Source organism: Paenibacillus sp. J22R98 (assembly GCF_059383835.1).
In genome coordinates this window covers 1-55,835 of record NZ_JBXENW010000017.1, presented here as the reverse complement: position 1 = coordinate 55,835, position 55,835 = coordinate 1, and the positions used below count along the sequence as shown (strand labels likewise).

The following is a 55,835-nucleotide window of genomic DNA, read 5'->3' as shown; positions in this document are numbered from 1 at the left end:
CCGTGCCCGGCATCAATAGCGATAATCTTCCCGGATAACGGCAGCGTCCAATACGTCCAGGTGCGTGATGCGGGCACTTCCTGCGTGAGCAGGATCACAGTCAGCATAACCGCCACCACGCCAAGGGAGATGCGTACAGCACCGCGATACGTGATCCAGATGACGAAACGTTTCCGAACTCCGCGCATACAAAAAGCCACCCCTATCTCCATCCGATGATCGTTCACAGGAGTTTGTCCTGTGCTCTTTATCATCCTATGGGACGAGGTGGTTGGTTATGCGAACAACCATGAACAAATGAAGATTCGCCAGAATAAAAAAACGCCTTTGCCGTCTTCGGTAGACGGGCAAAAGCGTTTTACGTGGTCAATTAATTCACAGGCTGCTCAGACATGCCTTCAATCAAAATCTTAGCCACTTCCGGACGGGAGAATTCCGGCGGCGGGCAAACGCCGTCACGCAGCAATGCACGGACTTTCGTACCCGACAACGTCAGATGACTCTCTTTGTCATGCGGGCAAGTTTTGCTCGATGCCATATTGCCGCATTTCGTGCAGAAGAAGCTGTGCTCGAAATAAAGTGGAATAATGCCAAGTTCATCAGCAGTAAAGGAACGAAGCAGATCCTGCGCTTCGTACGTGCCGTAGTAGTCGCCTACACCGGCGTGGTCACGACCAACGATGAAGTGCGTGCAGCCGTAGTTTTTGCGAACCATCGCATGGAAGATCGCTTCGCGAGGACCAGCATAACGCATAGCCGCAGGGAACACGCCAAGGAACGTGCGATCTGCCGGATAGTAATTCTCCAACAGCGCGATGTAGCTCTTCATCCGCACGTTTGCAGGCACATCATCCGATTTGGTTTCGCCCACAAGGGGGTTCAAGAATAGCGCATCTACGATTTCCATCGCACACTTCTGAATATACTCATGTGCACGGTGTACCGGGTTACGCGTTTGGAAGCCGACAACTGTACGCCAGCCTTTCTCCGCGAAGATCCGTCTAGTCTCAGCCGGATCAAAATAAAACTCATTGAACTTCTCAGGAATCGGACGATTAAGAACCGTAATCGGTCCACCAACATACGTATTTGGACGGCTGTAGGTTTTCGCTACACCCGGATGCTCGATGTCATCGGTCTTATATACATGAACAGCTTCATGCTTCAGATCAACGCTGTAGATGCTTTCGATATCGATCACGCCATAAACGATACCATCTTCGCCTACAAGTGCTGCACGCTGCCCTATGGACAGTTCAGAAGCTTTCGCCTCTTCTACTGCCAGTGTAATTGGGATACTCCATACTGTACCGTCTGCAAGGCGCATACGTTCAACTACGGAGCGATAGTCTGCTTCATTCAAGAAACCGTTAAGCGGCGAGAATGCGCCGACTCCGATCAGATCCAAATCCGAGATTGCCCAAGTGTTTACAATGATGACCGGTAATGCTGCCGCTTCTGCCAGCAGCGCATCGCGCTCAGCTCCGCTTGCGACTCGGTTGATGAGTACGCCGCCATGTGGCTTAATGCTGCTCATGCTCTAAAAGCCCCCTCTTATTTATGCAATCCGCATTCTGTTTTTTCTTGACCCGACCACCGGCCTGCACGTGGATCTTCACCAGGCATTACCTGACGTGTGCAGTGCTCGCATCCGATACTCGGATAGTGGTTGTCATGAAGCGGATTGTAGTACACATTGTTCGAACGGATATAATCCCAAACATCTTCAGAAGTCCAATTGGCAATTGGATTGAATTTCACGAGTCCGAACTTCGTATCATATTCAATCTTCTTCGCATTCGCACGTGTAGGTGCTTGGTCACGGCGAATACCCGTAATCCATGCTTCATATTTGGAAAGGATTTGGGTTAACGGCTGAACCTTACGGATATCGCAGCATTGGTTGGCATTGCTTTTCCAAAGCTCATCGCCATATTGCTCTGCTTGCTCTTCCGGCGTAATCAACGGCTTCACTTCAACAAAATTAAGGTTGTAGATAGCTGCCATTTTGTCGCGGGTTTCGTAAGTTTCTTTAAAATGGAAATCCGTATCTAAGTAGAAAATATCTGTTTTCGGGCTGATTTTTTGCAGCATATCGACAAGTACGACATCTTCCGCACCAAAACTGCAGGCAAAGGTAATGTTCGGGAAAGTTTCAACCGCGAATTTAATAATCTCCTGCGGCGTTGCCGTTTCCAATTCTTCCGCTTTTTGCTTGATTAGTGCTTCCTTTTCAAACAAGTTCATGGTGTTGACCTCCATATTCAAATTCCTAGTAAACTAATCTACATTAAATTATACGTCGATTACTCCATTTGTTCAATATTTTTAAATATTCGATGACATGAAAAAAAAGCCTCCTCTGCAACAGAGAAGGCTTTTCCTGAAATTCGATATTAACGTTTCGAGAATTGTGGCGCGCGACGTGCCGCTTTAAGACCGTATTTTTTACGCTCTTTCATACGTGGGTCACGAGTCAAGAATCCTGCACGTTTCAAAGCTGGACGGAATTCCGGATCTGCTTTAAGCAGAGCGCGGGAGATACCGTGACGGATAGCGCCGGCTTGACCGGAGATACCGCCGCCGTGTGCGATAACCAAGATATCGTATTTGCTTCCAGTCTCAGTAAGAGCAAGCGGTTGTTTAACGATCAGCTTCAGTGTTTCCAGACCGAAGTAATCATTCAAGTCACGTTTGTTAATAATGATTCGTCCTTCACCCGGCACGAGACGTACACGTGCTACAGAGTGTTTACGACGACCGGTTCCATAGTATTGAACTTGTGCCATGAAACTGTCCTCCCTCTATTTACCCGCGAAGTTCGTAAACTTCTGGATTTTGTGCTTGATGTGGATGTTCTGGTCCGGCATAAACTTTGAGCTTCATCTTCATTTTATCGCCAAGACGATTTTTTGGAAGCATGCCGTAGATAGCTTGCTCCAATACTAGCTCTGGTTTGTTCTTAATCATGTCCTGAGCCGGAGTTACTTTAAGTCCGCCTTGGTACATGGAGTGACGGTAGTACATTTTGTTTTGAAGTTTTTTACCAGTAAGGTGAATTTTCTCCGCGTTGATGACAACTACAAAGTCACCAGTATCAACGTGTGGAGTAAATGTTGGTTTGTGCTTGCCGCGGATAAGGCTAGCAGCTTCGCTCGCTAAGCGACCAAGCGTTTTGCCTTCTGCGTCAATGACAAACCATTTGCGATCAACTTCGCTGGACTTCGCCATATAGGTAATGCGCATGGATGTTCCTCCTTGTTCATTCAAACATTGGTTCTAATTTATAATGTTACGGTACCGTTAGAGATGAATGGTGGATCGACCAAGGGTCTTCTCAAAGCCATCATCTGTAACCGGCTCGATTCCATTCAAAAATGCTACTGTTGGTTGGCGATCTCAGTCGGGGCTGTGGGAGAGCCACTAAGAAAGCACAAGTTATATTCTACAACATAGGATTAACAAGTGCAAGCTATTTGTTTAGGCTTTATGCCCTTTGAGCACTGGTAATACTCGTCAATCGTCGTAGGAAACTTCCCAAAGCATCAAACCGTGAGCCATCGCTGTAGGTCCGGCCGCAGTACGGTCCTTAGCCTCCAGAATTCGCTCAAAATCAGATACGGTCAGCTTCCCTTCCCCTACCCATAGTAAGGTGCCCACAATGATTCTCACCATGTTATAGAGAAAGCCATCACCAGTCACAAATAGATCCAATTTCCCTTCACTTTGTTCGATTCTCGCCTCAAGGATCGTTCGAACATGTGAACGCTTCGTAGAACGCTGCGAAGCGAAGGAAGTGAAATCATGCTTGCCTACAACCTTAGACAGAGCTTCCCTCATCTCGGACAAGCGAAGAGGCATGGGATAATGGAACCGGTAATCCCGTTCGAATACATCTGCAAACTTATTGGTGTCGATGGAGTAGCGATACGTTTTGCGTTTCGCACTATAGCTTGAATGAAATTCAAGCGGCACTTCATCGGCCTTTAAGATGGCGATGTCATCCGGCAATCGAGAGTTCAAGGCGAGCGCCCAGCGTCCGATCGGAATTGGCGAGGAGGTGACGAAATTAAACACCTGCCCCCTCGCGTGGACACCTGCATCCGTTCTTCCGGATGCCACGATATGCACTTTCTCGCCGGTCAACACATGAATCGCTTGCACAAGCACATCCTGCACCGTATTTCCGATGGGCTGCGTTTGAAAGCCATGGTAATGCGTTCCTACATAGCTGACAACCATCCGTATGTTCTTCATCCCATATGGTCCCCCTTAAGCACGGTATCAAGGGCAACAAAAAAAGGTGGCCGCAAGGTCCACCCTTTCCGAAAGAAACTTTCGCGGGCGCCAGTTATGTCGCCAGCCGTTTCTTCTTGCTACGCGCGATCCACCAGTTCCAAGTAAACCATAGGTGCCGCGTCACCGCGACGTGGTCCTAGTTTCAAAATACGCGTATATCCGCCCGGACGTTCCGAGTAACGGGTAGCCAGTTCGGAGAACAATTTTTGAATTGCATCTTGCTCACCAGCTACCAAAGACTCACGGCGAACGAAAGCTGCAACTTGACGACGAGCGTGCAAATCACCACGTTTTGCAAGTGTGATTAGCTTCTCAGCGATTGGACGAAGCTCTTTTGCTTTTGCCTCAGTCGTTTGAATGCGCTCATACAAGAACAAGTCAGTAACGAGATCACGGAACAATGCTTTCCGGGAGCTAGCGTCACGGCTCAATTTAGAATATGCCATCGAATTTCCCCTCCTTAAAACAGTCTAACGACCTTTAGTCTACGCTGCTTTTTATTCTTCCATGCGGAGGCCAAGACCCAGTTCTTCGAGCTTTTCTTGAACTTCTTCCAAAGACTTGCGTCCGAGGTTACGGACTTTCATCATGTCTTCTTCTGTTTTCGTGATCAGCTCTTGGACGGTGTTGATACCTGCACGTTTCAGACAGTTATAAGAACGTACCGAGAGATCGAGTTCTTCGATCGTCATCTCAAGTACTTTCTCTTTCTTGTCTTCTTCTTTTTCAACCATGATCTCAGCATCTTTCGCTTCGTCAGTCAGACCAACGAACAGATCCAGATGCTCAGTCAGAATTTTGGCGCCGAGGCTTACAGCCTCTTCCGGACGAATGCTTCCGTCGGTCCAAACTTCAAGTGTGAGCTTATCGTAGTTAGTCACTTGACCAACACGAGTATTCTCAACCGAGTAGTTTACACGAGTAATCGGTGTGTAGATCGAATCAACAGGAATGACGCCGATTGGTTGGTCTTCCCGTTTATTCCGATCTGCTTGCACATAACCGCGTCCGCGATTAGCAAATACCCGCATGTGGAGCCGTGCACCGGAGGCCAACGTCGCGATATGAAGATCAGGGCTTAAAATCTCGACATCGCTGTCTGCGCGAATATCGCCAGCCGTAACGTTGCCATCGCCTTCCGCGTCAATCTCCAATACCTTCTCTTCGTCGGAATGGATTTTCAGCGAGAGGCCTTTGAGATTCAGGATGATTTCGGTAACGTCCTCCATCACACCTGGAACCGTAGAGAACTCGTGAAGTACACCATCGATTTGAACAGAGGTTACCGCTGCACCAGGCAGCGACGACAACAGGATCCGGCGAAGGGAATTCCCGAGCGTTGCTCCGTATCCACGTTCAAGCGGTTCAACTACGAACCGTCCGTACGTGCCATCCTCGTTTAGTTCTACGGTTTCGATTTTCGGCTTTTCGATCTCAATCACAATAGTACCCTCCCTCAAAACGTCGCTCCGTTACCATTATCGCATAAGTAGTCAAATCATGTAGTATGGCAAACCTTCACAACCATTATTCACAAGTTGTAGTCATTTGATACCACAAATATTGACTATACGCGACGACGTTTTGGCGGGCGGCATCCGTTGTGCGGAACTGGAGTAACGTCTTTAATAAGGTTAACTTCCAGACCTGCTGCTTGAAGCGAACGGATTGCTGCTTCACGGCCTGCGCCAGGACCTTTAACCATTACTTCGACAGTTTTCATGCCGTGTTCCATTGCCGCTTTTGCTGCAGATTCAGCAGCCATTTGAGCTGCGAACGGCGTGCTCTTACGGGAACCTTTAAAGCCGAGGTTACCCGAGCTTGCCCAAGAAATCGCGTTTCCGTGCGGATCAGTAATCGTAACGATCGTATTATTGAATGTCGAGCGGATATGCGCTACGCCAGTATCAATATTCTTACGGTCACGACGTTTCGTACGAACCACTTTCTTTGGTTTAGCCATTTCGGTTATCCCTCCTTCTTATTTCTTCTTGTTCGCTACAGTCCGGCGAGGACCTTTACGCGTACGAGCATTTGTTTTCGTCCGTTGACCACGAACCGGAAGACCACGACGGTGACGAACACCGCGATAGCAGCCGATCTCGATTAGACGTTTGATGTTAAGCGAAATTTCACGGCGAAGGTCGCCTTCTACTTTAACCGTTTTGTCGATTGTTTCGCGAAGTTGGCTGACTTCATCTTCAGTCAGATCACGAACGCGAGTATTTTCGCTAATACCGGTTGTGCTAAGAATTTTATTAGCAGTCGTTCTGCCAATACCGAAGATGTATGTCAGAGCGATGACAACGCGTTTATCACGCGGTAAGTCTACACCAGCAATACGTGCCATGTATCGTTATCCCTCCTTATCCTTGTTTTTGTTTGTGTTTCGGATTTTCACAAATCACCATAACATTGCCTTTGCGGCGAATGACTTTACATTTCTCGCAAATCGGCTTGACCGATGGTCTAACCTTCATTGTGATTACCTCCCGAATTCTTTCGTCGGCAGGCCTTTAAGGCCTACTTCCGATAGGTAATGCGTCCTCTAGATAAATCATAAGGCGACAATTGAATGACTACTTTATCTCCTGTCAGAATGCGGATAAAATGCATTCTGAGTTTGCCCGATACATGGGCCAGAATTTGGTGTCCATTCTCAAGTTCAACCTTGAACATGGCGTTAGGTAGTGGTTCGATGACCGTACCTTCGACTTCAATGACGTCTTCTTTGGCCATAGTCATTCTCCTTTCCCTTGCACAGCCTTCTGAATAGCATAACGCAGTTTTGCGTTAGTAACACGGCCGGTTTCCCGCATGCTGTCAGCCACTTCATGACTGACGACCGGTTGCATCAGAAGATGCAGTACGTTCTTCTTCTTCGATTGATCGAAGCGCCGCTTGTCTCCGTCAGCTACAAGGACGAAACGTTCATCCAGAACCTGAATGATGACGGCGTATGAGCCTCCGTCTTTTCCTTTAAGGACCTTAACTATACGACCGATCTCCGGCATATGTTCCAATGCACTCAACCTGCCTGCTCCCTGGATAGGGTTAAGATTTCGCAGCCATCCTCTGTGACGGCAACCGTGTGCTCGAAGTGAGCGCACCGGCTGTTATCCTGTGTAACGACTGTCCAATTATCCTCCAGCGTACGCACATATCGCTCACCGATGTTGACCATCGGTTCTATCGCCAGCACCATTCCTGGTTTTAGACGAGGTCCGCGATCGGGTAATCCGAAATTCGGGATTTGCGGTTCTTCGTGCAGATCTGCACCAATGCCATGCCCCACAAAGTCTCGAACAACAGAAAAACCAGCAGCTTCAATCACTTGTTGAATCGCATGCGAGATGGTTAACAAACGAACATCCGGTTTCACGAGCGCGAGTCCTGCATAGAGCGATTGTTCTGTAATGTCGAGCAGTCGCTGGGACTCTTCACTAATATTGCCTACACCGTAGGTCCAAGCGGAATCGCCATGGTAGCCTTGATACTGTGCACCAATATCTATGCTGATGATGTCGCCATCATTCAGCTTACGTGAACCTGGAATACCGTGTACCAGCTCATTGTTTACAGAAGCGCAGATACTGGCAGGAAATTGATTGTACCCTTTAAAAGAAGGTATTGCGTCCTGACTGCGAATGTACGATTCAGCAATATCGTCCAATTCTTTGGTCGTAATGCCGGGACGAATAGCTTGTTTGAGCAAGCGATGCGTCTCCGATACAATTCGGCCAGCTATTCTCATTACTTGCAATTCCGATTCGGATTTGCAAATGATCATTCTGCTGTTCCCCGCAGGCAGCTAACGATGTCAGCTGTTACTTCGTCGATTTCTTTCTCGCCGTCTACTTCGCACAAAACGGCTTTACTTGTGTAGTACTCAAGTAATGGAGCTGTTTTGGAGATATATTCGTCGAGACGCGTGCCTACTTTTGCTTCCGTATCGTCTGACCGCTGATACAGCTCGCCGCCGCATTTATCACAAACGCCTTCTTGCTTCGGCGGGTTGAACATAACATGGTAAGTGGAGCCGCATGCTTTACAAATGCGACGACCGGTCAGACGCGCAAGCAGTAGACCGCGGTCAACCTTCAAGTTAACAACATGATCGATACTGCGTCCCATTTCAGCCAACATCCCGTCCAGCGCCTCAGCTTGTTGCAGCGTGCGAGGAAATCCATCCAGCAGGAAGCCGCCATTACAATCCTCGAGTTGGAGACGTTCACGAACGATACCGTTCGTAATTTCATCCGGGACAAGAAGTCCTTGATCCACGAATTCTTTAGCCTTCAAACCCAGAGGTGTGCCTTGCTTCATTGCTAAACGGAAAGCATCGCCAGTGGAAATGTGCGGGACACTGAAAGTGTCCACGATACGTTCCGCCTGTGTGCCTTTGCCGGCGCCCGGAGGGCCCATGAATAAGATGTTCATTAGCGTGTTCCTCGCTTTAAACATAATAGGCTCGGCCGGGTCCCGCCACACAATTAGATGCGCGGAAGCCCGCTTGCGAACCTATTGTTATTTATTGATAAACCCTTTGTAGTGGCGCTTGATCAATTGCGTCTCGATTTGCTTCATCGTATCCAGTGCAACACCGATTACGATTAGCAGCGAGGTTCCGCCGAGCTTCACATCACGAGGCAAATCAGCGAGCGTGCCGAAGAGTACCGGCAAGATCGAGATGAGCGATAGGAAGATCGCTCCGCTGAGTGTGATCCGCGACATGACGCGCGTAATGTAGGAAGATGTCGGTTTACCAGGACGAATGCCCGGAATATAACCACCATTTTTCTTCATTTGATCGGCCATCTGCACCGGATTGATTTGCACAAACGTGTAGAAGAACGTGAAAGCGATAATCAGTATTACGTACAACACCATGCCAAGCGGCTTGTCGTAGTACATATGAGTTTGAACCCAAGTTGCCCATGCATGTGTCGACCAGAAGTTCGCGATCGTAACCGGGAACATCAGAAGTGATACTGCAAAGATAACCGGGATAACACCTGCACCGTTAACTTTCAGCGGAATGTGGGTAGATTGCCCACCGTACATTTTCCGTCCAACAACGCGCTTAGCGTATTGAACCGGAATTTTGCGAATCCCTTGTTGTACAAAGATAACGCCGACGATAATTGCGATGATCGCAATTACAATCACCACTACCTTAATAATGCTAAGGAAGATGTTGCTTGCATCAACAAACTCCTGCGTGTAGATGGATCGAGCATGCGCAGGTATTCTTGCTACGATACCGGCAAAGATGAGGACCGAGATCCCGTTGCCGATGCCTCTCTCCGTAATCTGCTCACCGAGCCACATGAGGAAGGCTGTTCCTGCCGTTAGAATTATCGCAATCATAATATAATCCGTAACCGTTGCACCAGGAATCATATCGTACTGATATTGCCGGTTAAAACCAATTGCAGTACCAAAACCTTGGACTAGACCGAGGATAATCGTACCGTAACGAGTAATTTGAGCAAGTTTACGTTTACCATTCTCGCCTTCCTTCGCCCATTCGGCGAATTTAGGGATAACGTCCATCGACAGAAGCTGTACGATGATCGATGAGGTAATGTAAGGCATGATCCCAATCGCGAAGATCGAGAACTGGAACAGTGCCCCACCGGAAAACGTATTAAGCAAACCAAACAATTCAGAACCGGCCTGATCAGTTTGTGTAAATACATCTTTGTTGACACCAGGAACCGGGATAAAAGAACCGATCCGGTAAACCAACAGGATGAACAGCGTGAACAGGATCCGCTTGCGAAGGTCTTCCACTTTCCAAATGTTGGACACGGTCTTGAACAATTAGATCACCTCGGTTTTACCGCCGGCAGCCTGGATTTTCTCTACCGCAGATTGAGAGAACTTGCTTGCTTTTACCGTAAGTTGAACTGTGATTTCGCCATTACCCAAGATCTTGATTCCGCTCTGTGGGTTTTTAACGATACCTTGCTCAAGCAGAAGCTCAGGTGTTACCTCTGTGCCAGCTGCAAAGCTGTTCAACTCATCGATGTTCACAATCGCATACTCTTTACGGAACGGGTTGTTGAAGCCGCGTTTAGGCAAGCGACGGTACAATGGGTTTTGTCCGCCCTCGAACCCTGGGCGAACGCCACCACCGGAACGAGCATTTTGACCTTTATGACCACGACCGGCTGTCTTACCGTTGCCGCTACCGATACCACGGCCTTTACGGAAGCCTTCTTTACGAGAACCCGGTGCTGGTGAAAGTTCATGCAATTTCATCGTACGTTGCACCTCCTTAATGTTTTACGCTGCTTTCTGTACGAGTTTGCTTCATCAGCAAAACTCGTCTTTGAAAGCATACTGTTGAAGCGGTATATCATTTACGCCATTAAAGACGATTTATGCTTGTACTTCTTCCACTTTGATCAAGTGGCTGACATGAGTAATCATGCCACGGATAGCCGGGCTGTCGCTGTGGACAACCGATTGACGAATCTTGCGAAGACCAAGCGTAGCAACAGTAGCACGCTGCTTCTCGTTACGACCGATCAGGCTGCGAACGAGGGTGATTTGCAATTTTGCCATCGTATTCTCCTCCTTAGCCCAAAAGCTCTTTCACGGTTTTGCCACGAAGTTTAGCAACGTCCTCGGCACGTTTCAGACGGGAAAGTCCTTCTAGTGTCGCGTTAACCATATTCATGGAGTTTGAAGAACCAAGCGATTTGGTTAGAATGTCGCCAACACCTGCAAGTTCAAGAACGGCACGAACCGGTCCGCCTGCAATTACTCCAGTACCTTCAGATGCTGGTTTAAGCAATACGCGTCCAGCGCCGAAGTGTCCGAGCACTTGATGTGGGATTGTTGTTTTCACAAGTGGTACATGGATCAGGTTTTTCTTAGCATCTTCGATACCTTTGCGGATTGCATCCGGTACCTCGCCAGCTTTACCGATCCCTGCGCCAACATATCCTTTACCGTCACCTACAACTACCAGTGCGCTGAAGCTGAAACGGCGTCCGCCTTTTACTACTTTCGCTACACGGTTGATTTGAACTACTTTTTCAGTTAGTTCCAACGTATTTGGATCGATACGCAAGTCGACTTACCTCCTTCATAAGTATTATCGATTAAAACTCAAGTCCTGCTTCGCGAGCTGCATCAGCCAGTGCTTGAATTCTTCCATGGTACAAGTAACCGCCGCGGTCGAAAACCACTTTGTCTACGCCTTTCGCTTTAGCGCGAGAAGCGATAACTTCACCGATTTTGCGAGCAGCCTCGATGTTACCACCATTTGTGAATTGTTCTGCGATTTCTTTATCAAGCGTGGACGCTGAAGCGACCGTTACGCCTTGAACATCATCAATCAATTGTGCATAGATGTGTTTGGAGGAACGGAATACAGAGAGACGCGGACGCTGCGTAGTTCCGTTGATTTTCTTACGCACACGCAGGTGACGTTTGAGACGTGCTTTGTTTTTATCGCCTTTTGTAATCATTCGTTGTACACTCCTTTCCTTGGGTCCTTATGAAGCTATCCGATTAAGCAGCGCTAAGCGGCTGCTTACTTCTTCTTACCAGCTTTACCTTCTTTACGAAGGATACGCTCGCCTTCATACTTGATACCTTTACCTTTATACGGCTCAGGCTCACGTACGGAGCGAATTTTCGCAGCAGTTGCACCAACGAGTTCTTTATCGATGCCTCTAACAGTGATTTTCGTGTTCGATGGAACATCGAACTCGATTCCGCTCTCAGGAGTGATTTCTACTGGGTGCGAGTAACCAACGTTAAGTACGATTTTCTCGCCAGTTTTGTTTGCACGGTAACCAACGCCTACTAGCTCAAGGTTTTTTGCAAAACCTTCAGTTACACCACTAACCATGTTAGCGATGACGCTGCGAGTTGTACCGTGTAGGGAACGATGCAATTTATTGTCAGAAGGACGCTCTACAGTAATTACGCTGTCAGCTACAACCACTTTCATATCCTTGTGGATTTCGCGGCTCAGTGTACCTTTAGGTCCTTTAACAGTGATCAAGCTGTTGTCCAAGTCGATGTTTACGCCACCTGGAACTTGGATCGGTTTACGGCCAATACGAGACATTGTTACACCTCCAATCGTTGTGACAGTTAATTACCAAACGTAGCAGACGACTTCGCCGCCGGATTTAACCTGACGAGCTTCTTTATCAGTCATAATTCCTTGGGACGTGGAAATGATCGCCATTCCCAGGCCGCCCAATACGCGAGGCACTTCAGTGCTTTTCGTGTAAACGCGTAGACCCGGTTTGCTGATACGTTTCAGCCCCGTAATTACACGCTCTTGGTTCGGGCCGTATTTTAGGAAAATACGGATCATCCCTTGTTTGTTATCTTCAATATACTCGGCATCGCGGATAAAGCCCTCGCGTTTCAAAATTTCAGCGATTTGCTTCTTTACTTTCGAAGCAGGCATTTCTACGGTCTCATGACGCACAACGTTTGCGTTGCGAATGCGTGTAAGCATATCTGCGATCGGATCAGACATAACCATTGTGTAAACCTCCTTCCCGAACTAGGCTGATTACCAGCTTGCTTTTTTAACGCCAGGAATCTGGCCTTTGTATGCTAATTCACGGAAACAAATCCGGCAAATTTTAAACTTTTGCAAAACGGAATGCGGACGGCCGCAACGTTCGCAGCGTGTATAAGCCTGCACTTTGAATTTAGGAGCACGTTGCTGCTTAACCTTCATCGAAGTTTTTGCCACTTGGTATTACACCTCCTGTGGATTACTTCGTAAACGGCATGCCCATTTGGGTCAGCAGTTCACGAGCTTCTTCGTCCGATTTTGCCGTCGTGACGATGACGACGTCCATACCGCGTACTTTGTCAACTTTATCATACTCGATCTCTGGGAAGATCAATTGCTCTTTCAGACCCAGAGTGTAGTTACCACGGCCATCAAACGCTTTGTTCGATACGCCGCGGAAGTCGCGTACGCGTGGAAGTGTGACATTGAACAGTTTATCAAGGAAATAGTACATGCGCTCACCGCGCAATGTTACTTTAACCCCGATCGGCATGTTCTCGCGAAGTTTGAAACCAGCGATCGATTTCTTGGAGCGAGTTACTACAGGCTTTTGACCAGAGATCAAACGCATGTCTTCAACAGCAACATCGAGAACTTTGGAGTTGGAAACAGCTTCACCAACACCCATGTTGATTACAACTTTCTCGATTTTAGGCACTTGCATTACTGTTGTATAGTTGAACTTCTGCATAAGAGCAGGAGTGATTTCATTCAGGAAACGATCTTTCATTCTTGCTGCCATGTAACGTGGACCTCCTTTCCGTATAGGTCAATTAATCAATTACCTCGCCGGATTTCTTAGCGATCCGGACTTTTTTGCCGTTATCAAGCACTTTATATCCGATCCGAGTTACTTTACCGCTCTTAGGATCGATGTGCATAACATTGGAAACGTGAATCGCCGCTTCTTGCTCGATAATGCCGCCTTGCGGATTAGCTTGCGAAGGACGAGCATGTTTCTTCACCATATTGACGCCTTCGACGAGTACGCGGTTTTGGCGCGGATACGCTGCAATAACGCGGCCTTTTTTGCCTTTGTCTTTGCCCGTAATGACCATTACCGTGTCGTCTTTCTTCACGTGCAATTTATTGTTATGAGATTCCAACACTTTCTTCAACCGTGGCATGAGTTACACCTCCTGCGTGCTTGCGCGGAATGCGCAAAGTACTTTTTAGATAACTTCCGGAGCAAGCGATACGATTTTCATGAAGTCGCGGTCGCGAAGTTCGCGAGCAACTGGTCCAAAAATACGTGTGCCGCGCGGGCTTTTGTCTTCTTTTACGATAACCGCTGCGTTCTCATCAAATGCGATGTATGAACCGTCTTTACGGCGAACCGCACGTTTCGTACGCACGATAACCGCTTTAACTACATCACCCTTTTTGACAACGCCACCGGGTGTTGCTTGTTTGACGGAGCAGACGATCAAATCGCCGATATGGCCAACACGACGTCCAGTACCACCGAGCACACGGATGCACATCAGTTCTTTCGCGCCAGAGTTGTCAGCGACAGCCAAACGTGTAAATGGTTGAATCATTTCAACGTCCTCCTTTCGGGAAAATGCTTACTAGGAAGCATTTCTTACAAAATAACAGCAGCTTCAACGATTTCGACTAAACGGAACCGTTTGTCTTTGGATAGCGGGCGAGTTTCCATGACTTTAACGATATCACCAATCTTAGCTTGGTTGTTCTCGTCGTGCGCCTTGAATTTTCTCGTGTATTTAATACGTTTGTGGTACAGATCGTGTTTTTTGTAAGTTTCAATGGCAACAACGATTGTTTTGTCCATTTTATCACTCACGACTTTACCTACTTGAACTTTGCGGGCATTACGTTCGCTCATGTTCATCCTCCTTCCATGCATTCGTTATCGCTCACGGACAATCGCAGTTTAGCTGCTGATTCCGAGTTCTCTTTCACGAAGAACGGTTTTGGCACGAGCTATATCCTTACGTACGTCGCGGATGCGAGTTGGGTTTTCCAGTTGGCCGGTAGCCAATTGAAAACGAAGGTTGAATAGCTCTTCTTTGAATCCAGCGACTTTTTGTTCGAGTTCAACAGAGGTTAGGTTGCGGAAATCATTAGCTTTCATTTGCTTCACCACCCACTTCTTCGCGTTTCACGAACTTCGTTTTAACTGGGAGTTTATGTGCTGCAAGACGCATTGCTTCACGTGCGATCTCTTCAGATACGCCAGCAAGCTCGAACATTATTTTGCCCGGTTTTACGACAGCAACCCATTTTTCTACGTTACCTTTACCGCTACCCATCCGGACTTCAAGAGGCTTTTGCGTAATTGGTTTCGCAGGGAAAATCTTGATCCATACTTTACCGCCACGTTTGATGTAACGAGTCATCGCAATACGCGCTGCTTCGATTTGACGGTTAGTGATCCATGAAGGCTCAAGTGCTTGTAGACCGTATTCGCCGAAGGCTACTTCAGTACCGCCTTTTGCGCGACCTTTCATATGACCACGTTGTTGCTTACGATGTTTGACACGTTTTGGGACCAACATGATTAGTTGCCTCCTTCCTGTGGAGCTTTCTTCTTAGTTGGAAGGATTTCACCGCGATAGATCCATACTTTAACGCCGATACGGCCGTATGTTGTCGCAGCTTCTGCTGTTCCATAGTCAATGTCTGCACGCAGCGTATGAAGTGGAACTGTACCTTCGCTATAACCTTCTTGACGAGCAATCTCAGCGCCGCCCAAACGACCGCTAACGGAAGTTTTGATACCTTTCGCGCCCGAACGGATTGTACGTTGGATGGATTGTTTCATTGCACGGCGGAACGAGATCCGACGCTCAAGTTGTTGTGCAATGCTCTCAGCTACGAGAATCGCATCAAGTTCTGGATGTTTGATCTCAGAGATGTTGATGTGCACTTTTTTGCCTTTAGCGATTTTCGACAGTTCGGAACGAAGGTTTTCAACTTCAGATCCGCCTTTACCGATAACCATACCAGGCTTAGCTGTATGAATTGTAACGTTAACGCGGTTAGCTGCACGCTCGATTTCGAACTTGGAGACAGCCGCATCTTTCAATTTGTTTTTGAGGTACTCACGGATTTTAACATCTTCCATGAGCAATTCGCCGAAGTCTTTGCCTGCGTACCATTTGGATTCCCAATCACGGATAATACCAACACGTAGACCGACCGGGTTTACTTTTTGTCCCACACGTTTTCCCTCCTTATTTTTCGGATACCACCAAAGTAATGTGGCTGGTTCTTTTGTTAATCCGGCTAGCACGACCCATTGCGCGCGGGCGGAAACGTTTCATTGTTGGCCCTTGGTTTACAAATACTTGTGTAATAACAAGTTTGTTCACGTCCAACTGGTAGTTGTGCTCCGCATTAGCAATTGCGGAATTCAGCAGCTTCTCAACGATTGGGGAAGCCGATTTTGGTGTGTGGCGCAGAATCGCGATTGCTTCGCCGACTTGCTTACCACGGATCAAATCAACAACCAGCTGAGCTTTACGAGGTGCAATGCGGACGTGGTTAGCGAACGCTTTAGCTTGTTGCATGGATGAACCTCCTCTCGACCTTTATAACGTAACTATTTAACGATTAACGGCGACCTGTTTTCTTGTCGTCATTACCGTGTCCTTTGTACGAACGCGTTGGCGCGAACTCACCGAGTTTGTGGCCAACCATATCTTCCGTCACATATACCGGCACGTGCTTTTTACCGTCATAAACAGCAAAAGTGTGACCAATGAATTGCGGGAAGATTGTAGAACGGCGAGACCAAGTCTTAACGACTGTCTTCTTCTCTTGCTCGTTCAGAACTTCAACCTTTTTCAGCAAGTAACCGTCAATAAACGGTCCTTTCTTCAAACTGCGACCCATGGATGATCCTCCCTTCACGCTAGCGTTACGCGACGCGGCGCGTCACGCTCATGACGCCGAGGCGCCTATTACTTCGTACGACGACGAATAATGTATTGGCTCGATGCTTTTTTCTTTTTGCGTGTTTTGAAACCGAGTGTCGGTTTGCCCCATGGAGACATTGGAGATTTACGTCCGATTGGCGCACGGCCTTCACCACCACCGTGTGGGTGATCGTTCGGGTTCATTACAACACCACGTACTTCAGGGCGTTTGCCCATCCAACGGGAACGGCCGGCTTTACCGATTTTCACGAGTTCGTGATCTTCGTTACCAACAGAACCGATTGTAGCACGGCATTTTTTCAGAATACGACGTACTTCGCCAGACGTCAAGCGAATTGTGACGTATTGCTCTTCTTTACCAAGAAGTTGAGCATCTGTTCCAGCAGCACGAACCAATTGTCCGCCTTTACCTGGTTTCAGCTCGATGTTGTGGATAACTGTACCTACCGGGATGTTCTCAAGTGGCAACGCGTTACCAATCTTGATGTCTGCATCTACTCCGGAAACGATTTTATCCCCAACTTTAAGACCTTTAGGTGCGATGATGTAGGCTTTCTCGCCATCCACATAGTGGATAAGTGCGATGTTGGACGTACGGTTCGGATCGTATTCGATCGTCGCTACGTTACCTACGATACCGTCTTTATTACGTTTGAAGTCGATGATCCGGTATTTACGTTTATGGCCGCCACCGTGATGACGAACCGTAATTTTACCTTGGTTATTACGACCAGCTTTTTTGAAAAGCGGCGCAAGAAGTGATTTCTCCGGTGTGCTTGTGGTGATCTCTTCGAATGTCGAGACGGACATACCACGTCGCGCTGGAGATGTCGGTTTATACTTCTTAACTGGCACTTCGATTCCCTCCTTAACCGATATCTAACGTTCTTTCACGAGAAGCCGGGGGCTTCTTCGCTACTTAAACTGTTTCGAAAAATTCTAGCTCGTTGCTATCTGCGCTCAATTGTACGATCGCTTTTTTCCACTCGGATGTGTATCCGCTGTGTTTACCGTAGCGTTTAGGCTTAGCCGGCATGCGAAGCGTGTTTACGCTCGATACTTTTACTTTAAATATCGATTGGATCGCAAGTTTGATCTCAGTTTTGTTAGAACGGATATCAACTTCGAATACGTACTTCTTATTCGCCATGAAATCACTTGTTTGTTCAGTAATGATTGGGCGCTTGATAATATCGCGAGGATTTTTCATTACGCAAGCACCTCCTGTACTTTTTCAACTGCTTCTTTAGTGATAATCAGCTTGTCGTATTTCATAACGTCTAGAACATTGATGCCATCGGCTGCAACGAACTTCACATTAGGAATGTTACGAGCTGCAAGTGCTACATTATCTTCGTAGCTAGCTGTTACAACCAGTGCTTTACGAGCCACTTTCAGGTTGTTCAGAATCGCTGCGAATTCTTTAGTCTTCGGTTGCGCGAACGCCAGTTGATCCAGAACGATGATTTCGTTGTCGATCACTTTGGAAGACAAAGCAGATTTGATTGCTAAGCGACGAACTTTCTTAGGAAGTTTGAAGCTATAGCTGCGTGGAGTTGGTCCGAATACTGTACCACCGCCAACCCATTGCGGGGAGCGAATGCTACCTTGACGCGCACGGCCAGTACCTTTTTGTTTCCAAGGTTTACGACCGCCACCGCGTACTTCGGAGCGACCTTTTGTTTTGTGCGTACCTCTGCGTTCAGAAGCTTGCTGCAAAAGAACTGCGCTATGCAATACGTGAACGTTTGGTTCAATTCCGAATACCGCTTCGGACAATTCAACCTCGCCAACTTGCGAGCCATTCACGCTATAAAGTGCTACTTTCGGCATTTCATGTTCCTCCTTTCTTAGGCGATTATTTCTTCACCGTAGATTTAACTTTTACAAAGCTATTTTTAGGACCCGGAATGGAGCCTTTAACGAGCAATACATTACGTTCTGCATCGACGCGCACGATTTCAAGGTTTTGGATTGTAACGGTTTCGTTACCCATGTGACCTGGAAGGTGTTTGCCTTTTGGTACGCGGTTCGCTTGGATAGAACCCATCGAACCTGGACCACGGTGGTAACGCGAGCCGTGCGCCATAGGGCCGCGGCTTTGGTTCCAACGTTTGATGTTACCTTGGAAACCTTTACCTTTGGAAGTAGCTGTAACGTCAACGAACTCGCCAGCTGCGAACAGGTCAGCCTTCAATTCCTGGCCAACTTCATATTCAGCGATGTTAATGCCGCGGAATTCACGAACGTAGCGCTTAGGAGCCGTTTCCGCTTTTTTAGCGTGGCCGATTTCTGGCTTAGTAGCTCTCGATTCTTTCTTGTCGGAGAAACCAAGTTGTACGGATACGTAACCGTCATTGTCTTGGTCCTTCTTCTGTAAAACAACACAAGGGCCTGCTTCGATAACCGTAACCGGAATTACGTTACCTTCAGGAGTAAACACTTGCGTCATTCCAAGTTTTTTACCTAAGATACCTTTCATGTTGACACCTCATTTCCTTTCCATTTTCAAATATGCATAACTTACAGTTTGATTTCGATATCTACACCGGATGGCAGATCTAAGCGCATCAATGCATCAACCGTTTGCGGCGTTGGGTTAACAATGTCGATCAAACGCTTATGAGTGCGCATTTCGAATTGCTCCCTAGAATCCTTGTACTTGTGTACCGCACGCAGAATGGTGATGATTTGCTTCTCAGTAGGAAGCGGAATCGGCCCAGACACGCCTGCACCGGAACGTTTCGCAGTTTCAACAATCTTCTCTGCGGATTGATCCAGAATTCTATGATCGTATGCTTTCAAGCGAATACGAATCTTTTGCTTAGCCATATAAGTCCCTCCTTCTATCGCCCAATTTAGTATCGGACATACTCCGCAAGAAAACCCGACACGCCCCTCATGGCAAAGGAGCCGTGTGTGTCGGCAACCTCTCGCATCATCGCAACGTCACAGACCAACGCTCACTATTATATCTGAATCGGTGGGCGAATGCAACAAAAATGTTGATTTTGTTAAAATGAATCTTTTGGGTTGCAAATTCCGTTACACTGCATGAAATAAGGCCTTCGGCTGCTGTTGAAATTAAGTTTCTTCATTAAGAAATAATTCACCTGTGGGAACTTAATTTCAAAGGCAGCACGTAAACTCTCCGGCTCCTAATTCACTCCGTTACACTTCCTGCTTCCCAGTGATGCACTTCCAAAACCCGTGGTGAAGGCATAATAAAAATGGCTTGCATACTCAAAGCCATTTACGATTAACTGCATTCACTTTGTTCTCTTTGTTTCTGCGCGTCTTTGTCTTCATTTATATTAATGAATATACGCCATTTGCGCAAACATCAAAATTTAGTAATAAAAAAGCCCCCACCGAAGTGAGGGCTTCATGAGCTGCAGCTTGCGCTGCAGTTTCATTATTTTTGGATGGAAGCTACAGCGCCGGCGCCTACAGTACGGCCACCTTCACGGATTGCGAAGCGAGTACCATCTTCCAGAGCGATTGGAGCGATAAGCTCAACCGTTACTGTGATGTTGTCGCCTGGCATAACCATCTCAGTACCTTCAGGCAAGCTGATGATACCAGTTACGTCAGTTGTACGGAAGTAGAACTGTGGACGGTAACCTGTGAAAAAAGGTTTGTGACGTCCGCCCTCTTCTTTAGTCAGAACGTAGATTTGAGCTGTAAAGTTCGTGTGTGGTTTAACGGAACCTGGCTTAGCAAGTACTTGACCACGCTCGATGTCTTTACGGTCTACACCACGAAGCAATGCGCCGATGTTGTCACCAGCTTGTGCGGAATCAAGCAATTTGCGGAACATCTCTACGCCTGTTACAACGCATTTGCGAGTTTCTTCAGCAATACCGATGATTTCAACTTCGTCAGATACTTTAACTACGCCACGCTCAACGCGTCCTGTAGCAACTGTACCACGACCTGTGATTGTGAACACGTCCTCAACTGGCATAAGGAACGGCTTGTCAGTATCACGTTGTGGAGTTGGGATGTAAGTATCAACGTGCTCGAACAGCTCGATGATTTTGTCAGCCCAAGGACCGTCTGGGTTTTGAAGAGCTTCACGAGCAGCGCCACGGATGATTGGAGTATCATCACCTGGGAACTCATATTCGCTAAGAAGGTCGCGAACTTCCATCTCAACGAGTTCAAGCAACTCATCATCTTCAACCATGTCGCATTTGTTCAGGAATACGACAATGTAAGGTACGCCTACTTGGCGGGAAAGAAGGATGTGCTCACGCGTTTGCGGCATTGGGCCGTCAGCTGCGGATACAACCAGAATTGCTCCGTCCATTTGTGCAGCACCAGTGATCATGTTTTTAACATAGTCGGCGTGACCTGGGCAGTCAACGTGTGCATAGTGACGGTTAGGAGTTTCGTACTCAACGTGAGCTGTGGAGATTGTGATACCGCGCTCGCGCTCTTCTGGAGCTTTGTCGATTTGGTCGAATGCTACAGCAGCACCACCGTATCTTTTCGAAAGAACTGTAGTGATTGCAGCAGTCAAAGTTGTTTTACCATGATCGACGTGACCAATTGTACCAATGTTAACATGCGGTTTATTACGTTCAAATTTAGCCTTAGCCATTGAACTATTCCTCCTTAATAGATAGAAGATTATGTGATCGGCTGTGTGGGAGCTTATTGCCCCCAGCATTCAGCCAAAGTACAACTTATGAGATGCAAGTTGTTAAAGGGCTACTAGTTAGCAGCACCTTTGGATTTGGAGATGATCTCTTCCGAGATCGAACGTGGTACTTCTTCATAGTGCGAAAGCTCCATGGAGAACACGCCGCGACCTTGTGTACCGGAACGAAGTGTAGTGGAGTAACCGAACATCTCAGCCAGAGGCACCTTAGCACGAACGATCAACGCACCATGGCGTGTGTCCGAACCTTCGATACGACCGCGGCGGGAGCTCAACATACCCATTACGTCGCCCATGTACTCTTCAGGAACGCTAACTTCTACTTTCATGATTGGCTCAAGCAGAATTGGAGAACATTTCTCTTTCGCTGCTTTAAGCGCCATCGATCCAGCAATTTTGAACGCCATCTCCGAGGAGTCAACGTCATGGTAGGAACCGTCTACTACGACTGCTTTGATGTCAACAACCGGGAAGCCGGCAACGACACCATTTTTCATCGATTCTTCGATACCTGCTTGAATTGGAGCGATGAACTCACGCGGAATGGAACCACCCACGGTTTTGTTCTCAAACACAAAGCCTGAGCCTGGCTCAAGCGGGGAGAATTCAACCCAGCAATGTCCGAATTGACCGCGTCCGCCGGATTGACGAACGAATTTACCTTCGACCTTCGCAGCCGTTTTGAACGTCTCACGGTAAGCTACTTGTGGCTTACCAACGTTTGTTTCGACTTTGAATTCACGAAGCATACGGTCAACTAGAATTTCAAGGTGAAGCTCGCCCATACCAGCGATGATCGTTTGGCCGGTCTCTTCGTCCGTGTGAGCACGGAACGTAGGATCTTCCTCAGACAGCTTTTGAAGAGCAATACCCATTTTGTCTTGGTCAGCTTTAGTCTTAGGCTCAACCGCAAGCTGGATAACCGGCTCAGGGAAGTTCATCGACTCAAGGATAACCGGGTGCTTCTCATCACAAAGCGTATCGCCAGTAGTTGTATCTTTCAAACCTACAGCTGCTGCGATATCACCGGAGTAAACTTCGCTGATTTCTTGACGGCTGTTAGCGTGCATCTGAAGGATACGACCGATCCGCTCACGTTTGCCTTTCGTTGCATTCACAACGTATGAACCGGAGCTAAGTACGCCGGAGTATACGCGGAAGAACGTCAGTTTACCTACGTAAGGGTCAGTCATGATTTTGAACGCCAATGCTGCGAAAGGCTGGTCGTCAGCAGACTTGCGGATCGTCTCAGTGCCATCTTCAAGGTGACCCTTGATATCTGGAACGTCGATTGGTGATGGCAAGTAGTCAACAACTGCATCAAGCATCAATTGAACGCCTTTGTTACGGTACGAGGAACCAACGATTACTGGGAAGATCTTAACTTCGCAAACACCTTTGCGAAGTGCGGATTTAATCTCAGCAACACTGATTTCTTCGCCTTCGAGATATTTCATTGTGAGCTCTTCATCAAGCTCAGCAACTTTCTCGATCATTTCCAAGCGAAGTTCTTCAACTTGGTCTTTGTATTCTGCAGGGATTTCAATTTTCTCCGGATCTTTACCAAGATCGTCTTTGTATTTGTAAGCAACTCGTTCAACCAAGTCGATTACACCTACGAAGTCGTTCTCTGCACCGATCGGCAATTGAATTGCCACAGCATTTGCGTTAAGACGCAGGCGCATATCTCTAACAACGTTAAGGAAGTCTGCACCGATAATATCCATTTTGTTGACGTAAGCGATCCGCGGTACGCCGTAACGGTCAGCTTGACGCCAAACAGTTTCGGATTGCGGCTCTACGCCTTCTTTAGCACTGAAAACACCAACGGCCCCGTCCAATACACGCAGGGAACGTTCAACTTCAACAGTGAAGTCAACGTGCCCCGGGGTGTCGATAATATTAATGCGGTGACCATTCCATTGAGCAGTTGTAGCAGCGGAAGTAATCGTGATTCCGCGCTCTTGTTCCTGCTCCATCCAGTCCATCGTTGCTGCACCTTCGTGCACCTCGCCGATTTTGTGGGTACGGCCTGTGTAGAACAGGATCCGCTCTGTAGTGGTAGTTTTACCTGCATCAATATGCGCCATGATCCCGATATTACGCGTATTTTTCAAGGAGAACTCTCTTGCCATAATTCAGTCTCCTTTCGATTGAGCGAATTCTACCAACGATAGTGAGCGAACGCTTTATTCGCTTCAGCCATTTTGTGTGTATCTTCGCGTTTTTTCACGGATGAACCAGTGTTATTGGAAGCATCGATGATTTCAGCCGCCAAACGTTCTTCCATCGTTTTCTCACCGCGGTTACGTGAATAGTTCACGAGCCAACGGAGACCAAGCGCTGTACGACGTTCAGGTTTAACTTCAATTGGTACCTGGTAGTTCGAACCGCCTACACGGCGTGCCTTAACTTCAAGTACTGGCATGATGTTCTTAATTGCTGCTTCAAAAACTTCCATCGGTTCTTTACCCGTACGCTCGTTGATAAGAGTGAACGCATCATACAAAATTGTTTGAGCGACACCGCGTTTACCATCGATCATGATACGGTTGATCAAGCGTGTTACAAGCTTGCTGCTGTACAACGGATCTGGCAATACATCACGTTTTGCTACTGGACCTTTGCGTGGCATGTGGAAGTCCCCCTTTCTTCTAGTTTTTCATTTTAGGATGAGGATAACCGTCACCGGCTATGCCTTATTTTTTAACTTTAGGACGTTTAGTTCCGTATTTGGAACGAGCTTGTTTACGGTTGTTAACACCCGCTGTATCAAGCGCACCACGAACGATATGGTAACGAACACCCGGAAGATCTTTTACCCGGCCGCCGCGTACCAATACTACGCTATGCTCTTGTAGGTTGTGTCCAATACCGCCGATGTAAGCTGTAACCTCAACGCGGTTAGTCAAACGTACACGCGCATATTTCCGCAAAGCGGAGTTCGGTTTTTTCGGAGTCATCGTACCTACACGTGTACAAACCCCGCGTTTTTGTGGTGAACTCAGGTTTGTTTCTTCACGTTTCAGTGCGTTGAAGCCTCTTTGCAGGGCTGGCGATTTCGATTTAACGACTTTCGCTTCACGGCCTTTGCGAACGAGTTGGTTAATTGTTGGCATGTTGCATCCCCCTTCCTCACTTAGTAAAACATTTCAAGACATATTGGCTATTTAAGCCCACAGATCCAGGCGGTTCATAAAGAAACAAACGAAAGTTTCTACCTTGTTATTCACTCGGTAAAAACATTACTTCTTTATTCGATTTCCGGTATAACCGCTGCCATCGCTGCCCCAACTTCGATCCCGCAGGTTTCCCCAAGGCTCTTCATTGATTCAGACCAGATGATTGGCACTCCCGATGTTTCGCAAAGCCGAACAATACTGTTCTTCAGCCGCGGATCTGTATCTTGTGCTACATAGACTTGAGTGGCTAAGCCTTGCTCAACCATCTTCGTCGTTTGCTTGCTACCTATTACAAACCGCATCACAACCATCCTTCCAAGTCAGTCAAAACTAGAACGATCAAGTTTCGTTAATGACATGCGTAGAGGTTGTGCGATTTGGCACACTACGACATATTAGCATCTAGGCTTGGTGAATGTCAAGCATATCTCTACAAGAATTACAGGAGAAAATGGATTATCATGACAAGGCATGACGGCGCAAAGAGCGGCAGGCTAACTTCCGTTTACAACGGATGCAGCCCCGCTCGCTCTTTGTCCACATGCTGCCTTATATCACTTCCCGATTAAGACTCAACCGGTACGCTCTCTGCTTCAACTTGCAGTTCTTCCATGCCTGGCTCATCATCCATACCAGCTACATGCACGCTGCGATAACGCTGCATACCTGTACCTGCCGGGATGAGCTTACCAATGATAACATTCTCTTTCAAACCAAGCAACTGGTCGACTTTACCTTTGATAGCGGCATCGGTCAAGACACGAGTTGTCTCTTGGAACGAGGCTGCTGACAAGAAGGAGTCCGTTTCAAGGGATGCTTTGGTAATACCCAACAGTACCGGTTTGGCAACCGCCGGCTCTTTGCCGGAGAGAATTGCATCGCGGTTAGCTGCTTCGTACTCATGAATATCAACAAAAGCGCCTGGCAACAACGTAGTGTCGCCTGCTTCTACGATACGGATTTTGCGAAGCATTTGCTTCACCATAACCTCGATATGCTTATCGTTGATTTCTACCCCTTGGTTCCGGTAAACGCGTTGAACTTCCTGAAGGATATAGTTCTGTACACCACGGATACCTTTAATACGGAGCATATCCTTCGGATCGATCGAACCGTCTGTGAGCTCATCGCCGGCTTCGATTTGCTTGCCTTTGACTACGCGGATACGGGAGCCATAGCTGACTGCGTACACTTTGGATTCTGCTTCACCTTGGACTTCGATTTCACGGCGGTCTTTCGTCTCGCGGATGTCTTTAATAACACCATCGATTTCGGAAATGATCGCTTGACCTTTCGGGTTACGTGCTTCGAAAAGCTCTTGGATACGCGGCAAACCTTGCGTAATATCGTCTCCGGCAACACCGCCGGTATGGAAGGTACGCATTGTAAGCTGTGTTCCCGGTTCCCCGATGGACTGAGCAGCGATAATACCAACCGCTTCACCGATCTCAACGAACTTGCCTGTTGCCAAGTTACGCCCGTAGCAAATTTTACATACGCCATGACGAGCGCGGCAGCTAAGAACGGAACGGATTTGCAGGCTTTCTACTCCAGCAGCGATAACTTCTTCTGCTTTATTGGAATCGATCAGCTGGCTGCGGTTAAGAATGACTTCGCCGGTTTGTGGATTACGTACAGTTTCAAAGGAGTAACGGCCTTCAATACGGTCGTAGAGATCTTCGATAACCTCTTTACCGTCTTGAATTTTGCTTACTCTAAAGCCTTTGTCTGTTCCGCAATCATCTTCACGAACGATTACATCTTGTGCAACGTCAACCAGACGACGAGTCAGGTAACCTGAGTCAGCTGTACGCAATGCGGTATCGGCAAGACCTTTACGCGCACCATGCGTCGAGATGAAGTATTCGAGTACGGTTAGGCCTTCACGGAAGTTGGACTTGATTGGCAATTCGATAATCCGACCGGATGGATTCGCCATCAAACCACGCATACCGCCAAGCTGTGTAATTTGCGATTTGTTACCCCGTGCTTTGGAATCCACCATGAGCATGATGGAGTTGTAACGATCCATCGATTTCATGAGAATTTCAGTAATTTGATCTTTGGTTTTGCTCCAAATTTCAATAACACGGTCATAACGCTCTTCGTTCGTAATCAAACCACGACGGTATTGATTCGAAACGACTTTAACTTTCTCTTCGGACTCTCTCAAGATCTCAACCTTCTCAGGCGGAACAATAACGTCAGAAACCGCAACTGTAATACCCGCACGAGTCGAGTACGTAAAGCCGAGCTCCTTGATCTTATCGAGCATAACCGAAGTTCTAGTAGTATGGTATTGACGGAAGCACTCTGCAATAATCAAGCCGAGATACTCTTTACCTACGCCGCCAATTTGAGCCAAACCATCCATAAACTTAAACAAATCTGCGCCCTTATCATGGACAAAATATTTATCCGGGGTTCCTTGCAGCAAGTTCACCTTAGTCGGTTCGTTGATGAAAGGGAAATCCGGCGGGTAAATTTCGTTGAAGATGACTTTACCGACCGTGGTGCAAATCAGCGTTTTCTGCTGTGCATCCGTGAAGGACGTTTTCTTCAGAACTTTAACCGGGATAAATATACGTGCATGCAGCGATACGATGCCGCGTTGGTATGCAGAGATCGCTTCGTTTACAGTTGCGAATACAGAACCGCTGCCTTTACCCTCTTTGTTATCCATAGTCAGGTAGAAGCTTCCGAGAACCATATCCTGTGAAGGCGTTACGACCGGTTTGCCGTCTTTCGGGTTCAAAATGTTACCCGAAGCCAGCATGAGCAAACGTGCTTCAGCTTGCGCCTCAGCAGAGAGCGGTACGTGAACAGCCATTTGGTCACCGTCAAAGTCCGCGTTATAAGCGGTACAAACGAGCGGGTGAAGCTTAATTGCGCGACCTTCAACCAAAATCGGTTCGAACGCTTGGATACCCAAACGGTGAAGGGTCGGGGCACGGTTCAGTAGAACCGGGTGCTCCTTGATTACTTCTTCAAGCACATCCCAAACTTCTGGGCTAACGCGTTCAACTTTACGTTTTGCACTCTTAATGTTGTGTGCAAGACCTTTGTTAACGAGTTCCTTCATTACGAACGGCTTGAAGAGCTCAAGCGCCATTTCTTTCGGCAATCCGCATTGGAACATTTTCAAGCTAGGACCTACGACGATAACGGAACGACCGGAATAGTCAACCCGTTTACCGAGCAAGTTCTGACGGAAACGTCCTTGCTTACCTTTAAGCATATGGCTGAGCGATTTAAGCGGACGGTTACCCGGACCCGTTACCGGGCGACCACGGCGGCCGTTATCGATCAAAGCATCAACCGCTTCTTGAAGCATACGCTTCTCATTCTGCACGATAATATCCGGCGCACCGAGATCAAGCAGACGTTTCAGACGGTTGTTACGGTTAATTACACGACGGTACAAGTCATTAAGGTCAGACGTTGCAAAACGTCCACCGTCAAGCTGTACCATTGGACGAAGTTCCGGTGGAATAACCGGCAGCACATCAAGAATCATCCATTCCGGCATATTGCCGGAGTTACGGAATGCTTCGATAACTTCAAGACGTTTGATCGCACGGTTACGACGTTGGCCTTGAGCGGTACGAAGATCTTCTTTCAATGTTTCAAGCTCACGCTCAACATCGATGTCTTGAAGCAATTTCTTAACTGCTTCTGCACCCATGCCTGCATGGAAGCCATAGCCGTATTTCTCACGGTAGCTGCGGTATTCTTTCTCGGACAACAGCTGCTTTTTCTCAAGCGGCGTATCGCCTGGATCCGTTACCACATATGATGCAAAATAGATGATCTCTTCAAGCGAACGAGGCGACATATCAAGCGCCAGCCCCATACGGCTTGGAATTCCTTTGAAGTACCAGATATGGGATACAGGAGCCGCTAGCTCGATATGTCCCATACGCTCACGACGAACTTTCGCACGCGTTACTTCAACACCACAGCGGTCACAAACGACGCCTTTATAACGAACACGTTTGTATTTACCGCAATGACATTCCCAGTCTTTCGTCGGTCCGAAAATCTTTTCGCAGAAAAGACCTTCTTTCTCCGGTTTTAAAGTCCTGTAGTTGATCGTTTCCGGTTTCTTTACTTCTCCGCGGGACCACGATCGGATTTTATCCGGAGATGCCAATCCAATCTTCATATACTCGAAGTTGTTCACGTCCAACAAGGAGCAACCCTCCTTCGTCATGGTTCACTAATATGCTGTATTTAACGCCGTTAACGGCTAAAGGAGCACTGTTCAAGCAGCTCCTTTAACCTTACATCCGCCCGTGAAGTTGGATTCGGCATGCTTATGACTTCCGGCAGGAAAGCAACGATTACTCGACGCCTACTTCTGCACCTTCCAAATTGAGGTTGAGCTTGTCAGTTGCTGCATCATCCTCATCGTCCATCTCTTTCATTTCGATCTCTTCTTCATTCTCAGATAGGATCTTAACGTCCATACCTAAGCTCTGAAGCTCTTTGATCAAAACTTTGAAGGATTCAGGTACGCCCGGTTCCGGAACGTTCTCGCCCTTCACGATAGACTCGTACGTTTTGACACGGCCGACGACATCATCGGATTTCACGGTCAAAATCTCTTGCAATGTATATGCGGCGCCATAGGCTTCAAGCGCCCAAACTTCCATCTCCCCGAAACGCTGACCGCCGAACTGCGCTTTACCACCCAGCGGCTGCTGAGTAACGAGCGAGTAAGGACCAGTGGAACGAGCATGGATTTTATCATCAACCATGTGCGCCAGTTTAATCATGTACATGACGCCGACTGTTACTTCACGCTCGAACGGCTCACCGGAGCGTCCGTCGTACAAGACTGTCTTACCATTACGCTGCATGCCTGCTTCTTCCATGGAGTCAAACACGTCATACTCACGCGCTCCATCGAATACCGGCGTTGCAGCATGGATGCCAAGACGCTTACAAGCCATACCTAGATGGACTTCGAGCACTTGACCGATGTTCATACGCGAAGGTACACCCAGCGGGTTAAGAACAACCTCTACTGGTGTTCCGTCCGGAAGGAACGGCATATCTTCTTCTGGGAGGATACGGGCGATAACCCCTTTGTTACCATGACGTCCCGCCATCTTATCCCCTTCAGAGATTTTACGTTTCTGCGCGATGTAGGCACGAACCAATTGGTTAACGCCTGGCGGCAATTCGTCGCCGTTCTCACGAGTAAACACTTTAACGTCTACGACGATACCATCAGTACCGTGAGGTACACGCAAGCTGGTATCACGAACTTCACGCGCTTTCTCACCGAAAATCGCATGCAGCAAACGCTCTTCAGCCGTCAGCTCCGTAACCCCTTTAGGCGTTACTTTACCAACGAGAATGTCTCCTGCGCTAATTTCAGCACCGACACGGATAATACCGCGCTCATCCAAGTTGCGGAGCGCTTCTTCGCCGACGTTCGGAATGTCGCGTGTAATTTCTTCCGGTCCAAGTTTCGTGTCACGCGCTTCTGACTCATATTCTTCAATATGAATGGAAGTGTACACATCCTCTTTAACCAGTTTCTCGCTTAGTAGGATCGCATCCTCATAGTTGTAGCCTTCCCACGTCATGAACGCAACAACAACGTTACGTCCGAGCGCCAATTCGCCCATTTCAGTGGAAGGACCATCCGCAAGGATATCACCTTTCTTCACGATATCGCCTTTACGACAAATTGGACGCTGGTTGATACAAGTACCTTGGTTAGAGCGCATGAACTTATGCAGCTTCGATTTCACCAAGTCGCCTGTTACCGGCTTACCGTCAATCATCTCGACGCGGCGCAGCCAGATCTCATTGGCCGACACGCGTTCGATAACGCCATCGTATTTAGCAACGATACATACGCCTGAATCTTTAGCAGACTTATGCTCCATGCCTGTTCCGACAAGTGGAGACTTCGGAATAAGAAGCGGAACAGCCTGCCGTTGCATGTTGGATCCCATGAGTGCACGGTTGGAGTCATCGTTCTCAAGGAACGGAATGAGCGCCGTAGCAACGGATACAACCTGTTTAGGCGATACGTCCATATAGTCAACACGTTCAGTAGGCATAGTCAAAATATTGTCAGCCTGCTTGTTGTAACGAACGATAACCGCATCTTCGAGGAACTTACCTTCGCCGGTAAGCTTCGCATTCGCTTGCGCGATAACGTAGTTATCTTCTTCGTCAGCAGTCAGGTAGGCAATTTGCTCCGTAACAATAGCCGTCTTAGGATCAACCCAGCGGTATGGAGCTTCGATAAAGCCATATTCGTTAATACGCGCGAAAGTCGACAAGGAGTTGATCAGACCGATGTTCGGTCCCTCCGGCGTCTCAATCGGACACATACGGCCATAGTGAGAGTTATGAACGTCACGAACCTCAAAGCCCGCGCGCTCACGCGTCAAACCGCCGGGTCCGAGTGCAGACAGACGACGTTTGTGCGTCAGCTCAGCAAGCGGATTGGTTTGGTCCATAAACTGCGAGAGTTGGGATGAACCAAAGAACTCTTTAATCGACGCAATAACAGGACGGATATTGATAAGCGCCTGCGGAGTAATCGCATTAGCATCCTGGATGGACATACGCTCACGGACAACACGCTCCATACGGGACAAACCGATACGGAACTGGTTCTGAAGCAGCTCGCCAACCGAACGAAGACGACGGTTACCTAGGTGGTCAATATCATCCGTGCTTCCTACGCCGTGCAGCAAATCTATGAAATAATTGATGGAAGCGATTATATCAGCAGGTGTAATATGCTTAACAGCTTTGTCGATAATGCCGTTGGCAATGACCTTAATCACTTTAGTCTCATCAAGCGGGGAGAATACACTCACCGTTTGAAGCGGAATACTATCCGCATCAAGAACGCCATTTGCCACATTGTACGTTTTGAAGCCTACATTGTTCTCCAGATGAGGAATTAGCTCATCCAGCAAACGACGGTCGATCATTTGACCAGCTTCCGCCAGGATTTCCCCTGTCGAAGGATCAAACAACGTTTCCGCCAGCCGCGTGTTGAACAGACGGTTCTTAATGTGCAGCTTCTTATTGATTTTGTAACGACCTACGTTAGCCAAATCATAACGCTTTGGATCAAAGAAGCGCGCAACCAGCAAGCTCTTTGCATTATCAAGCGTAGGCGGCTCACCCGGACGGAGTCTTTCGTAAATCTCGATAAGAGCTTTTTCCGTGGAGTCGGTGTTATCCTTATCCAGCGTGTTGCGAATATATTCGTCATGGCCCAGCAATTCTAAAATTTCAGCATCCGTGCCGAATCCAAGAGCGCGAAGAAGCACTGTGACAGGGATCTTCCGAGTGCGGTCAATACGAACATAAATAATGTCCTTCGCATCGGTTTCAAGCTCCAGCCAAGCACCGCGGTTTGGAATCACCGTAGCCGTATAATTTTTCTTGCCGTTTTTGTCCACTTTCGTGCTAAAGTAAACGCTAGGTGAACGAACCAATTGGCTGACGATAACGCGTTCCGCGCCATTAATAATAAATGTGCCCGTCTCGGTCATCAGCGGGAAATCGCCCATGAACACTTCTTGCTCTTTCACTTCGCCGGTTTCCTTGTTAATGAGTCGAACCTTCACACGCAGCGGTGCTGCATAGGTCACGTCGCGTTCTTTCGACTCATCGACAGAGTACTTAGGCTCGCCAAGTGAATAGTCGATGAACTCAAGCATCAAATTACCTGTAAAATCCTGAATCGGCGAAATGTCTTGGAAAAGCTCTAGCAAGTCCTTCTCCAAAAACTTCTCGTACGATTTTTGTTGGATTTCAATCAGGTTCGGAACTTCGAGCACCTCGCGGATGCGGGCATAGCTTCTACGCGTGCGACGCCCATACTGAACAAGTTGTCCTGCCAACTTAACCTCACCCCTCATGTCTGCTTCACAGAAAGTGAACAATGACCTTGTATAAACAAGCTTAAACAGTTCGCTAATCTTACCCGTAAATGTGCGAGCATGACCGCGAACGTTTATCACATTGTTAAAACCAGAATGTGCAGCAGGCAAATTCTGATTCAAATAAAGAAAAGCCCTTATCGAGAAATCGAAAAAAGAGCATGCTTCTGTCAGCCACAACTCTGTGGTACAATAAACCACAAAAGTCTCATATCAAGTAATTTTGACCCAAAATGTAAACATTATACGTCAAATTCGCTGTTTCTATTCATTTAAAATAGCGCTTGACATTTTAGTGGACTAAAGAGATTGTGCCCATTTTAATGCTGACATTTTATAATGATATCACATTAGGAAAGTCAAGTCAACAAAATGTTGTTCTTTTTCCTAGACTTCCTTCTGTGCCCTAAATATGCGATAACCCTTTTCTTTTGTCACTTCTTCCACATTCCCGAAAATCGCTTCGAGCTTTGCCGCCGCAGACGGCGCCCCTTGCTTCTTCTGAATGACCACCCACATCGCCCCGCCCGGCACTAACAGCTTAGCACCTTCTTCAAATATCCGATGGACAACCTCTTTGCCCGCCCGGATCGGCGGATTCGTTATGATGGTGTCGAAGGTTTGACCCATCACTCGTTCATAAATATCACTCTGCAGCACGGTTGCGTTCAAGACGCCATTTAACTTTAAATTCTCTGTCGCCAGTGCAACTGCGCGCTCATTAATGTCGATCATCGTTACATGCCCCTGTTCAGCCAGCTTCGCTGCTGTAATGCCCATTGGCCCATAACCGCAGCCGACATCAAGCACCTTCGCTTGCTTATCCAGCTGAAGCGCTTCGACAAGAACTCTGCTGCCAAAGTCTATGCCTGTTTTCGAGAAAACGCCTGCATCCGTCATAAAACGCAGTTTATATCCACGAAGCTCAGTTTCGAGAAGATGCCGATCATGCGCGATACCCGGTGTGCGTGTGTAATAATGGTCTGACATCATATCCCTCCCATCCGGAACAACCATAAAATTAAGGAAACCCCTTGAAGCCGAAGCTTCAAGGGGTTTCCGCTATAAGCGGTTATTACTTCACTTCTACGGAAGCGCCTGCTTCTTCAAGCTTAGCTTTGATAGCGTCAGCGTCTTCTTTGGAGATTCTTTCTTTAACTGCTTTAGGAGCGCCGTCAACAAGGTCTTTCGCTTCTTTCAGGCCAAGACCTGTGATTTCGCGAACTGCTTTGATAACGTTGATTTTGGAAGCGCCAGCGTTGTTCAAGATTACGTCGAACTCAGTTTGCTCTTCAACTACAACAGCTGCTGCGCCTGCTGCTGCAACTGGTGCTGCAGCTGTTACGCCGAATTCTTCTTCGATTGCTTTAACCAGGTCGTTCAGTTCGAGAACGTTCATGCCTTTAATGGCTTCCAAGATTTGTTCTTTACTCATGAGAGAAACCTCCAATAGTTTTGTTTTGTTTTTGTTTTATTTCCGAACGTTGTGTCAAGCTCAGCTTGCCACAAACCAATCATCTCTTAATGAATGCTGAATCAAGCTAAGCTTGATTCAAGCCAGTCATTATTAAGCTTCTTGTTTCTCTGCAACAGCTTTAACTGCAAGAGCAAAGTTGCGCATTGGAGCTTGAAGCACGCTGAGAAGCATGGATAGCAAACCTTCTTTGGAAGGTAGATCCGCCAGTGCTTTGATTTCTTCCGCGTTGAAGACTTGACCTTCAACTACGCCACCCTTAAGTTTAAGTGCGTCGTTTTTCTTAGCGAAATCAGCCAAAATCTTAGCTGGAGCAACTGCATCCTCTTTGCTGAAAGCGATAGCCGTAGGGCCAGCCAGAACAGCGTCCAATTCAGTCAGTTCCGCTTGTGCAGTTGCACGACGAACTAGGGAGTTTTTCAATACTTGGAACTCGATGTTCGCTTCGCGCAATTGTTTGCGGAGCTCAGTTACTTGCTTCACGTTAAGTCCACGGTAATCAGCAACAACTGTGCAGGAACTCTCGCGAAGTTTAGTCGTGATGTCTGCAACAGCTAGCTCTTTACCTTGAATGATTTTTGCGTTTGCCATAATGTACACCTCCCGTTATGTTGTCAACATCCCGATTAATGCAGCGGAATCCTTCCACGCGATGCATGAGAAAGGCCCCCGCAGACGTAGCGAAGGCCATGATGGTCCGTAAATCACTTCCTGCCAATCGGCGAAAAGCGCACAAACACGTTTATCATAACACCTCGGTAGGAAATTAAGCCGAGCGGGCACCTACTGTCTTCGGTATGCATATTCGATTATCAAGTTCTGTTTCTCTTAGCGGAACGAAGCAGCGTTCAAACGAGCGCCAGGACCCATTGTCGAGGAAACAGAAATACCTTTCAGGTAAACCCCTTTAGCTGCAGCCGGTTTTGCACGGTTCAGTGCATCAATCAGTGTTTTCAAGTTTTCGTTCAACTTCTCGGAGTCGAACGATACTTTACCGATTGGCGCGTGGATTTGACCTGCTCTGTCAAGACGGTATTCAATCTTACCAGCCTTGATTTCTTGAACGGCTTTAGTAACGTCAAACGTTACTGTACCCGCTTTAGGGTTAGGCATAAGGCCTTTACCACCGAGGATACGGCCGAGCTTACCAACTTCAGCCATCATGTCCGGAGTTGCAACGCAAACGTCGAACTCGAACCAGCCTTGTTGGATTTTTGCGATTACGTCAGCATCGCCAACATAATCTGCGCCTGCTGCTTCTGCTTCTTTGGCTTTTTCGCCCTTAGCAAAAACGAGTACGCGTTTTGTTTTACCAGTACCGTGAGGAAGTACAACTACGCCACGAACTGCTTGGTCTTGTTTCTTAGGGTCTACACCCAAACGTACAGCAACTTCAACAGTTTCGTCGAATTTAGCTGTAGCGGCTTTCTTAACGAGTTCAATCGCTTCAGCAGCCTCGTATGTTGCTTCAACATCGATCAGCTTAACAGCTTCAAGATATTTTTTACCGTGTTTAGCCATTAGAATTCTCCTCCTTATGTGGTAGTAACGGAAAATCCTCCCTACGAAAGGGAGATCCTCCCACCTGAACGAAGCAAGCTCCGTCAGTCAGACAACGCCATCTGGTGTGTCTTCTGTCAGCCGTTAACGACTAGTCTTCAACTACAACGCCCATGCTGCGCGCAGTACCTTCAACCATGCGCATAGCTGCTTCTACAGAAGCTGCGTTGAGGTCAGGCATTTTTTGTTCAGCGATCTCACGAACGACAGAACGTTTAACCGTCGCAACTTTCTTCTTGTTCGGCTCACCGGAACCTTTAGCAATCTTAGCAGCAACGCGAAGAAGTACTGCAGCCGGCGGCGTTTTCGTTTCGAAAGTAAACGAGCGATCTTCAAAAACAGTGATTACAACTGGGATAATCAAACCAGCTTGATCTGCAGTACGAGCGTTAAACTCTTTACAGAAAGCCATGATGTTAACCCCTGCTTGACCTAGCGCTGGACCGATCGGCGGAGCCGGATTCGCTTTACCCGCTGGAACTTGCAGTTTAACCAACTTGATGACCTTTTTTGCCATGATGAACACCTCCTTGCCGTAATAATCACACGCAAGTCCAAGAAACCGCGATTAGACTTTCTCTACTTGGTTGTAGTCAAGTTCAACCGGTGTTTCTCTTCCGAACATGTTGACATGCACCTTCAGCTTGCTCTTGTCGAGTAGAATTTCTTCCACTGTTCCGACAAAATTAGCGAACGGCCCGACTTTAACACGTACCGTTTCCTTCAAATCGAATTCGATTTTCGGTTTCGGCTCTTCCATGCCCATATGACGCAAAATCTGTTCCACTTCATCAGGCAGAAGCGGCGTAGGTTTTGAACCTGAGCCAGTCGAACCGACAAATCCGGTTACGCCGGGTGTGTTGCGAACGACATACCAGGAATCATCCGTCTGAACCATTTCCACAAGAACATAGCCGGGGTAAACTTTACGCATGACGGTTTTTTTCTTACCGTCCTTGTCCACCACTTCTTCTTCCATAGGAACAAGCACACGGAAGATCTTGTCTTCCATGCCCATAGATTCAACGCGTTTCTCCAAGTTCGCTTTTACTTTGTTCTCATACCCTGAATAGGTGTGAACAACATACCATCTTTTCTCCATCGTTTCCATAACAAGCCACCCTTGGCCCCTTCTTAAACAATCAGTTCGACCAATGCGGAAATTCCGATGTCAAGAACCCAGAAGTAAAGTGTCACAGCTATAATCGTAAAGAATACTACGAGTGTATAGCTAGTCAGTTCCTTACGGCTTGGCCAGCGGACTTTCTTTAATTCCGCGAAGCTGTCGGTGAAGAAGGAAAAAGTCGACCCGAAGCTTTGCTTCAGCTTAGCTAAAAATGCCACGTCCACCAACCTCCATAATGACCTTATCGAGTTTCGCGATGAGGAGTATGCTCGTTACAATACTTGCAAAACTTCTTCATCTCAATACGGTCGGGGTGATTCCGTTTGTTCTTGCTGGAAGCATAGTTTCTTTGTTTGCAGTTTGTGCAAGCCAACGTAATAATTACCCGCATTGCTGACACCTCCCGAACTTACCATAAATAAATAAAGTGTGAAACGTTGTATGTGAACCCAGCCTGATTTTGATCCCATAATAAAAAAAGACCTATTTAGGGCTACCAAAACACTTTATCACAAGCAATAGGTAGTGTCAACGGGAATCTATTCCTGCACACTTGCTATTCTCGTGCTGCTTGCTCACATATCAGACAGGGCGACAACAACACAAAAAGAGCCGACAACTTCCATTCCGCAGTAAACAGTATGATCCGGACAAGGACAATTCAAACCTCGAAAAGCCCTCCCATTAAAAAAGAGCCGCAGTCGGCTCCCTGGTTTCATCCATTTAGCTACCAATATCACGCAATTCCAAATACCGTTCGAGCTTCCGTTTCACGCGTTGAAGCGCATTATCAATCGATTTCACGTGCCGATCCAAATCAACAGCGATCTCTTGATAGGATCTTCCGTCCAAATAGAGCATAAGCACTTTACGTTCAAGATCACTTAAGATCTCGGACATCTTATCCTCAAGACCGACAAACTCTTCTTGATTGATAATGAGTTCTTCCGGATCCGAAACTCTCGTACCGCAAATGACATCAAGCAGCGTGCGATCCGAATCTTCGTCATAGATTGGCTTGTCCAACGAAACATAAGAATTAAGCGGGATATGCTTCTGACGGGTTGCCGTCTTAATCGCCGTAATGATCTGCCTTGTAATGCACAGTTCAGCAAAGGCTTTGAAAGAAGCTAGCTTATCACCCTTAAAATCTCGAATCGCCTTATAAAGGCCAATCATGCCTTCTTGGACGATATCTTCGCGGTCGGCCCCAATCAAGAAGTAGGAACGCGCTTTGGCACGGACAAAGTTCTTATATTTATTAATTAAATATTCCAGCGCTTCGCTGTCACCCTCGCGAACCGTCTCGACAATTTCTTCGTCCGTTTTGCAGTCATAATCCAGCGTTTTCCATTCTCTGAGGTCGATGCTCACGAACAATCCCTCCGGCTCGAAAGGCGTACAATGCCCAAAACTATCAGTAGCTTAATCTATATACCGGCGCGCAATGTCTTCAAAAACTAGAGCATATAACTTTACTGGAACAACATTCTAGCACGTACTCTACGTGTAGAAACTTAGACTCAGTATACATTATGTAACCTTCAACAGTCAATGATGATCCCGCTGAAAACATGCTAATTATCTAGCAAAAATGGGAATTCCCACCGATTCCGGAGACAATTTTGTCCTATTAACTCACATGCTAGTAACATATAGTCTAGCGCTTACATTTGGCCTCTGCGCCATTTTTCCAGTTTCATTCGAACATCCGTGCTAATATTCCCATCCAGCTCATTGCGAACCGTTGTTTTCTGCTCGACCTTTCGCTCAATGGCTTTGCGATTTTGCTGTATTTCGATAAGAAGCTCTCGTGCGGATTTCCTAAGGGCGCCTTTGCCAAAAGTGACTGCCTGCTCTGCCATATCAGATGTCGCGACATGAATATTACGGCTTCGAAGCGCTAGCTCCGATGCTAGCCGTTCAATACAAGCATCGGCTGTTTCTTTCTCCTTCGTAAACACGACGGTCAGCCTATGCTGTTTGAACGTGGAGCCAACTCCGGGCACTTGATGCGCATCGAATACTACGATAACCTTCATGCCGGTGAAGCCTTGATAATCCGCCAGCATTTCCAGCAGCCGATCCCGCGCATCTTCTAAATCCTTATCACCCAAAGCGGACAGAACCGGCCAAGCCCCGATCATATTGTAGCCGTCCACCAGCAGAACGTCATCCCGCCGCTGCATCGCCTACTTGGCGAGGCGCTGCCGCACGACTTCGTACATCAGCACACCTGCTGCAACGGACGCATTTAGTGAATTCAATTGGCCGTTCATCGGAAGCTTGATTAGAAAGTCGCATTTCTCACGAATCAGTCTGCCAATCCCTTTTGCTTCATTGCCAATGACAATAGCAAGCGGCATATCGAACTTCGTAGATGAGGAATAAACATCCTGCTTCGCGCCAACGTCAGCACCCGCTACCCAAATGCCCGCTTCCTTCAGCTTATCAATCGTTTGTGCCATATTCGTAATCCGCGCAACCGGCATGTACTCTACTGCGCCGGCCGATGTTTTGGAAACCGTTGCTGTCAGCGAAGCCGAACGCCGCTTCGGAATAATAACACCATGAACGCCGGTACATTCCGCCGTCCGAAGAATGGAGCCCAAGTTATGCGGATCTTCAATTTCATCAAGCAGCAAGAAGAATGGCATTTCGCCGCTTTCTTTAGCCCGTGCCAGAAGTTCCTCTATTTCGTAATAACGGTAAGCGGCTGCTTGAGCAACGACGCCTTGATGCGGAACGCCTTCGACCATTTGGTCCAGCTTCCGTTTGTCAACGATCTGTACGACAAGCCCCGCCTTCTTCGCTTCCAGCATAATGGGCTGAGCTGCTTTCTGCGCCTGCTCGGCCACCCAAATTTTGTTGATTTCGCGTCCGGAGCGCAGTGCTTCCATTACGGGATGCTTGCCTGCGATCCATTCCTGTGTATCTTCTTCAACCTCGCGCATCATTAACCTCCTTAAATATGTCTCTTCTACCGCTTCTATTCGTCAAAAGCGATTGCCATCAGCTCACGCAGCCGGCTCACTTTCTTGCCATAATACAAATACCCCATTAAACACTCCAGCGCCGTCGCCTGTTGGTAGTCGGCCGGATCCGCATTCTTCGGCGAAGTGCCTGACTTGGCGTTACGTCCTCGCCGTACAATATCCGCTTCTTCCTCCGTCAGAATCGGCTGCCATTTCTCCAGCAGTATTCGCTGCGCTTTAGCCGAAACGAACTGCGTCGCCTGACGGTGAAGATGATGCAGCTTCTGATTAGGCTGCGATATGAGATACTGACGTACGATCATCTCGAACACCGCATCGCCAATATAAGCCAATACGATGGGATTCATTAAGTGGACCGGTTTGTTCGGGGAGTGAAACCACAACCCGTCTTCTAGGCTCAAACCGATCCCGCCGCTTCCTCCGACATCCATACTTCCGTTGTCCATCATTTCCGCCGCCACCGGATACCTTGCGGCGTATCCTCAAGCACAATCCCGAGCGCGGACAGCTGGTCGCGAATTTCATCGGCCCGCTTCCAGTCCTTATTGGTCCGAGCCTCTGTGCGCTGCACGATGAGTGCATCAATGTCGGCATCGAGCAATTCCTCTTCCGCTTCCAGCAGTCCCAATACACGGTCAAAATCTTGGAATGCTGCGAGCAGTAGCTCGAGCTCCTCTGCCGAAACAACCGCACGCTGCAGAAGCAGATTTGCTTCGCTAACCAGCTCGAACATAGCGGTAATCGCATCCGGCGTGTTGAAGTCATCGTCCATCTTCGCATTAAACTGTTCGCGAATCGCAGCGATTCGTTCTTTAAGCTGTTCAAGCGCCGCTCCGTCCGGTTCGCTTACGGCAACAGAAAGACGGTGCTTCACATTCGAAACGGAGTTCAAGATCCGCTCAACGCTGTTCTCTGCTTGCGCAATCGTCTCATCGCTGAAGTTAAGCGGACTTCTATAATGGGCCGACAACATAAAGTAGCGGATTACTGCTGGTTTAATGCGAGTAAGCATCTCCTGCACCGTAATCCCGTTGCCGAGTGACTTGGACATTTTCTCATTGTTGATGTTGATGTAGCCATTGTGCATCCAATAGTTCGCGAGCGGCTTACCTGTCACGGACTCCGACTGGGCAATTTCACATTCATGATGCGGGAACTGCAGGTCATGGCCGCCGCCGTGGATATCCAGCGTATCGCCTAGATATTTGCGCGCCATCGCGGAGCACTCAATATGCCAGCCCGGGCGTCCTGCTCCCCATGGGCTATCCCATTTGATTTCTCCAGGCTTTGCGGCTTTCCATAGTACAAAGTCTTGACCGCTTTCTTTACGCTCATCCACGCCAATTCGAATTCCCAGCTGCAGCTCATCCATATTCTGATGGGACAGCTTGCCGTAGTCGGGGAAGGTGCTCGTGCGGAAGAATACATCGCCGCCGTTCTCATACGCATGGCCGCCATCCACGAGCGACGCGATGAAAGCAATGATCTCATCCATATGATCGGTAACACGCGGATTAAGCGTAGCCTGGTGGATACCGAGTCCCTTGATGTTCTCATTAAACGCCTGAATAAACCGCTCTGCCACTTCAGGAACTGTTGTGCCCAGCTGCTCGGCTTTACGAATCAGCTTATCGTCCACATCCGTAAAGTTCACAACGTAATTGACTTCGTAAGCAGCCGACTCCAAATAACGACGCACGACATCGAAGAAAATCGCCGGACGGGCATTCCCGATATGAATGTAATCATAAACCGTTGGTCCGCACACGTACATTTTGACTTTGCCGGGCTCCAGCGATTGAAAGATTTCCTTCTCACGTGTCAGTGTATTATATATACGCAAGCTCATTATCTCGTTTCTCCTCCAGCAACTGGCTGTTTGCGTCTTTCCCGCTCCAGCTCTACTCTTAATTCAGACACTTCTTTCTGCATCGCCCGCAGCATCTCGATGACAGGATCCGGGAGCTGGGTATGATCAAGACGATCGCCTACTCGTGTGCCATTGCGTTTAATGACTCTGCCAGGGATCCCGACTACTGTGCTGTTCGACGGAACTTCCCGAAGCACAACGGAATTGGCACCTATATTCACATTGTCTCCAACCTTGAAGGAGCCTAGAACCTTAGCCCCTGAAGCGATAACCACATTGTTACCGATGGTCGGATGGCGTTTCCCTCTTTCCTTACCGGTCCCGCCGAGCGTAACCCCTTGATAAATGACCACATTATTGCCGATTTCGCAGGTCTCCCCAATGACGACACCCATGCCGTGGTCAATAAACAGCTTTTCCCCGATTGTCGCACCCGGATGGATTTCAATGCCTGTAAAAAATCGGCTCGTCTGCGAGATGACGCGGGCAAGCGTATACCACCTGCGTTTGAAGAGCGCATGTGCGATTCGGTGAGACCATATCGCATGAAGACCTGAATATGTGAACACGACTTCCAGCTTATTGCGGGCAGCAGGATCATTCTCTAGTATGGTCTCAATATCAGACGCCAAGCTTCGAAACATCGAAATTCCCCCTCTCCGGTATCGACAATAATACAAAAAGCCCCCGCAGCCCAAGGGCTGCAGAGGCGTTGTTAACGCGGTCCCACTCTGCATCGGAACGATTGTACTTCTTGAAATCGCCCGTCTTATATGGTCCGTAACGAGGACCTATCGTCATCACCCACCCTGCCGATAACGGCAGCTCGGAGATGCGGCTCCCAGGCGCAACGTTTATTCCCAAGAATAAGCGACTCACACCCAGTCATTCGAACACCGCTATACGAACTGTATCTGCGGCTCCGTTTGAAGGTCGCCCTCTCTGGTAATCTTGTATTGAATAAACAATCCTGTTCAAAGCCTTATCGTTCCTAAATTAATTCAAGTATAGCCGAGGACTCCCCAACTGGCAAGTAGTCAAACGCCCATCATAAGCAGACTATGGAAGATTTCAATAGGTCACAGACACTATTTAGCCCAGTCGGCCCTGCAAACGCTGTTCAACCTTTGCTTGACCCAGTAAAGCAATCGTCTGATTCAAATCCGGCCCATGCGTTTGCCCCGTCAGAGCGGCACGAATCGGCATGAAGAGCTGTTTACCCTTGAAGCCTGTTGCTTGCTGGACCGATTTGATGGCTGCTTTGATTCCATCTACATCAAAGGCTTCCATCGCTTTCACTTGCTCCAAGAAAGCTTGCAAAACAACCGGCACCTGCTCCTCCGCCAGGACTGTCTTTGCTTCATCCTCATCTGCCGCTTCCGGCAAGAAGAAGAGCTCGGTAAGCGGTACAATATCCGCTGCAAACCGCAGCTTATCTTGGTAGAGAGCAACCAAATCACGTGTCCAATCATGCTGGCTTGCGCTAAGCGCCTCAGGCAGGCGTCCCGCTTCTTGAAGATGCGGAATGCACAGCTCCACAATGCGTGGAACGTCTGATTTCTTCATATACTCATTATTCATCCAGCTCAGCTTGTTCGTATCGAACACGGCAGGGCTTTTGCTTAAGCGATTAGCTGTAAACACCGAGACCAATTCCTCGCGCGTGAACATCTCCTGCTCGCCTTCAGGTGACCAACCGAGCAAGGTAATAAAGTTGAACATCGCTTCAGGCAAATAACCAAGCTTATCGTATTGCTCGATAAACTGGATAATGGACTCATCGCGTTTGCTCAGCTTCTTACGGTTCTCATTGACGATCAGCGTCATATGACCGAATACCGGCGGCTCCCAGCCGAATGCTTCATAAATCATCAGCTGACGCGGTGTGTTGGAGATATGGTCCTCACCACGCAGTACATGGCTGATCGCCATCAAATGGTCATCCAACGCAACAGCGAAATTGTACGTTGGAATGCCGTCCTTCTTCACGATTACGAAATCACCGATACCGTCGGCTTCGAAGCTGATTTGACCTTTGACCAGATCGTTAAACGTATAGGTCCGGTTCTCCGGTACACGGAAACGAATGCTCGGAATGCGGCCTTCCGCTTCGAAAGCTGTACGCTGCTCATCCGTCAAGCTGCGGTGCTTACCGGAATAACGAGGCATTTCGCCGCGTGCCGTTTGCTCTTCCCGCTCCTGCTCCAGCTCTTCCTCCGTGCAGTAACACTTGTAAGCAAGACCTTTGTCGAGCAGTTCCTGCCAATACTCGCGGTACAGATCAAGACGCTCTGTTTGGCGGTATGGACCATATCCTCCGCCAACGTCGATGCTTTCATCCCAATCGATCCCGAGCCACTTCAAATAGGTGAGCTGGTTTTCTTCGCCGCCCGCCACATTGCGTTTCACGTCGGTATCTTCGATCCGTATAATGAATTTGCCGCCTAAATTACGCGCAAACAGATAGTTGAATAAGGCCGTTCTGGCGTTGCCGATATGTAAATGACCTGTAGGTGACGGAGCATACCGTACCCTGATTTGTTCTGACATCTTGTTTAACTCCTCCCGGGCAAACTATTGTATTGCAGAATCATAGCACAACTTTTACAAGGCAGACAACCGATTGCGCGGCAATCCCTTCGCCGCGTCCGGCGAATCCAAGCTGCTCCGTCGTGGTTGCTTTCACATTCACTTGCGAGAGCTCCTCTGCTTCCAGCGCCCCTGCAATAATTTCAACCATCTGCGGGATGTAAGGCAGCATTTTGGGTCGTTGAGCAATGATCGTCGAATCGATATTGCCAAGCTTATACCCGCGCTCTTTCACCAATCCCCAAATATGCTGAAGCAGCTTCAAGCTGTCGGCATCCTTAAACGCCGGATCGGTATCCGGAAAATGCTTCCCGATATCGCCAAGGCCCAGCGCCCCCAGCACCGCATCGCTGATCGCATGCAGCAGCACATCGGCATCGGAATGCCCCAGAAGCCCGCGCTCATAAGGAATTGTAACGCCCCCAATGATACAAGGCCTTCCCTCCACCAATTGATGCACATCAAATCCTTGTCCTACTCGAATCATGATTCCGAACCCCTCTCCCGCTCTCGGTTTGCCAGCAGAAATTCCGCGTAAGGCAAATCCTCCAGTGTTGTAATCTTAATATTCGTATAATCGCCTTCGGCAACAGATACCGTTACGCCTAATCGTTCCACGGCCATCGCGTCATCGGTGCCGAGAAACTGATCTGCCGCCGCTTGATCAAGCGCCTGCTGCAGCAAGGAACGACGAAAAGCCTGCGGCGTTTGAATCGCCCACAAGCTTCGCCGATCCGGAGTCGCCGTAATGGCGCCGGTTTCATTCACTTGCTTAATTGTATCTTTAACAGGTACGGCAAGCACAGCTGCTTCCGTCTGAAGAGCTTTACGCATACATGACCGCACTGCAAGCTCGGTCACAAACGGCCGGACACCGTCATGAACCATGACCCAGTCGACCGATTCGCTTAAAACCGCAAGCCCAAGATGAACCGAATGCTGACGCTCGCTTCCGCCCGCTGCCACCTGCTTCACTTTGTGAAGGCCAAATTCCGTTACGAATTCCCGGCAACGGTCCACATCCTGCTGACCGACGATAAGCGCCACTTCCGCAATGTCATCCATGGCTTGAAATCGTTCCAGGGTATGAACCAGAATAGGCTTGTCCCGCAAGAGCAAATATTGTTTGCTCTCCGCTGTTCCCATTCTGGTTCCGCGGCCCGCCGCCACAACGACGACGCCCCATTTTGCACCTGCTGCTTCCATGCCTTCCAACCGCCCCGCGTGTATACTTCATACTCAGCTAAATGCTGCATGTCCAATCTTCCGATGGGGTACACGCAAACCAAGTAGCCTAGCACCTATCATACCGCGTTACAGCGCTTTTTCCAACAATTTCGGCTTCGCGAAAATCATTCGGCCCGCAGAGGTTTGCAGTACGCTCGTCACGAGCACCTCCATCGTTGTTCCGATGTAGTCTCTGCCGCCTTCTACAACGATCATCGTGCCGTCATCCAGATACGCGACCCCTTGGCCATGTTCCTTGCCATCTTTGATGACTTGAACGACGATTTCTTCGCCTGGGAGCACGACCGGTTTCACTGCATTGGCAAGGTCATTAATATTTAACACCGATACACCTTGCAGCTCGCACACTTTGTTCAGGTTGAAGTCATTCGTGACGACTTTGCCATGCAGCACTTTCGCCAGCTTCACGAGCTTGCTGTCCACTTCGCCCTCTTCGGCTTCACCTTCGTAGATCAGCACTTTCACATCGAGCTCTTTTTGAATCTTGTTCAAAATATCGAGCCCTCTGCGCCCTCTGTTACGTTTGAGCAAATCCGACGAATCCGCAATGTGCTGCAGCTCTTCAAGCACAAACTCCGGAATGACCAGTGTGCCTTCAATAAAACCGGTTTTGCAAATGTCTGCAATTCGGCCATCGATGATAACACTCGTATCCAGAATTTTATGCTCCTCATAGCTGCTTTCCTCTTCCACTCGAGCCGCATTGCTGCGACGCTCGAACAGTCCTCTCAGGCTTTCAGCAAATTCCTCCCGTTTGTTTAACCCGATCCGCAGTCCTGCGTACCCTAAGAACAACGTCAGTAGTAGAGGAATGAATAGGCCTGCTCCCGATAAACCGGATAAAACCGGATACAATAGCGCTGACAGTGCAAGCCCGCCAATTAGTCCGCTGCCGCCCGCTACCAGTTCTCCTGTCGGAATGGCCGACGCCCGCTCCGCTCCTTGCCGCATCCATTTCAGGATGGAGCCTGCCAATACCGTTGCTGCTGCAAGGCCGCATAACGCGCCAATGCCGACGTTCATGTAATAGCTTCCTGAATGCTGCATAAGACCGGTTGACGATTCCGCCCAGCTCACACTGCCGTTTAGGGAGCTGTTCATTTGAGCGCCCAGAAATCCGCCGAACAATAGACCAATCAGTTGAATCATTCGTTTCATCATATAAATCCACCTCCATTACAATTATGTTCCAATTATGGTTACGTTAATCGCCTACCCGAGCGAAAGCATTAGAATTTATTAACCTGGCACGAAAAGAGGACAAAAAGTAGAAATCCATTTTGAAATGCACCGCGGGGAGGCTTATAATAAAAGAAAGCAATCCATTCCTGAAATGAGGTGGAATCGATGAACGCACCAACACTGGAGCAATTTCAGCAGCAGGTCTCTGAACTGCTGTTGCGACATCGCAGCCTGCTAGACGTCATGTCGAAGTATGGCCAGTCCGGCGCTTCCGTTAATCGGGCAGTTGCCAAATCCGTTACGGAATGCGGATGTATCGAGTTAAATGCCCGGAAGCAGCAGTTTGCGGATGACTTTAACCTCGAGCAAGCCAAAACAAAGCTGCATCATCACATTTCAGGCGAACTCTGCGAACACTGCAAAGAAGCGATTCAGAACGAGCTCGGACGAAACTTGTTCTACATGTCTGCGATGGCGAATTTGCTCGACATTCAACTCGAAGACGTCATTGAACGCGAATCCGATAAATGCAGTACGCTCGGCTTATTCAATCTTACTTAGTCTTTACCCATCGGTTAGCATAATCAGCGGTAAACGCAAGAAAGACCGCCTTGTACATCCCCTTAGGGGACAGACAAGGCGGTCTTTCTTATTAGCGGCTTATGCGCTATGTTCGCTGTGAACCGCTTCTTCTTGGCGCTGGCTTTCCATTAAACGCTTGCGTTTCCTGCTTGGGAGACGGCGATCAACGTTTTTTTTTAGGCCGTACAGCGCGTAGAGAACCAGCGGAACGAATAGGATCTTCGATAGATGATGTGGGAACAAGATACCGAGCACCACGGAGACCGCGACAATAATCGGTACGACCCAGATCGCATTCTTCGGAATGCCGAGCTTCTTAAAGTTCGGGTAACGAACGGTACTTACCATTAGGAACGACAGGACAAGTGTGCTTGCCATCAAGACGGATACAGCAATATCTTGGTGGAACAACGCCAATGTGGCGAGTACGCCGCCAGCGGCCGGAATCGGCAAGCCGATGAAATAGCCGGGCATACCGGAAATGACGTTGAATCTCGCAAGTCTCAATGCTCCGCAAATCGGGAACAAAGCTGTAATAATCCAAGCCGGAGCCGGAGTGAGTTCTTGGAAAGCAACACTATACATAATAAAAGCAGGTGCAACTCCAAAAGAAATTACATCCGACAGTGAATCTAATTCTTTACCAAATTCGCTTTGAGCGTTAAGTGCGCGGGCGACTCGGCCGTCCACACCATCCATCAGCATTGCGATAATAACCATCATCGCAGCTACCTCAGGCTTCGCATTCTCAGGAAATATGAGAATAATGGCGACAATACCCAGGAATAAATTCGCCACGGTAAAAAGACTCGGTATTGACTTCGTAATCATTTGCTCCACCTCATCTTTACTATGCCCTAAAACCGCAATTTGCAGTATAGCAGGCAAACTGAGAAAATAACTTCCACCAGAAGTTTAAGGGGTGCAATACGGCTAATTGTCAGTTGTAACCAGCGTCCGTCTGCATTCCCTCATTGTATGGGATTTAAATTTGTCTGTCAATGAACATCTGCTCTTGGATCCGCTTTAAGCCTTCCTTGATCGCACGTGCCCTGACCTCGCCAATGCCGTCCACCGAGTCCAGTTCCTCAATCGTTGCCATTAAGATATGAGGCAGATATCCGAATCGTTCCACAAGGTTGTTCATGATAACTTGCGGCAGTCTTGGAATCCGGCTTAACAAACGATAACCGCGCGGCGCAACCATTTCTTCGGATGCTGCGCTTAGTCCGCTATAGCCGAGCAATTTCATAATTTGCCCCAGCTCCAGCAGCTCTTCGGAATTCAGCTTGCGGATGCTTGCACGAATTTCGCGAATACGGTCCTCGTTGGGATCCTTCACATAATCCTTCAGCAAGAACCAGGCTTCTTCTTCAACGCCGCCGACAAGCTCTTCCATTTGCATGCTGATGAGACGGCCTTCCGTACCGAGCTCATTGACATAACGTTTAATTTCCATTTTGACACGGATGACCATCTCTACCCGCTTGATAACATGGGCAACTTCCTGCAAGGTGACCATTTCTTCAAACTCCAATGCGGATAGATTCGTAAACGACTGGTTCAGCACCACTTTGTATTTTTCAAGCGTTTGAATCGCCTGATTGGCTTTGGTCAGGATTACGCCCATTTCCTTGAGGGAATACCTAAACTGGCCTTGATAAAGTGTAATAACATTCCGCCGCTGCGAGATGGATACAACCAGTTTGCCGGTTTGCTTCGCCACGCGCTCCGCAGTACGATGCCGAATTCCTGTCTCACTGGAGGAGATGGAACTGTCAGGAATTAGCTGGGTATTGGCATATAGAATACGTTTGCGATCTTCGCTTAGTATAATGGCGCCATCCATTTTGGCCAGCTCGTATAAATAGTTCGGGGAAAAATCGCAATTGATGGAGAAGCCGCCGTCTACGACTTCCATCACTTCCGGACTGTAGCCGACGACGATGAGCGCCCCGGTCTTAGCTCGCAGCACATTATCGAGGCCTTCCCGGAACGCCATGCCCGGTGCGACCATCTGGAGCAGCTGATTGACCATTTCTGCTTGGTTTGACTCTTTCATCATTTCTCCCCCCTCTATCCGAATGCCTTGGACAGCGCATCTGCAACCGTCTCAACACCGATGATTTCTATCCCGGCAGGCGGGGTCCAGCCCTTCAAACTCTTCTGAGGCATAATGACCCGCTTAAATCCCAGTTTCTGTGCTTCTTTGACACGCTGTTCGGCGCGGGATACGCCCCGCACTTCTCCCGTTAATCCAATTTCTCCGAAGAATACGTCGAACGGTCTAGTCGGCGCATCGCGGAAGCTCGATGCAATACTGACTGCAGCAGCCAGATCGACAGCCGGCTCATCGAGCCGGATGCCGCCGGCCACATTGAGGTAAACGTCCTGCGTTTGCAAGAACATGCCCATTCGTTTCTCCAGCACCGCAACAATCAAGGTCATCCTGTTGTGGTCAATACCCGTTGCCATCCTGCGCGGCGAGGGGAAGTTCGTTGACGCGACAAGCGCCTGAAGCTCGACAAGCACCGGCCTTGTACCTTCCATGCTAGCCACGACGGTGGAACCGGATACCCCAAGCGGACGTTCCGATAAGAACAGCTCGGACGGATTACTAACCTCGCGCAGCCCTTCCTCGACCATTTCAAAAATTCCGATTTCATTGGTAGAGCCGAACCGATTCTTAACGGCCCTAAGCAATCGATACGAATGATGCCGTTCGCCTTCAAAGTAGAGCACACAGTCAACCATATGCTCGAGCATTCGCGGACCTGCAATAGCGCCTTCCTTCGTAACGTGGCCAACCAATACGGTCGCAATGCCCTTGATCTTCGCAACCCGCATGAAGTGAGCCGTGCATTCCCGTACTTGCGAAACACTGCCCGGCGCAGATTCTACTCTGGGGTCATATACCGTCTGAATGGAATCGATGACGAGAAAATCCGGCTGAACCGATTCAATCGCATCATTGATCTGCTCCATGTTCGTTTCGCAGAGTACATACAACGTATCAGACAGCGCGCCAAGACGGTCGGCCCGCAATCGTGTCTGACGTACAGATTCCTCTCCTGAAATATAGAGCACAGTCAGCTTCTTCGATGCCAGCGCATGGGAAGTTTGCAGCAGCAATGTCGATTTGCCGATACCCGGATCCCCACCGACCAGAATAAGCGAGCCCGGCACAACGCCTCCGCCCAGCACACGATTGAGTTCCTGATTGGTTGTTTCGATCCGTTTTTCCTGACCACTTTCTATATGTATGATGGGACGCGGCTTTTCTTTCGTCTGAATGAGCGTCGAGCCCATTCCTTGCGTCTTCACAACCGTTTCCTTCTCTTCCACCATCGTATTCCACTGCCCGCAGCCCGGGCATTTCCCCATCCATTTGGGTGACTCTGTTCCGCATTCGGTGCATGCGAACTTAACTTTAAGTTTTGCCATGTGCAGCTCCTTATGCAAAAGACGTATCATTCAAAGTTTACCATTTAAAGCCCGCCGATAACAATTCTTATCCGCAGCTGATCTCATTGTTTCACAAAAAAACCCTTTACTCCTCCGCCTTCGGCAGTAGAGTAAAGGGCTTTGTGTGATTTTATTTCGTCGCAGGCTCTTCAGCGGCAGGAACGTGGTTGCTGTCACGGTGTGTAACCGTAAGCTCTCCGTCCTTCTCGTCGATGATCAAATGATGACCCTTCGCGATTTTGCCGAGCAGCAGATCCTCTGACAGACGATCCTCAATATGCTTCTGAATCGCTCTGCGCAGCGGACGCGCGCCGTACTGCGGATCGAAGCCCTCTTTCGCCAGGAAATCTTTCGCCGTATCCGTCAGCTCGAAGTCTACTTCTTGCTCGCGCAGACGTTTGCGAAGCTCTTCGGACATCAGCGTCACGATTTGAGCGATATGCTCCTTCTCGAGAGAATGGAACACGATCGTTTCATCGATCCGGTTCAGGAACTCAGGGCGGAAGCTCTTCTTCAGCTCTGCCAATACCTTATCTTTCATGATGTTAAAGTCGCGCCCCGCATCCTGTGCGGCCGTAAAGCCGAGGGAGGAATTGCGTTTGATTTGATCAGCGCCTACGTTGGACGTCATGATGATAAGGGTGTTGCGGAAGTCGACTACGCGGCCTTTGGAGTCCGTGAGACGACCATCTTCAAGCACTTGAAGCAGAATATTAAACACTTCCGGATGTGCTTTCTCGATTTCATCAAGCAGCACGACCGAATATGGCTTGCGGCGAACCTTCTCGGTCAATTGACCGCCTTCTTCATAACCGACATATCCCGGAGGTGCGCCGACCAATCTGGAAGTGGAGTGTTTCTCCATGTATTCCGACATGTCGATGCGGATGACCGCATTCTCATCGCCGAACATCGCTTCAGCAAGGGCACGTGCCAATTCGGTTTTACCAACCCCGGTAGGGCCGAGGAAGATGAAGGAGCCCATAGGACGCTTCGGATCTTTCAGACCTGCACGTGCTCTGCGGATGGCACGAGATACGGCTTTTACCGCTTCGCTTTGTCCGATAACACGGTCATGAAGGATATCTTCCATTTTGAGCAGGCGCTGTGTTTCTTCCTCAGCAAGTTTGGATACCGGAATACCGGTCCAGCTTGCAACGATCTGAGCGATATCGTCAGGCGTTACTTCGGAATCCGTACGGCCTTGTTTTTCTTTCCACAGGTTCTTCGTCACATCGAGCTCTTCACGTATCTTCTGCTCGGTGTCGCGAAGCGCTGCTGCTTTCTCAAACTCTTGGCTTTGAACCGCGGAATCCTTCTCCTTGCGGATGTCCTCCAGACGATTCTCCAGTTGTTTGAGGTTAGGCGGTACTGTGTACGATTTCAAGCGTACTTTGGAGCTCGCTTCATCGATAAGGTCGATCGCCTTATCCGGGAGGAAACGATCTGTGATGTAGCGATCGGACAGCTTAACGGCTTGCTCGATAGCTTCATCTGTAATTTTCACGCGGTGATGCGCTTCGTAACGATCACGCAAGCCGTGAAGGATTTGAATCGCTTCCTCCGGCGACGGCTGATCCACCGTAATCGGTTGAAAACGGCGTTCCAGAGCAGCATCTTTCTCGATATATTTGCGATATTCATCAAGGGTTGTTGCACCGATACATTGCAGCTCGCCGCGTGCTAGAGCAGGCTTAAGAATGTTCGATGCATCAATTGCACCTTCAGCTCCCCCCGCACCGATCAGCGTATGCAGCTCATCGATGAACAGGACGATGTTGCCGGCTTGACGAATTTCGTCCATGATTTTCTTCAAACGGTCTTCGAACTCACCGCGATACTTCGTACCCGCAACGACAGAGCCCATATCGAGCGTCATAACGCGTTTGTCGCGTAGGGTTTCCGGAATTTCGCCCGCGATAATTTTCTGAGCTAAACCTTCCGCGATAGCCGTCTTACCAACGCCCGGCTCCCCGATCAGAACAGGATTGTTCTTTGTTCTGCGGCTCAGCACTTGAATAACGCGTTCGATTTCTTTGCTCCGGCCGATAACCGGATCCAAATTACCGTCTTTGGCATAGGCCGTCAAATCGCGGGCCAGACCATCCAGTGTTGGCGTGCTTACATTTGTCGGAGCACCGTGGTTGCTTGAAACGGCCTCACTGCTGCCCAGAAGCTGCAGCACTTGCTGACGTGCTTTATTTAAACTGATGCCAAGGTTGTTCAGCACGCGGGCCGCAACGCCTTCCCCTTCACGGATCAGACCGAGCAAGATATGCTCTGTGCCCACGTACGTATGACCAAGCTTACGTGCTTCATCCATCGAAAGCTCGATTACCTTCTTGGCACGTGGTGTGTACGCAATATTGGTAGGTTGTTCTTGACCGCGTCCGATCAGCGTCTCCACTTCATCCTGAATTTTCTCCAGGCTGAGGCCAAGACCGATCAGTGCTTTCGCTGCGATTCCTTCCCCTTCTCGGTTCAGCCCGAGCAAAATATGCTCCGTGCCGATATTGTTATGACCGAGACGAACCGCTTCTTCCTGCGCCAGTGCGAGCACCTTCTGTGCCCGTTCGGTAAATCTTCCAAACATCATGTTCATACACCCCCATGATCGGTTTCACTTTGTAAATGACTTCGTATAAGTTCCGCTCGCCGAATATCCCGCTGTTCAGGCGTCATTTTCTCATGGAACACCTGTTGGAGGAATCCCGGCTGCGTTAATACCATCATTTCATTCATTACCTGCGGCGAGACATTTCGAATCAAGCCCAAATCGATGCCTAAACGGACATCGGACAACCTTTGCGATGCTTCCTTGGTATCCATGATCATCGCATGCGACAGAATCCCATAGGACCGATAAACCCGATCCTCCAGACGGACGCGCGATTCTTCCAGCAAACGCTGGCGAGCCGCTCGTTCGTGCTCAATAATTTGCCGAGCCACACTGTGCAGGTTCTCGATGATTTCCCCTTCGGATTGACCAAGCGTAATTTGATTCGAAATTTGAAATAGGTTTCCGAGCGCTTCGCTCCCTTCGCCGTAAATCCCCCGAACTGCCAGCCCCACTTGAGTGACGGCCGATAAAATGCGGTTGATCTGCTGCGAAAGCACAAGCCCCGGAAGATGCATCATGACCGATGAGCGAATTCCTGTTCCAACGTTAGTAGGACAGCTTGTTAAATATCCCCTTCGCTCGTCATACGCATAATTGGTTACTTCTTCAAAAATATCGTCAATGCGATTCGCCAGTCCCCATGCTTCCTTAACCTGAAAACCGGGATACAGACATTGAATGCGCAAATGATCCTCTTCATTCACCATTATACTAACGGATTCATTCTCGCTTAGCAGTACTGCGCCGCTGCGTGACTCGTTGGCCAAATTCGGACTAATGAGATGCTTCTCGACAAGTACTCTGCGCTCAAGCTCGTTTAGCTGGGAGAGCTTGATGGTTTCGAATTCGCCGAGCTCGCTCAGTTGGCCCGTTACAGCCACGCTTGTAAGCTGTTCCATCACTTCGTTTGCCTGCTCTGATGTGGCAAGCATCGGAAACGGATGACTCGATAAATTGCGAGCAATTCGGATGCGGCTGCTGATAACAACATCTGTATCAGGACCATTTCCCTTCATCCAGTCGCTCAGCGCTTCATCTACATAACGCTTCGACATCCTTCAGAATCACCTTCCTAACCGTGCCTAAACATCGGCTATATTGCGCTCAAGTTCCCGAATCCGATCCCGGATTTGGGCTGCGTCCTCGAACTCTTCCTGTTCGATACGCATGTGCAAATCCCTTCTCAGCTGTTCAATTTCACGCTTCACCTGGATTTGAACACCTGTGCGCTTTGGAATTTTTCCTACGTGAGTTGTATTGCCATGCACCCGTTTAAAAATAGGGTCCAGTTTGCTGCCAAATTGGATATAACAATTGCTGCAGCCGAATCGGCCCATCTTACTAAATTGTGTATAGGTCAGTCCGCAGTGCTCACAGCGCAGCTGCTGCTGCGGCTTGGCGCCAAGTGTATTCATGCTCCCGGCAGGCTCGAAGTCGAGCAAACCGGATAGCAAGCTGTGGATAGAGAATCCGTTTGCCGTACCCGGAATTCCTTCTCCCCGCTCTCGCGCGCATGTTTCACAGATATGAAACTCTGTCTTCTCGCCATTCACAATCTTCGTAAAATGAAGCGTAGCCGGCTTCTTGTCACATTCCTGACAAAGCATTCCGCACTATCCCTCCTCATACAAGGCTTGCGCAGCTTACTTAACGAGCAGTGTGATCAACATCGCCCTCAACAGCCTAGCCCGAATTTCATCCCTTAGCGGCAGCTTTACAGCGATGGATTCACGGGATATCGCGGCGCGAAGTAAATTGGCTTCCCGCCTGGATATGAGCTTCCCTTCCTCCAGCTGATATACAATGCCTTCTGCCGTGTCCTGATCCACTTGCTCGCCGATGGTTTGGGCAAGATGCTCTTGAAGGGCCGACAGCGTGGGCAGCTCTACACGTTGAATGCGGATATAACCGCCTCCGCCACGTTTGCTTTCCACAAAATAGCCTTTCTCCAGCGTGAACCTTGTACTGATCACGTAATTGATTTGCGACGGGACACATGAGAAGCGGTCCGCCAGATCATTACGCTGAAGCTCTACAGCACCACCGGGGCTTTCTTTAAGCATATGCTTGAGGTACTGCTCGATGAGATCGGAAATGTTGCGCATTTCGCCAACCTCCCTAAGTTGCCCATACATCTACTCGGCGACTTGTATAGCCAAGAAACTAAATCGTCAAAGTTTTTAGTCAAATTGACTTTGACTTTCTTTGACTTTAACTTTATTATACGCAAATTTGTCAAAAGGTCAAGCGGATTGCCACCACTGCGTATCCTTACTAGCTTGGGCGGATCGCGCCTATTTATACGTAGCCCGTTCGCTTATCCACAACAATCGAGGGATGATCTGAATAACAATATATGTGCACGATACGCAAAAAGATTTATCAACATGTAAATAACCTTTTTCCGCTCATGCACACCATACACAGCTTTATACACAATAGTGGACAAACAACAAAAAACCGACCGTATAAATACGGTCGGTTCATCGTGCTTGGCAACGTCCTACTCTCCCAGGACCCTGCGGTCCAAGTACCATCGGCGCTGGAGGGCTTAACGGTCGTGTTCGGGATGGGTACGCGTGG

At 48.5% G+C, this 55,835-nt stretch carries 71 protein-coding genes, 1 rRNA gene and 1 other annotated feature (1 of these 73 running past the window's edge); of the genes, 1 reads left to right on the top strand and 71 read right to left on the bottom strand.

The window, feature by feature from the left end:
• The 63 genes from cwlD to AC50Y3_RS28925 form a co-directional block, all read right to left on the bottom strand.
• On the bottom strand, positions 1–188 hold the 5' portion of the coding sequence (cwlD, locus tag AC50Y3_RS29235) for an N-acetylmuramoyl-L-alanine amidase CwlD (RefSeq protein ID WP_494822187.1). Its footprint begins 598 nt before the window's first position; 188 of the gene's 786 nt are visible here — the first part of the coding sequence; it begins with the start codon at positions 186–188; its stop codon lies off the left edge, out of view.
• Between the two features lie 182 nt (positions 189–370).
• Positions 371–1,537 carry a sulfate adenylyltransferase gene (gene sat / locus AC50Y3_RS29230; protein ID WP_494822186.1) on the bottom strand — a complete coding sequence of 389 codons (1,167 nt, stop codon included), beginning with the start codon at positions 1,535–1,537 and terminating at the stop codon, positions 371–373.
• A 17-nt stretch (positions 1,538–1,554) separates the two neighbouring features.
• The gene (locus tag AC50Y3_RS29225) at positions 1,555–2,247 is read right to left on the bottom strand and encodes a phosphoadenylyl-sulfate reductase (RefSeq protein ID WP_494822185.1); all 693 of its coding nucleotides are present in this window, start codon (positions 2,245–2,247) and stop codon (positions 1,555–1,557) included.
• Between the two features lie 149 nt (positions 2,248–2,396).
• Positions 2,397–2,789 (bottom strand): 30S ribosomal protein S9, encoded by a 393-nt coding sequence (gene rpsI / locus AC50Y3_RS29220; RefSeq protein ID WP_258385872.1) that lies wholly within the window; start codon positions 2,787–2,789, stop codon positions 2,397–2,399.
• 19 nt (positions 2,790–2,808) lie between these two features.
• Positions 2,809–3,246 carry a 50S ribosomal protein L13 gene (rplM, locus tag AC50Y3_RS29215; RefSeq protein ID WP_090986290.1) on the bottom strand — a complete coding sequence of 146 codons (438 nt, stop codon included), beginning with the start codon at positions 3,244–3,246 and terminating at the stop codon, positions 2,809–2,811.
• A 270-nt stretch (positions 3,247–3,516) separates the two neighbouring features.
• Positions 3,517–4,257, bottom strand: a complete 741-nt coding sequence (gene truA / locus AC50Y3_RS29210) for a tRNA pseudouridine(38-40) synthase TruA (RefSeq protein ID WP_494822184.1) — start codon at positions 4,255–4,257, stop codon at positions 3,517–3,519.
• Between the two features lie 119 nt (positions 4,258–4,376).
• Positions 4,377–4,745 (bottom strand): 50S ribosomal protein L17, encoded by a 369-nt coding sequence (gene rplQ / locus AC50Y3_RS29205; protein WP_090583277.1) that lies wholly within the window; start codon positions 4,743–4,745, stop codon positions 4,377–4,379.
• A gap of 51 nt (positions 4,746–4,796) precedes the next feature.
• Positions 4,797–5,741: a DNA-directed RNA polymerase subunit alpha gene (locus AC50Y3_RS29200; protein WP_090986294.1), complete on the bottom strand. Its 945-nt coding sequence runs from the start codon at positions 5,739–5,741 to the stop codon at positions 4,797–4,799.
• Between the two features lie 125 nt (positions 5,742–5,866).
• On the bottom strand, positions 5,867–6,262 hold the full coding sequence (gene rpsK, locus AC50Y3_RS29195; protein WP_090986296.1) for a 30S ribosomal protein S11: 396 nt from the start codon (positions 6,260–6,262) through the stop codon (positions 5,867–5,869).
• Positions 6,263–6,280: 18 nt separating this feature from the next.
• Positions 6,281–6,649, bottom strand: a complete 369-nt coding sequence (rpsM, locus tag AC50Y3_RS29190) for a 30S ribosomal protein S13 (protein WP_091225571.1) — start codon at positions 6,647–6,649, stop codon at positions 6,281–6,283.
• A 16-nt stretch (positions 6,650–6,665) separates the two neighbouring features.
• The gene (gene rpmJ / locus AC50Y3_RS29185) at positions 6,666–6,779 is read right to left on the bottom strand and encodes a 50S ribosomal protein L36 (protein WP_003333770.1); all 114 of its coding nucleotides are present in this window, start codon (positions 6,777–6,779) and stop codon (positions 6,666–6,668) included.
• Positions 6,780–6,822: 43 nt separating this feature from the next.
• Entirely contained in the window at positions 6,823–7,038 is a 216-nt protein-coding gene (infA, locus tag AC50Y3_RS29180; protein WP_015847200.1) for a translation initiation factor IF-1, read from the bottom strand.
• Between the two features lie 2 nt (positions 7,039–7,040).
• Positions 7,041–7,313: a KOW domain-containing RNA-binding protein gene (locus tag AC50Y3_RS29175; RefSeq protein ID WP_090986392.1), complete on the bottom strand. Its 273-nt coding sequence runs from the start codon at positions 7,311–7,313 to the stop codon at positions 7,041–7,043.
• Positions 7,314–7,327: 14 nt separating this feature from the next.
• Positions 7,328–8,089, bottom strand: coding sequence for a type I methionyl aminopeptidase (gene map, locus AC50Y3_RS29170; protein ID WP_494822183.1), 762 nt, complete (start codon positions 8,087–8,089; stop codon positions 7,328–7,330).
• Positions 8,086–8,739 carry an adenylate kinase gene (locus AC50Y3_RS29165; protein ID WP_090986302.1) on the bottom strand — a complete coding sequence of 218 codons (654 nt, stop codon included), beginning with the start codon at positions 8,737–8,739 and terminating at the stop codon, positions 8,086–8,088. The genes map and AC50Y3_RS29165 overlap by 4 nt, the downstream gene beginning before the upstream one ends.
• An 87-nt stretch (positions 8,740–8,826) precedes the next feature.
• Positions 8,827–10,125, bottom strand: coding sequence for a preprotein translocase subunit SecY (secY, locus tag AC50Y3_RS29160; protein ID WP_494822182.1), 1,299 nt, complete (start codon positions 10,123–10,125; stop codon positions 8,827–8,829).
• Entirely contained in the window at positions 10,126–10,566 is a 441-nt protein-coding gene (gene rplO, locus AC50Y3_RS29155) for a 50S ribosomal protein L15 (protein ID WP_090986306.1), read from the bottom strand.
• 120 nt (positions 10,567–10,686) lie between these two features.
• Positions 10,687–10,872 (bottom strand): 50S ribosomal protein L30, encoded by a 186-nt coding sequence (rpmD, locus tag AC50Y3_RS29150; protein ID WP_090583259.1) that lies wholly within the window; start codon positions 10,870–10,872, stop codon positions 10,687–10,689.
• A 13-nt stretch (positions 10,873–10,885) separates the two neighbouring features.
• Complete coding sequence (gene rpsE / locus AC50Y3_RS29145) at positions 10,886–11,383, bottom strand: 30S ribosomal protein S5 (protein WP_090986309.1); 498 nt, start codon at positions 11,381–11,383, stop codon at positions 10,886–10,888.
• Between the two features lie 31 nt (positions 11,384–11,414).
• Complete coding sequence (gene rplR, locus AC50Y3_RS29140) at positions 11,415–11,783, bottom strand: 50S ribosomal protein L18 (RefSeq protein WP_494822181.1); 369 nt, start codon at positions 11,781–11,783, stop codon at positions 11,415–11,417.
• A gap of 65 nt (positions 11,784–11,848) precedes the next feature.
• Entirely contained in the window at positions 11,849–12,391 is a 543-nt protein-coding gene (gene rplF / locus AC50Y3_RS29135) for a 50S ribosomal protein L6 (RefSeq protein ID WP_090986312.1), read from the bottom strand.
• Between the two features lie 30 nt (positions 12,392–12,421).
• Positions 12,422–12,820: a 30S ribosomal protein S8 gene (rpsH, locus tag AC50Y3_RS29130; protein ID WP_090986314.1), complete on the bottom strand. Its 399-nt coding sequence runs from the start codon at positions 12,818–12,820 to the stop codon at positions 12,422–12,424.
• Positions 12,821–12,850: 30 nt separating this feature from the next.
• Entirely contained in the window at positions 12,851–13,036 is a 186-nt protein-coding gene (locus tag AC50Y3_RS29125) for a type Z 30S ribosomal protein S14 (RefSeq protein WP_090583249.1), read from the bottom strand.
• Positions 13,037–13,058: 22 nt separating this feature from the next.
• Positions 13,059–13,601, bottom strand: coding sequence for a 50S ribosomal protein L5 (rplE, locus tag AC50Y3_RS29120; protein WP_090986316.1), 543 nt, complete (start codon positions 13,599–13,601; stop codon positions 13,059–13,061).
• A gap of 31 nt (positions 13,602–13,632) precedes the next feature.
• Positions 13,633–13,986, bottom strand: coding sequence for a 50S ribosomal protein L24 (gene rplX, locus AC50Y3_RS29115; RefSeq protein ID WP_091225566.1), 354 nt, complete (start codon positions 13,984–13,986; stop codon positions 13,633–13,635).
• 45 nt (positions 13,987–14,031) lie between these two features.
• On the bottom strand, positions 14,032–14,400 hold the full coding sequence (gene rplN, locus AC50Y3_RS29110; protein ID WP_090583243.1) for a 50S ribosomal protein L14: 369 nt from the start codon (positions 14,398–14,400) through the stop codon (positions 14,032–14,034).
• 44 nt (positions 14,401–14,444) lie between these two features.
• The gene (gene rpsQ, locus AC50Y3_RS29105; RefSeq protein WP_090986321.1) at positions 14,445–14,708 is read right to left on the bottom strand and encodes a 30S ribosomal protein S17; all 264 of its coding nucleotides are present in this window, start codon (positions 14,706–14,708) and stop codon (positions 14,445–14,447) included.
• 48 nt (positions 14,709–14,756) lie between these two features.
• Entirely contained in the window at positions 14,757–14,957 is a 201-nt protein-coding gene (gene rpmC / locus AC50Y3_RS29100) for a 50S ribosomal protein L29 (protein ID WP_090583239.1), read from the bottom strand.
• Complete coding sequence (gene rplP / locus AC50Y3_RS29095) at positions 14,947–15,381, bottom strand: 50S ribosomal protein L16 (protein WP_090986323.1); 435 nt, start codon at positions 15,379–15,381, stop codon at positions 14,947–14,949. Before rplP ends, rpmC begins: the two co-directional genes overlap by 11 nt.
• Positions 15,382–15,383: 2 nt before the next feature.
• Positions 15,384–16,046, bottom strand: a complete 663-nt coding sequence (rpsC, locus tag AC50Y3_RS29090) for a 30S ribosomal protein S3 (protein ID WP_091225565.1) — start codon at positions 16,044–16,046, stop codon at positions 15,384–15,386.
• 13 nt (positions 16,047–16,059) lie between these two features.
• Positions 16,060–16,395 carry a 50S ribosomal protein L22 gene (gene rplV, locus AC50Y3_RS29085; protein ID WP_090986326.1) on the bottom strand — a complete coding sequence of 112 codons (336 nt, stop codon included), beginning with the start codon at positions 16,393–16,395 and terminating at the stop codon, positions 16,060–16,062.
• Between the two features lie 43 nt (positions 16,396–16,438).
• Positions 16,439–16,720: a 30S ribosomal protein S19 gene (gene rpsS / locus AC50Y3_RS29080; RefSeq protein ID WP_091225564.1), complete on the bottom strand. Its 282-nt coding sequence runs from the start codon at positions 16,718–16,720 to the stop codon at positions 16,439–16,441.
• A gap of 68 nt (positions 16,721–16,788) precedes the next feature.
• A complete protein-coding gene (gene rplB / locus AC50Y3_RS29075) occupies positions 16,789–17,619 on the bottom strand; it encodes a 50S ribosomal protein L2 (RefSeq protein WP_494822180.1) in 831 nt (276 codons plus the stop codon).
• Between the two features lie 64 nt (positions 17,620–17,683).
• Positions 17,684–17,974 carry a 50S ribosomal protein L23 gene (gene rplW, locus AC50Y3_RS29070; protein ID WP_090986332.1) on the bottom strand — a complete coding sequence of 97 codons (291 nt, stop codon included), beginning with the start codon at positions 17,972–17,974 and terminating at the stop codon, positions 17,684–17,686.
• On the bottom strand, positions 17,974–18,597 hold the full coding sequence (rplD, locus tag AC50Y3_RS29065) for a 50S ribosomal protein L4 (protein ID WP_494822179.1): 624 nt from the start codon (positions 18,595–18,597) through the stop codon (positions 17,974–17,976). Before rplD ends, rplW begins: the two co-directional genes overlap by 1 nt.
• Before the next feature lie 25 nt (positions 18,598–18,622).
• Entirely contained in the window at positions 18,623–19,246 is a 624-nt protein-coding gene (gene rplC / locus AC50Y3_RS29060) for a 50S ribosomal protein L3 (protein ID WP_494822178.1), read from the bottom strand.
• Positions 19,247–19,287: 41 nt separating this feature from the next.
• Entirely contained in the window at positions 19,288–19,596 is a 309-nt protein-coding gene (gene rpsJ / locus AC50Y3_RS29055) for a 30S ribosomal protein S10 (protein WP_005544556.1), read from the bottom strand.
• Between the two features lie 583 nt (positions 19,597–20,179).
• Complete coding sequence (tuf, locus tag AC50Y3_RS29050) at positions 20,180–21,370, bottom strand: elongation factor Tu (RefSeq protein ID WP_090986338.1); 1,191 nt, start codon at positions 21,368–21,370, stop codon at positions 20,180–20,182.
• Positions 21,371–21,483: 113 nt separating this feature from the next.
• Positions 21,484–23,565: an elongation factor G gene (gene fusA, locus AC50Y3_RS29045; protein WP_494822177.1), complete on the bottom strand. Its 2,082-nt coding sequence runs from the start codon at positions 23,563–23,565 to the stop codon at positions 21,484–21,486.
• A 29-nt stretch (positions 23,566–23,594) separates the two neighbouring features.
• A complete protein-coding gene (gene rpsG, locus AC50Y3_RS29040; RefSeq protein ID WP_090986341.1) occupies positions 23,595–24,065 on the bottom strand; it encodes a 30S ribosomal protein S7 in 471 nt (156 codons plus the stop codon).
• Positions 24,066–24,129: 64 nt separating this feature from the next.
• The gene (rpsL, locus tag AC50Y3_RS29035; RefSeq protein WP_090583216.1) at positions 24,130–24,549 is read right to left on the bottom strand and encodes a 30S ribosomal protein S12; all 420 of its coding nucleotides are present in this window, start codon (positions 24,547–24,549) and stop codon (positions 24,130–24,132) included.
• A gap of 134 nt (positions 24,550–24,683) precedes the next feature.
• Complete coding sequence (locus AC50Y3_RS29030; RefSeq protein WP_091225556.1) at positions 24,684–24,914, bottom strand: ribosomal L7Ae/L30e/S12e/Gadd45 family protein; 231 nt, start codon at positions 24,912–24,914, stop codon at positions 24,684–24,686.
• Between the two features lie 263 nt (positions 24,915–25,177).
• Positions 25,178–28,777 (bottom strand): DNA-directed RNA polymerase subunit beta', encoded by a 3,600-nt coding sequence (gene rpoC, locus AC50Y3_RS29025; RefSeq protein ID WP_494822194.1) that lies wholly within the window; start codon positions 28,775–28,777, stop codon positions 25,178–25,180.
• A gap of 178 nt (positions 28,778–28,955) precedes the next feature.
• On the bottom strand, positions 28,956–32,519 hold the full coding sequence (gene rpoB / locus AC50Y3_RS29020) for a DNA-directed RNA polymerase subunit beta (protein ID WP_494822176.1): 3,564 nt from the start codon (positions 32,517–32,519) through the stop codon (positions 28,956–28,958).
• 408 nt (positions 32,520–32,927) lie between these two features.
• Positions 32,928–33,530, bottom strand: coding sequence for a class I SAM-dependent methyltransferase (locus AC50Y3_RS29015; protein ID WP_494822175.1), 603 nt, complete (start codon positions 33,528–33,530; stop codon positions 32,928–32,930).
• An 85-nt stretch (positions 33,531–33,615) separates the two neighbouring features.
• Positions 33,616–33,975 (bottom strand): 50S ribosomal protein L7/L12, encoded by a 360-nt coding sequence (gene rplL, locus AC50Y3_RS29010; RefSeq protein WP_494822174.1) that lies wholly within the window; start codon positions 33,973–33,975, stop codon positions 33,616–33,618.
• A gap of 132 nt (positions 33,976–34,107) precedes the next feature.
• The gene (gene rplJ / locus AC50Y3_RS29005; protein WP_475784670.1) at positions 34,108–34,605 is read right to left on the bottom strand and encodes a 50S ribosomal protein L10; all 498 of its coding nucleotides are present in this window, start codon (positions 34,603–34,605) and stop codon (positions 34,108–34,110) included.
• Between the two features lie 59 nt (positions 34,606–34,664).
• Positions 34,665–34,828: a sequence feature (ribosomal protein L10 leader region), on the bottom strand.
• 14 nt (positions 34,829–34,842) lie between these two features.
• Positions 34,843–35,535: a 50S ribosomal protein L1 gene (gene rplA, locus AC50Y3_RS29000; protein WP_210663954.1), complete on the bottom strand. Its 693-nt coding sequence runs from the start codon at positions 35,533–35,535 to the stop codon at positions 34,843–34,845.
• Between the two features lie 130 nt (positions 35,536–35,665).
• Positions 35,666–36,091, bottom strand: a complete 426-nt coding sequence (gene rplK / locus AC50Y3_RS28995; protein ID WP_090986357.1) for a 50S ribosomal protein L11 — start codon at positions 36,089–36,091, stop codon at positions 35,666–35,668.
• A gap of 51 nt (positions 36,092–36,142) precedes the next feature.
• A complete protein-coding gene (nusG, locus tag AC50Y3_RS28990) occupies positions 36,143–36,676 on the bottom strand; it encodes a transcription termination/antitermination protein NusG (protein WP_090986393.1) in 534 nt (177 codons plus the stop codon).
• Between the two features lie 32 nt (positions 36,677–36,708).
• Positions 36,709–36,918: a preprotein translocase subunit SecE gene (gene secE / locus AC50Y3_RS28985; RefSeq protein ID WP_494822173.1), complete on the bottom strand. Its 210-nt coding sequence runs from the start codon at positions 36,916–36,918 to the stop codon at positions 36,709–36,711.
• A gap of 23 nt (positions 36,919–36,941) precedes the next feature.
• Entirely contained in the window at positions 36,942–37,091 is a 150-nt protein-coding gene (gene rpmG / locus AC50Y3_RS28980; RefSeq protein WP_090583192.1) for a 50S ribosomal protein L33, read from the bottom strand.
• Between the two features lie 332 nt (positions 37,092–37,423).
• Positions 37,424–38,074, bottom strand: coding sequence for an RNA polymerase sporulation sigma factor SigH (sigH, locus tag AC50Y3_RS28975; protein WP_494822172.1), 651 nt, complete (start codon positions 38,072–38,074; stop codon positions 37,424–37,426).
• 293 nt (positions 38,075–38,367) lie between these two features.
• Positions 38,368–38,889: an NYN domain-containing protein gene (locus AC50Y3_RS28970; protein ID WP_494822171.1), complete on the bottom strand. Its 522-nt coding sequence runs from the start codon at positions 38,887–38,889 to the stop codon at positions 38,368–38,370.
• A gap of 3 nt (positions 38,890–38,892) precedes the next feature.
• Positions 38,893–39,657 (bottom strand): 23S rRNA (guanosine(2251)-2'-O)-methyltransferase RlmB, encoded by a 765-nt coding sequence (rlmB, locus tag AC50Y3_RS28965; protein ID WP_494822170.1) that lies wholly within the window; start codon positions 39,655–39,657, stop codon positions 38,893–38,895.
• A gap of 32 nt (positions 39,658–39,689) precedes the next feature.
• The gene (locus AC50Y3_RS28960) at positions 39,690–40,142 is read right to left on the bottom strand and encodes a Mini-ribonuclease 3 (RefSeq protein ID WP_494822193.1); all 453 of its coding nucleotides are present in this window, start codon (positions 40,140–40,142) and stop codon (positions 39,690–39,692) included.
• Positions 40,142–41,545: a cysteine--tRNA ligase gene (cysS, locus tag AC50Y3_RS28955; protein WP_494822169.1), complete on the bottom strand. Its 1,404-nt coding sequence runs from the start codon at positions 41,543–41,545 to the stop codon at positions 40,142–40,144. Before cysS ends, AC50Y3_RS28960 begins: the two co-directional genes overlap by 1 nt.
• The gene (epsC, locus tag AC50Y3_RS28950) at positions 41,545–42,210 is read right to left on the bottom strand and encodes a serine O-acetyltransferase EpsC (protein ID WP_494822168.1); all 666 of its coding nucleotides are present in this window, start codon (positions 42,208–42,210) and stop codon (positions 41,545–41,547) included. Before epsC ends, cysS begins: the two co-directional genes overlap by 1 nt.
• Positions 42,188–42,430, bottom strand: a complete 243-nt coding sequence (locus tag AC50Y3_RS28945; protein ID WP_494822167.1) for a hypothetical protein — start codon at positions 42,428–42,430, stop codon at positions 42,188–42,190. The genes epsC and AC50Y3_RS28945 overlap by 23 nt, the downstream gene beginning before the upstream one ends.
• A 228-nt stretch (positions 42,431–42,658) precedes the next feature.
• Positions 42,659–44,116, bottom strand: coding sequence for a glutamate--tRNA ligase (gene gltX / locus AC50Y3_RS28940; RefSeq protein WP_494822166.1), 1,458 nt, complete (start codon positions 44,114–44,116; stop codon positions 42,659–42,661).
• A 40-nt stretch (positions 44,117–44,156) separates the two neighbouring features.
• Complete coding sequence (gene ispF / locus AC50Y3_RS28935) at positions 44,157–44,642, bottom strand: 2-C-methyl-D-erythritol 2,4-cyclodiphosphate synthase (RefSeq protein WP_494822165.1); 486 nt, start codon at positions 44,640–44,642, stop codon at positions 44,157–44,159.
• Positions 44,639–45,361 (bottom strand): 2-C-methyl-D-erythritol 4-phosphate cytidylyltransferase, encoded by a 723-nt coding sequence (ispD, locus tag AC50Y3_RS28930; protein WP_494822164.1) that lies wholly within the window; start codon positions 45,359–45,361, stop codon positions 44,639–44,641. Before ispD ends, ispF begins: the two co-directional genes overlap by 4 nt.
• Before the next feature lie 108 nt (positions 45,362–45,469).
• A complete protein-coding gene (locus tag AC50Y3_RS28925; RefSeq protein ID WP_494822163.1) occupies positions 45,470–46,564 on the bottom strand; it encodes a PIN/TRAM domain-containing protein in 1,095 nt (364 codons plus the stop codon).
• A 186-nt stretch (positions 46,565–46,750) separates the two neighbouring features.
• Between AC50Y3_RS28925 and AC50Y3_RS28920 the strand changes: the two genes are divergently transcribed.
• Positions 46,751–47,146, top strand: a complete 396-nt coding sequence (locus tag AC50Y3_RS28920) for a nucleoside triphosphate pyrophosphohydrolase family protein (RefSeq protein ID WP_494822162.1) — start codon at positions 46,751–46,753, stop codon at positions 47,144–47,146.
• A 99-nt stretch (positions 47,147–47,245) separates the two neighbouring features.
• Here AC50Y3_RS28920 and pssA read toward each other — a convergent pair whose 3' ends face one another.
• The 8 genes from pssA to rrf form a co-directional block, all read right to left on the bottom strand.
• The gene (pssA, locus tag AC50Y3_RS28915) at positions 47,246–47,998 is read right to left on the bottom strand and encodes a CDP-diacylglycerol--serine O-phosphatidyltransferase (protein WP_494822161.1); all 753 of its coding nucleotides are present in this window, start codon (positions 47,996–47,998) and stop codon (positions 47,246–47,248) included.
• Between the two features lie 154 nt (positions 47,999–48,152).
• Positions 48,153–49,229, bottom strand: a complete 1,077-nt coding sequence (gene disA / locus AC50Y3_RS28910; protein ID WP_494822192.1) for a DNA integrity scanning diadenylate cyclase DisA — start codon at positions 49,227–49,229, stop codon at positions 48,153–48,155.
• Between the two features lie 14 nt (positions 49,230–49,243).
• Positions 49,244–50,611 carry a DNA repair protein RadA gene (gene radA / locus AC50Y3_RS28905; protein WP_494822160.1) on the bottom strand — a complete coding sequence of 456 codons (1,368 nt, stop codon included), beginning with the start codon at positions 50,609–50,611 and terminating at the stop codon, positions 49,244–49,246.
• Between the two features lie 151 nt (positions 50,612–50,762).
• Positions 50,763–53,228 carry an ATP-dependent protease ATP-binding subunit ClpC gene (clpC, locus tag AC50Y3_RS28900; protein ID WP_494822159.1) on the bottom strand — a complete coding sequence of 822 codons (2,466 nt, stop codon included), beginning with the start codon at positions 53,226–53,228 and terminating at the stop codon, positions 50,763–50,765.
• A gap of 2 nt (positions 53,229–53,230) precedes the next feature.
• A complete protein-coding gene (mcsB, locus tag AC50Y3_RS28895; RefSeq protein WP_494822158.1) occupies positions 53,231–54,307 on the bottom strand; it encodes a protein-arginine kinase McsB in 1,077 nt (358 codons plus the stop codon).
• Positions 54,308–54,334: 27 nt separating this feature from the next.
• Complete coding sequence (gene mcsA / locus AC50Y3_RS28890; protein WP_494822157.1) at positions 54,335–54,859, bottom strand: protein-arginine kinase activator protein McsA; 525 nt, start codon at positions 54,857–54,859, stop codon at positions 54,335–54,337.
• 36 nt (positions 54,860–54,895) lie between these two features.
• Complete coding sequence (locus AC50Y3_RS28885) at positions 54,896–55,357, bottom strand: CtsR family transcriptional regulator (protein WP_494822156.1); 462 nt, start codon at positions 55,355–55,357, stop codon at positions 54,896–54,898.
• A gap of 385 nt (positions 55,358–55,742) precedes the next feature.
• Positions 55,743–55,835: ribosomal RNA gene (gene rrf, locus AC50Y3_RS28880) — 5S ribosomal RNA — on the bottom strand; the annotation flags it as partial.

Coding starts and splice junctions, on each gene's coding strand:
- sat (WP_494822186.1), bottom strand. CDS start 1,537: ATGAGCAGCATTAAGCCACATGGCGGCGTACTCATCAACCGAGTCGCA.
- AC50Y3_RS29225 (WP_494822185.1), bottom strand. CDS start 2,247: ATGAACTTGTTTGAAAAGGAAGCACTAATCAAGCAAAAAGCGGAAGAA.
- rpsI (WP_258385872.1), bottom strand. CDS start 2,789: ATGGCACAAGTTCAATACTATGGAACCGGTCGTCGTAAACACTCTGTA.
- rplM (WP_090986290.1), bottom strand. CDS start 3,246: ATGCGCATTACCTATATGGCGAAGTCCAGCGAAGTTGATCGCAAATGG.
- truA (WP_494822184.1), bottom strand. CDS start 4,257: ATGAAGAACATACGGATGGTTGTCAGCTATGTAGGAACGCATTACCAT.
- rplQ (WP_090583277.1), bottom strand. CDS start 4,745: ATGGCATATTCTAAATTGAGCCGTGACGCTAGCTCCCGGAAAGCATTG.
- rpsK (WP_090986296.1), bottom strand. CDS start 6,262: ATGGCTAAACCAAAGAAAGTGGTTCGTACGAAACGTCGTGACCGTAAG.
- rpsM (WP_091225571.1), bottom strand. CDS start 6,649: ATGGCACGTATTGCTGGTGTAGACTTACCGCGTGATAAACGCGTTGTC.
- rpmJ (WP_003333770.1), bottom strand. CDS start 6,779: ATGAAGGTTAGACCATCGGTCAAGCCGATTTGCGAGAAATGTAAAGTC.
- infA (WP_015847200.1), bottom strand. CDS start 7,038: ATGGCCAAAGAAGACGTCATTGAAGTCGAAGGTACGGTCATCGAACCA.
- AC50Y3_RS29175 (WP_090986392.1), bottom strand. CDS start 7,313: ATGCCGGAGATCGGTCGTATAGTTAAGGTCCTTAAAGGAAAAGACGGA.
- map (WP_494822183.1), bottom strand. CDS start 8,089: ATGATCATTTGCAAATCCGAATCGGAATTGCAAGTAATGAGAATAGCT.
- AC50Y3_RS29165 (WP_090986302.1), bottom strand. CDS start 8,739: ATGAACATCTTATTCATGGGCCCTCCGGGCGCCGGCAAAGGCACACAG.
- rplO (WP_090986306.1), bottom strand. CDS start 10,566: ATGAAATTGCATGAACTTTCACCAGCACCGGGTTCTCGTAAAGAAGGC.
- rpmD (WP_090583259.1), bottom strand. CDS start 10,872: ATGGCAAAATTGCAAATCACCCTCGTTCGCAGCCTGATCGGTCGTAAC.
- rplR (WP_494822181.1), bottom strand. CDS start 11,783: ATGATTACAAAAGGCGATAAAAACAAAGCACGTCTCAAACGTCACCTG.
- rplF (WP_090986312.1), bottom strand. CDS start 12,391: ATGTCTCGTATTGGCCGTAAACCGATCCAAGTTCCAGGTGGCGTAAAC.
- rpsH (WP_090986314.1), bottom strand. CDS start 12,820: ATGGTTATGTCTGATCCGATCGCAGATATGCTTACACGCATTCGCAAC.
- rplE (WP_090986316.1), bottom strand. CDS start 13,601: ATGGCAGCAAGAATGAAAGATCGTTTCCTGAATGAAATCACTCCTGCT.
- rplX (WP_091225566.1), bottom strand. CDS start 13,986: ATGCCACGGTTGAAGAAAGTGTTGGAATCTCATAACAATAAATTGCAC.
- rplN (WP_090583243.1), bottom strand. CDS start 14,400: ATGATTCAACCATTTACACGTTTGGCTGTCGCTGACAACTCTGGCGCG.
- rpsQ (WP_090986321.1), bottom strand. CDS start 14,708: ATGAGCGAACGTAATGCCCGCAAAGTTCAAGTAGGTAAAGTCGTGAGT.
- rpmC (WP_090583239.1), bottom strand. CDS start 14,957: ATGAAAGCTAATGATTTCCGCAACCTAACCTCTGTTGAACTCGAACAA.
- rplP (WP_090986323.1), bottom strand. CDS start 15,381: ATGTTGGTCCCAAAACGTGTCAAACATCGTAAGCAACAACGTGGTCAT.
- rplV (WP_090986326.1), bottom strand. CDS start 16,395: ATGCAACAAGCTAAAGCGTTCGCTAACCACGTCCGCATTGCACCTCGT.
- rpsS (WP_091225564.1), bottom strand. CDS start 16,720: ATGGGTCGCAGTTTGAAGAAAGGACCGTTTATTGACGGTTACTTGCTG.
- rplW (WP_090986332.1), bottom strand. CDS start 17,974: ATGAAAAATCCTCGCGATATTATCAAGCGCCCAATCATTACTGAACAA.
- rplD (WP_494822179.1), bottom strand. CDS start 18,597: ATGCCGAAAGTAGCACTTTATAGCGTGAATGGCTCGCAAGTTGGCGAG.
- rplC (WP_494822178.1), bottom strand. CDS start 19,246: ATGAAAGGTATCTTAGGTAAAAAACTTGGAATGACGCAAGTGTTTACT.
- rpsJ (WP_005544556.1), bottom strand. CDS start 19,596: ATGGCTAAGCAAAAGATTCGTATTCGCTTGAAAGCATACGATCATAGA.
- tuf (WP_090986338.1), bottom strand. CDS start 21,370: ATGGCTAAGGCTAAATTTGAACGTAATAAACCGCATGTTAACATTGGT.
- fusA (WP_494822177.1), bottom strand. CDS start 23,565: ATGGCAAGAGAGTTCTCCTTGAAAAATACGCGTAATATCGGGATCATG.
- rpsG (WP_090986341.1), bottom strand. CDS start 24,065: ATGCCACGCAAAGGTCCAGTAGCAAAACGTGATGTATTGCCAGATCCG.
- rpsL (WP_090583216.1), bottom strand. CDS start 24,549: ATGCCAACAATTAACCAACTCGTTCGCAAAGGCCGTGAAGCGAAAGTC.
- AC50Y3_RS29030 (WP_091225556.1), bottom strand. CDS start 24,914: ATGCGGTTTGTAATAGGTAGCAAGCAAACGACGAAGATGGTTGAGCAA.
- rpoC (WP_494822194.1), bottom strand. CDS start 28,777: ATGAAGATTGGATTGGCATCTCCGGATAAAATCCGATCGTGGTCCCGC.
- rpoB (WP_494822176.1), bottom strand. CDS start 32,519: ATGAGGGGTGAGGTTAAGTTGGCAGGACAACTTGTTCAGTATGGGCGT.
- AC50Y3_RS29015 (WP_494822175.1), bottom strand. CDS start 33,530: ATGTCAGACCATTATTACACACGCACACCGGGTATCGCGCATGATCGG.
- rplL (WP_494822174.1), bottom strand. CDS start 33,975: ATGAGTAAAGAACAAATCTTGGAAGCCATTAAAGGCATGAACGTTCTC.
- rplJ (WP_475784670.1), bottom strand. CDS start 34,605: ATGGCAAACGCAAAAATCATTCAAGGTAAAGAGCTAGCTGTTGCAGAC.
- rplA (WP_210663954.1), bottom strand. CDS start 35,535: ATGGCTAAACACGGTAAAAAATATCTTGAAGCTGTTAAGCTGATCGAT.
- rplK (WP_090986357.1), bottom strand. CDS start 36,091: ATGGCAAAAAAGGTCATCAAGTTGGTTAAACTGCAAGTTCCAGCGGGT.
- nusG (WP_090986393.1), bottom strand. CDS start 36,676: ATGGAGAAAAGATGGTATGTTGTTCACACCTATTCAGGGTATGAGAAC.
- rpmG (WP_090583192.1), bottom strand. CDS start 37,091: ATGCGGGTAATTATTACGTTGGCTTGCACAAACTGCAAACAAAGAAAC.
- AC50Y3_RS28970 (WP_494822171.1), bottom strand. CDS start 38,889: ATGCAGCGGCGGGATGACGTTCTGCTGGTGGACGGCTACAATATGATC.
- rlmB (WP_494822170.1), bottom strand. CDS start 39,657: ATGATGCGCGAGGTTGAAGAAGATACACAGGAATGGATCGCAGGCAAG.
- AC50Y3_RS28960 (WP_494822193.1), bottom strand. CDS start 40,142: ATGGACAACGGAAGTATGGATGTCGGAGGAAGCGGCGGGATCGGTTTG.
- cysS (WP_494822169.1), bottom strand. CDS start 41,545: ATGAGCTTGCGTATATATAATACACTGACACGTGAGAAGGAAATCTTT.
- epsC (WP_494822168.1), bottom strand. CDS start 42,210: ATGTTTCGAAGCTTGGCGTCTGATATTGAGACCATACTAGAGAATGAT.
- gltX (WP_494822166.1), bottom strand. CDS start 44,116: ATGTCAGAACAAATCAGGGTACGGTATGCTCCGTCACCTACAGGTCAT.
- ispF (WP_494822165.1), bottom strand. CDS start 44,642: ATGATTCGAGTAGGACAAGGATTTGATGTGCATCAATTGGTGGAGGGA.
- ispD (WP_494822164.1), bottom strand. CDS start 45,361: ATGGAAGCAGCAGGTGCAAAATGGGGCGTCGTCGTTGTGGCGGCGGGC.
- AC50Y3_RS28925 (WP_494822163.1), bottom strand. CDS start 46,564: ATGATGAAACGAATGATTCAACTGATTGGTCTATTGTTCGGCGGATTT.
- AC50Y3_RS28920 (WP_494822162.1), top strand. CDS start 46,751: ATGAACGCACCAACACTGGAGCAATTTCAGCAGCAGGTCTCTGAACTG.
- pssA (WP_494822161.1), bottom strand. CDS start 47,998: ATGATTACGAAGTCAATACCGAGTCTTTTTACCGTGGCGAATTTATTC.
- disA (WP_494822192.1), bottom strand. CDS start 49,229: ATGAAAGAGTCAAACCAAGCAGAAATGGTCAATCAGCTGCTCCAGATG.
- radA (WP_494822160.1), bottom strand. CDS start 50,611: ATGGCAAAACTTAAAGTTAAGTTCGCATGCACCGAATGCGGAACAGAG.
- clpC (WP_494822159.1), bottom strand. CDS start 53,228: ATGATGTTTGGAAGATTTACCGAACGGGCACAGAAGGTGCTCGCACTG.
- mcsB (WP_494822158.1), bottom strand. CDS start 54,307: ATGTCGAAGCGTTATGTAGATGAAGCGCTGAGCGACTGGATGAAGGGA.
- mcsA (WP_494822157.1), bottom strand. CDS start 54,859: ATGCTTTGTCAGGAATGTGACAAGAAGCCGGCTACGCTTCATTTTACG.
- AC50Y3_RS28885 (WP_494822156.1), bottom strand. CDS start 55,357: ATGCGCAACATTTCCGATCTCATCGAGCAGTACCTCAAGCATATGCTT.